Below are 55,706 nucleotides of genomic sequence, written 5' to 3'. Positions count from 1 at the left end.
GGTGGTGGGCGAATACACGCGCCACTTCAGGCCCTTCAGATCCGCGGCGGAGTTGATTGGCTTGTTGCTGAAGATGTTCTGCGGCGGCCAGGCCACCGAATACAGCAGGATCTGGCCTTGCTTGTCCAGAATGCTCTCCAGGTAGGGCTTCTGCGCCTGGTAGAGCTTGAAGGCCTCGTCGTAGTCCTTGACCAGAAACGGCAGGCCATCGGCGCCGAAGATCGGCGCCTCGTTCTGGAAGCTCACGAGGAAGAACTCGCCCATCTGCGCATTGCCGGTCTGCACCGCGCGCTTGATCTCGGGCATCTTGAACAGCGACGCGCCGAAATGCGGCTGGATCTTCAGCGCGCCCTTGGTGGCGGCGGCCACGTCATCGACGAACTGCTGATTGTTCTTGGAGTGGAAATTGATCGCCGCGTAGGCGGTGGCGAAATCCCATTTGGTTTCGGCGTGGGCCTGGCCCGTGATGCCAAAGCCGGTGGCAAGGGCTGCGGTGGCGCAGAAATCGCGACGTTTCATGGTGAATGCTCCATGGCGAGTTGGTTGGAGGACACGAACCCCACCGGGCGTGTCCGCGAAGCGCTGCAGGGGCAGCGACAGTCGGCAAAGATAGCCGCCACGTCAGCCATCGTCCATTAGGGTTTTCAACAATACATTTAATTTCGTTGATCAAGTAAGTTTCAATCGTTGAACAATGATGAAATTCAAAACCAGCATGTCTCCGCGCCGCTCACTGCACTTCGCGCGCATACACCGCCAGCACCATGCGCTCGGACTGCACCAGGTAGGCCTCCAGCTCGCGTGCGGCGGCGCTCGTCTGGCCGTCCATGAACAGCTGCAGCAGCCGCGCGTTGTGGTCCACGAAGGGGGCGTGCAGGTATTCCGGGTCGTCCAGCAGGCCGAAGGCCAGACGCAGTTCGGCGGCGATGTCGGCGAACATGGCCGACAGGCGCGCGCTGTCGGCCAACGCCACGATGCCCGCGTGAAACGCCATGTTGGCCGAACCCACCTTGCGCCAGTCGCCCGCCGCGCGCGCGCTGGTGGCATCGTCCATCGCCTGCTTCAGGCGCTTGTGCGCCGGGTGCAGCGGCCAGGCTTTTTCCAGCGACTGGCATTCGATCAGGCGGCGGACGCGATAAATGTCGATGATGTCGGCAATCGAGGGCACCACCACCGAGACGCCGCGGTTGGGTTCGTGCAGCAGCAGGCCTTCCTTCACCAGGCCGCGGAACACCTCGCGCAGGGTGTTGCGCGAGATCTGCAACTGCTCGCTGAGCAAGGCTTCCGAAAGCCGTTGCCCGGCGCGCAGTTCACCGTCTATCAGCTGGCGGCGGATGGTATCGGCCACCTGATCGGCGAGATTGACGGACGCGGCGGGGCTGGAAAATCGGCGGCTGGACATGTCTCGGTACCTGATTGCAGTTGAAATTGTTGAACAATCTAACCGAATTTAGAACACAGGAGATCGCCTCATGGACATCAACAGCGATTTGGGCGAAAGCTACGGCGCCTGGCGCATGGGCGACGACGCGGCCATGCTGGCCATCGTCACCAGCGCCAACGTGGCCTGCGGTTTTCATGCGGGCGATCCGGCGGGCATCCTGCAGACCCTGAAAAACGCCGCAGCGCACGGCGTGGCGGTCGGCGCGCATGTGGCCTACCCCGACCTCGTGGGCTTTGGCCGGCGCAATATGGATCCGAGCAGCAGCGAACTGGTGGCCGACGTGATCTACCAGATCGGCGCGCTGCAGGGCCTGGCAGCGGCGGCGGGCGCGCGCGTCAGCTACGTCAAACCACACGGCGCGTTGTACAACACCATCGCGCACGACGAGCGCCAGGGCAACGACGTGGTGAGCGCGCTGCTGGCGATCGATCCAAGGCTCCAGCTGCTGGCGCTGGCCGGCTCGCCGCTCATAGCGCGCGCACGCGCACGCGGCCTCACGGTGGTGGCCGAGGCCTTTGCCGACCGCGCCTACAACGAGGACGGTACGCTGGTCTCGCGCCGCCTGGAAGGCGCTGTGCTGCACGACCCGGACGCGGTGGCCGAACGCATGCTGCAGTGGGTGCAGACGGGCGAAATCACCGCCGTCACCGGCAAACGCATCCGCCTGCAGGCCGACTCGATCTGCGTGCACGGCGACAGCCCCGGCGCGGTGGAGATGGCGCGCCGCATCCGCGCGCGGCTTTCGGCGGCGGGCGTGGCGCTCAAGGCGTTCGCGGCTTAGACCATGGTGCGCATCCTGCCCGCCGGAGACGCCGCGCTGCTGGTTGAACTGAGCGACCTGGCGCATACCCTGGCGCTGTACCGCAAGGTAGAGGCGCAGCCCATCGCGGGCGTGACCGAGCTGGTCCCCGCCGCGCGCACGCTGCTGGTGCATTTCGATCGCGGCGCCACCGATGCCCCCACCCTCGCCGCGCGACTGCGAGAGCACGCAGCCCAGGCGCAGCAGCACGCCGCCGATCAAGCCCCTGCGCGCACCGTCGAGATCCCGGTGCACTACAACGGCGAGGATCTGCCGGAGCTCGCGCAATGGATGGGCATCTCGGTGCGGGAGCTGATCGCGCGCCACTGCGGTCAGCCCTGGCAGGCGGCCTTTGCCGGCTTCGCGCCCGGCTTCGTCTATCTGAGTGATGGCCACGCGAGCTTTGCGCAGATCCCCCGGCGCACGACGCCGCGTACGCGCCTGCCCGCCGGCTCGGTGGCGCTGGCGGGTGATTTCAGCGCCGTCTACCCAGCCGCAAGCCCCGGCGGCTGGCAGCTCATCGGCGTGACCGAGGTGGCGATGTGGGACATGGCGCGTGCCGAGCCGGCCTATGTGCAGCCGGGGTTTCGCGTGCAGTTCATCGATGCCGATGCGCCGGGGATGCATATCAGCCTGCCTGCCGCGGTGGGCCGCCCCTCACCCCAGCATTCTGCGCAGAGGGGCGTGGGAGCAGGCCCCGTATTACCCCCTCTCCCTCTGGGAGAGGGCAGGGGTGAGGGCGCGCCAGCCTCTGCAGAAAAATTTGAATCAAATACATTCCCAGCCCATGCCACATCAGCGCAAGCAGCTATCACTATTGAATCACCTGGTCTGCAAACCCTGGTGCAGGACGCTGGCCGCCACGGCCTGGCCGGGCTGGGCGTCTCCAGTGCCGGCGCGCTCGATCGGGCGGCGCTGCGCCAGGCCAACCGGTTGGTGGGCAACCCCATAGACACGCCGGTGCTGGAGAACCTGCTCGGCGGCCTGGTGCTGCGCTGCCACGGCCGCGCCACGCTGGCGGTGACGGGCGCGCCGGTGCCGCTCACGCTACTGGCGGGCGATGGGCGATCCTGGTCCGTGGCCAGCCACTCCGCCATTGCGCTCAATGAGGGCGATCGCCTGCATTTCGGCGCGCCCGGCAGCGGCATGCGCTGCTATGTCGCGGCGCGCGGCGGGTTCGAGATAACCCCCGTGCTCGGCAGTTGCAGCAGCGATACGCTGGCGCTGATCGGCCCTGCTCCACTGAAGACGGGCGATAGTCTGGCCATCCGCCAGACCGCAGCGCTGCGCGCCGTGCAGCCGCCCGACACGCCGCCGCCCAGCTTTCCCAGCCCTGGCGACGAAGTGCTGCTCGATGTGCTGCTCGGCCCGCGCGCCGACTGGTTCACGCCCGAGGCCATCGCGCTGCTGCAAAGCCAGGACTGGCGCGTGACGCCCCAATCCAACCGCATCGGCGTGCGACTGGCGGGCGAGCAGCCGCTCACGCGCAGCCGCCACGACGAGCTGCCCAGCGAAGGCACCGTCGCCGGCGCCTTGCAAATTCCAGCGAGCGGCCAGCCGGTGCTGTTCCTGGCCGACCACCCACTCACCGGCGGCTACCCGGTGGTCGCCGTGATCGCCAGCCACCACCTGAATCTCGCGGCGCAGATACCGGTGGGCTGCAGCGTGCGCTTTCGCGTCATCGCCCCTTTCAAGGAAGCCTGAACATGATTACCAAAGTCTTGATTGCCAATAGAGGGGAAATAGCCATCCGCGTCGCCCGCGCCTGCCGCGACTACGGCGTGCGCTCGGTCGCCGTCTACGCCGATCCGGATGCCGACGCGCTGCACGTGCGCGCCGCCGACGAGGCCTGGGCGCTGGAGGGCACGCGCCCGGCAGAGACCTACCTGGCGATAGCCAAGCTGCTGGAGATCGCGCGCAAGAGTGGCGCCGACGCGGTGCACCCCGGCTACGGCTTTCTCTCCGAGCGCGCTGAATTCGCGCAGGCGGTGCTGGATGCGGGCCTGGCCTGGATAGGCCCGCGCCCCGACACCATCGCGCAACTGGGTGACAAGGTGGCCGCGCGCAAGATCGCGCTGCAGGTCGGCGCGCCGCTGGTGGCCGGCACCTCCGAGCCCGCGAAAAATGCGGACCAGGTGCTGGCGTTTGCGCGTGAACACGGCCTGCCGATCGCCATCAAGGCGGCGTTTGGCGGCGGCGGCCGGGGCCTGAAGGTCGCCTGGCAGATGCAGGAGGTGGCCGAGCTCTACGAGTCCGCGGTGCGCGAGGCGACCGTGGCCTTTGGCCGCGGCGAGTGCTTCGTCGAACAATTCCTGCACCAGCCGCGCCACATCGAGGCGCAGGTCATCGCCGACCGCCATGGCCATGTGGTGGTGGTGGGCACGCGCGACTGCTCGCTGCAGCGGCGCAACCAGAAGCTGGTGGAGGAAGCGCCGGCGCCCTTTCTGACTGAAGCCCAGCGCACGCAGGTGCACGAATCGGCGCGCGCCATCTGCGCGGCGGCCGGTTACGAGAGCGCGGGCACGGTGGAATTCCTGCTCGGGCAGAACGGGCAGATTTCCTTCCTTGAAGTCAACACCCGCCTGCAGGTCGAGCACCCGGTGACCGAGGAAACCACCGGCGTGGATCTGGTGATCGAGCAGTTGCGCGTGGCCGATGGCCTGCCGCTGTCGTTCACCGCAACACCCCCGGCGCGCGGCCACAGCCTTGAATTCCGCATCAACGCCGAAGACCCCGGTCGCGGCTACCTGCCCACGCCCGGACGCATCACGCGCTTTGACGCACCCAGCGGCCCCGGCGTGCGGCTGGACAGCGGCTTTGCCACGGGCTCGGTGGTGCCCGGCAGCTTCGATTCGCTGATGGGCAAGCTCATCGTCACGGGCAGCTCACGCGAGCAGGCGCTGGTGCGCGCGCGCCGGGCGCTGGCGGAATTCGCCATCGAAGGCGTGGCCTCGGTGCTGCCGTTCCATCGTGCGGTGGTCGATGACCCGGCGTTCACCGCCGAGAACGGTTTTGCCGTGCACACGCGCTGGATCGAGACCGAGATGCGGACGCAGTTCGAGCCCGCCGCCCGGCCGGAGCCAGCAGACGGTGCGCCGCTGGTGCGCAGCTTCATCGAAATCGACGGCAAGCGGGTGCGCCTGGGTCTGCCGGCGGGCCTGGCGCTGCCGCAGGGCGCCAATGCAGCGCCCATCGCCGCCGCGCCCTCGGCCGCGGCGGCGCAACAGCCCGGCGATGTCCCCGCGCCGCTCACCGGCAATCTGGTGCGCTGGCACAAGGCCAGCGGCGAGCCGGTCGAGGCCGGCGAGGTGATCGCCACGCTGGAAGCGATGAAGATGGAAACCGCCGTCAACGCTCCCTGCGCCGGCACGCTGCAATGCCTGGTCGAAGCGGGGGCGCTGCTGCAGGCCGGTCAATTGATGGCAAAAATTGGCTGAAACCCATACCCGTAGAGCGCTGACAGCTATCAATTTGAAGTTTATACAGGCAGAGGGCGCCGGACCTTGAGCCACACCAGCGCCGCCGCCATCAGCACCAGCGCCGGCATCGAGCCGTAGTTCAGCCAGTTCCAGCCCTGCGTGGTCACCAGCGCGCCCGATGAGAACGAGGTGATCGCCATGGTGGCGAACACGCAGAAATTGATTGCCGCCTGCGCGCGGTCTTTTTCCTCGGGGCGATAGGCCTGCAGCGCCAGCGCCGTCGCCCCGGTGAAGAGGAAATTCCAGCCCACGCCCAGCAGGATCAGCGCGCTCATGAAGTGCTGCAGCTCCACGCCCGAGAGCGCGATCGCCACGCACAGCACGTTCAGCAGCACGCCCACACCCATGATGGAGAGCGTGCCAAAGCGCCGGATCAGGTGCCCGGTGAAGAAACCCGGCAGGTACATGCCGATCACATGCCACTGCAGCACCGAGGCCGTGGCGCCAAACTCAAAGCCGCAGACCTGCATGGCCAGCGGCGTGGCGGCCATCAGCAGGTTCATCACGCCATAGCCTATGGCCGCGCCCAGCGTGGCGACGATGAACACCGGCTGGCGCATGATTTCGCCCAGGCTGCGGCCCTGCGGCGCGTGCTTCTCGTGCACCAGCGCGGGCGGAAAGCGCACCAGCGCCATCACGCCCATCGCGATCAGCGCCACCACGGCCAGCGTGAGGTAGACCGCGACGAACGGCGTGGGCAGCAGCGCGCGCGTCCAGGCCGCCATGTTGGGGCCGACGACCGCGCCCAGCAGCCCGCCGGCCAGCACCAGCGACACCGCCTTCTCCTGCCAGCCGGGCCGGGCAAGTTCCGCCGCCGCGAAGCGGTAGAGCTGGCCGTTGGCGTTGTAGTAGCCGGCGATCACCGTGGCCAGCGTGAGCAGCCAGAACTGGCGCGTCTGCGCCGCCCAGGCCGCGAGCAGCGCCGAGCCCAGCGCCACCGCGAGCCCGATCTGGAACGAGGCGCGCCGCCCGTAGCGCGTCTGCGTGCGCGCCACCAGCGGCGCGGCAATCGCACCGCCCACCACATAGCCCATCACCGGCAGCGTCGCCATCCAGCCGAAGGGCGCCAGCTGCAGGCCGACGAGCCCGTTGATCGCGATGAAGGTGACGTTGTTGACCAGGAACAGGCCCTGGCACAGCGTAAGCAGCAGTAGTTGGAGGTTCATGTGAATGCCTTGGCGGGAATGCCCTTGCGGTTGACCAGCACGATGCCGCCCGCCACCAGCGCCAGCGCTGCCAGCAGCGTGGCCGTGACCGGCTCTTTCAGCCAGAGCGCGCCGATGATGAGCGTGAACACCGGCGTGAGAAAAACGAACACCGACATGCGCGTGGCCGGATAGCGCGTGAGCATCCACATCCACACCAGATAACTCCCAAACGCGCCGATCAGGCCCTGGATCAGCAGCGAAGACCAGGCGAATGCGCTGAAATCGAGCTGCCAGCGCTCGCCCAGCAGCAGAGACAGCACAGGCAGCACCAGCGAAGTCACGCCCATCTGCCACAGCAACTGCTTCTCGGGCCGCACGTGCTGCAGCGGGGAGGCGCGCAGCACGCAGGTGGTCAGCCCCCAGCCCAAACCCGATATCAGGGCCAATGCATCGCCCCGCCAGGCGCTGGCGTGCGCCGCGTCGTCGGTGCGCCAGCCATCGCCCAGCGCCAGCAGCACGCCGAAGAAGGCGCAGACCAGGCCCAGCCATTGCACGCGATTGAGCCGTTCGTTCTTGACGAAACGCGGCAGCACCAAGGCTACCCAGAACGGCGAGCAGTACATAAAGAGTGTGGCGCGCGAGGCGGTGGTGTACTTGAATGCGAGGAACAGCGCCACGAACTCCGAGGCAAACAACAAGCCAGCCAGCAGACCCGCGCGCGCCGCGCCCACAGGTTCCTGCACGCCGTAGAGCGCAATGCCGCGCACGTGGCACCACAGCAGCAGCACGAGCGTGCCCAGGCCAAAACGCCAGAACGCCTGGTAGAGCGGCGCCACCTCGGTGATGGTGGCTTTGGAAAGCGTCTGCTGGAACCCCCAATACAGGCAGCAGGCCAGCAGCAGCGAAGTGGCGAGCGTGTCCAGATGGTCTTTGCGTGCAACGGGCATCGGGCAATTATGCGGGCGCATGCCGCAGCGCGCTGGTCCCCAAGGTGGCAGCCGAAGTGACAGCCAGACAGCGCACAGTACACTTCACAGGTTTGCTTCTTGCACCCAGCTCCCTCTGCTACATGGCCGTCGAATCCGCGGGCCCGACCCGCACCAGCTTTGAGCTCAAGAGTGCCCAGCTCTCCGTCGTGGCGGTAGTGCTCAAGCGCACCGACAGCGGCGAACTGGCCGCGCAACTGGAGCGCCAGCGCCAGGATGACCAGGCCTTTTTCGACGATGACCTGGTGCTGATCGACCTCGCCGCCGTGGCGCAGGATGATCAGCCGATTGATTTTGCCGCCCTCGCCGCCCTGCTGCGCGAGCACCGCACCTGGCCCGTGGCCGTGCGCGGCGGCAGCCCGGCGCAGATGCAGGCCGCGCTGCAGTGCGGCCTGGTAGCGGCGCCCCCCGAAGTGGTGCGCCGCCCCACGCCCGCGCCGGCGGTGCAGGAAGTGGTGCACGAAGTCGAGGTCGTGCGCGAGGTGCCCGCCGACGCTCCGCCGACGCTGGTCATAGACAAGCCCGTGCGCTCGGGCCAGCGCGTCTATTCCCGGGGCGATCTGGTGGTGCTGGCCATCGTGAACTTTGGCGCCGAGGTGATCGCCGACGGCAGCATTCACGTTTATGCCCCGCTGCGCGGGCGCGCCATGGCCGGCGCGCGTGGCGACGTGCATGCGCGCATCTACACCACCTGCCTGGAGCCGCAGCTGGTCTCGATTGCCGGCATGTACCGCACCACCGAGAACGAATTGCCCGAAGACGTGCGTGGCAAGGCCGCGCAGGTGCGCCTTGACGGCGAAAAACTCATCTTCGAACCCCTCTGAACCATCCAAGGAAAGCACCCACATGGCCAAAATCGTCGTCGTGACCTCCGGCAAGGGGGGCGTGGGCAAGACCACCACCAGCGCCGCATTCGCCGCCGGCCTGGCGCTGGCCGGGCACAAGACCGCCGTGATCGATTTCGACGTCGGCCTGCGCAACCTGGACCTCATCATGGGCTGCGAGCGCCGCGTGGTGTACGACTTCGTCAACGTGATCCAGGGCGAGGCCAACCTCAACCAGGCGCTCATCAAGGACAAGCAGCTTGAAAACCTGTTCATCCTGGCCGCCAGCCAGACGCGCGACAAGGAAGCGCTGACCATGGAGGGCGTGGAGAAGGTGCTCACGGACCTCTCGGAAATGGGCTTCGAATACATCGTCTGCGACTCGCCCGCCGGCATAGAGAGCGGCGCGCTGGCCGCCATGCATTTCGCCGACGAGGCGCTGCTGGTGACCAACCCCGAGGTCTCCAGCGTGCGCGACTCGGACCGCATCCTCGGCATGCTGTCTTCCAAGACCAAGCGCGCCATCGACGGCGGCGAGCCGATCAAGGAGCATTTGCTCATCACGCGCTACAACCCCAACCGCGTGGAAGACGGCCAGATGCTGAGCCTGACCGACATCCAGGACATCCTGCGCATCAAGCTCATCGGTGTGATTCCGGAATCGGAAAACGTGCTGCAGGCCTCCAACCAGGGGCTGCCGGCCATCCACCTGACGGGTACGGAAGTCTCGGAAGCCTACAAGGACGTGATCGCGCGCTTCCTGGGTGAGGACAAGCCCATGCGCTTCACCGACGCCGTGAAGCCGGGCTTTTTCAAGCGCATGTTTGGCGGGAGGTGATTGGCCATGTCCCTGCTTTCCTTCCTGCTGGGCGAAAAGAAGAAATCCGCTGCCGTCGCCAAGGAGCGGCTGCAGATCATCCTCGCGCACGAGAGGAGCGGCCGCAACCCCGGCCAGCCCGACTACCTGCCGGCGCTGCAGCGCGAGCTGGTGGCGGTGATCTCCAAATACGTGCACATCAACCCGGACGACCTCAAGGTGCATTTCGAACGCCAGGACGAGCTCGAAGTGCTGCAGGTCAAGATCGAACTGCCGGAGGCGGCGGCTCGACCTTGATGACGCAATGACCGCAGCTTGCGCTGGCGATGACGCGGCTTGCGCCGCATGACCGGACAGGCCCTGTCATTTCGACATTCTCGGCAGATAGCACCCGCCAAGCTCTGCAGATTCACTTCATCGCCCTCTCGCGTCTTGAGCTTCGCGCTTGCAGATGGTGCCCCAAAAATCCGCACTCTTTTCACGATAGGCCTGCTTCAGTGCTGTTCCCGTCAGCCACGGTACGGTGGATGCAGCGCGCAAGGCTGCAGCTTCCTGGGCGATGCGCCTGGCTGCGACTCCTGCCATCAGGACGACCGGGGAAACCGGGCAGTTCAGCTCTTTCGCCCAAGGCAGAATGCTCTGACGGAGCGTTTCCTGCAGACGCTCTACAGATGTGATGTCCAGCTCATCGACGAGCACAAGTACGTACGCGTCGCCCCTATGTTCAAACATCAGAGTACCGGTCGATCCAATGCCATACTGCACATAGGCGCCCAGCGCATGCAGCGCGTGAAACGCGGCGTTGACAACGCCGATACCGTCGCCGTGTTCAAGTTGACCAAAGAATGCGGCGGCGGCGATTTTCTTGAGCAAGGCCGCTTCTTCAGTCTGCAGCGTGCGGCGCCGTCGGGAAATTTCCGCCAGCTGCTGCCTCAGCGCATTCTCTTCGTCGGTGATCACAGGGTTGGCACCCGCAACGCCGGACACGCGGGCGTCGAGCCGCAAACGCGCACTCAAGTCTTTTAGCGCATCAACAACGACAGCGCTGTCCGGCGGCGTTGTTGTCCCGCGCAACTCCGGCATCACCAGAACACGCCCGGGATGGCGATATTCGTAGGTGGCGCAAATCTTGTTGGTCTCGGCCAGATGTGCAATGGGCTGGCCAGTGCGTGGCATGAAGGTGGCTTTCGCAACGAAATGCCTGCCAACCGCGCTGAAGAACCCGTGAAATGGCTCCCCGACATCGCACTGCACATCGGATGCTTCGCAAGCGGTGTGGTGCAAGTCCCGATGACGAGGGAGTGCCTCGATCACGTCGCACGGAACAATGTCCTGAACCGTGTGCAGTCCCAGGGTTGTGAAGCCGGGTGCCAGCACGACCAGCGTGCCGCCGCGGCCCAAGAACTCCTCGAACTCGGCCCGCCAGAAGCGGATATCGCTGTACATCCGCTGCGAATCACGCACCCGGAGAACCACCGGCCCGCCCCTGGAAGAGCCCTCCGTCATATAGATCTCCGCAAGCGCAGCGGGGCGCCAGATCACTAGATCGAAATTGTCCAGTGGGCCGGGCATCGCAAAGCTCAGCGCACTCGCCGATGGTGTAGACGCATCAGGGAAATCGATAAGTGCAATGGACATGAAAGCAGCGCCTCTGACAGGAAAAGTCTGTTGACACAAGTTGTCTGCATATCATAATATCTGTACAACAGTATGAACAAAAGTTTTTCACGCACCATGTCAAGCATTGAACGGTCTTACGCCGATCAGCCTGCAAAGGCGCGTTCCACGGGTGACTCGCTGGCTCTGGACCGTGGTTCCGCGCTACCGCTCTACGCCCAGCTGAAACACCGGCTGCAAACACTCATCCAGAGTGAAGCCTTTCAGGGTGACCGCTTCTACTCGGATCAGGAAATCGGCGCCATGTTTTGCGTCAGCCGCTTCACAGTACGGCAGGCGATCCAGGAGCTCGTGGGGCAGGGACTGTTGCGTCGGGTGCAAGGACAGGGCACTTTCGTTAATGCCGACAAATTCGACGAAATTTTCGGCCCCCAGATGGACTTCCAGCATCAGTGGGAAAAGGGCGGTCGCCCTTTGGTCTTTCATCTGTGTCATTTCGCCATACAGCCGTGCCCCGCAAGCATTGCGTTTCATCTCGGCGTCAACGTCGGACAGGATGTGCTTCACATTGAACGCCAGCGCAGCAGCAGCGAGGCTATGGTGTCCTACGACTATCGCTATATCCATCCGGATCTGGCGGGGTCGATTACCGAGCAGGAAGCAGTGCAGTTTTCACTGCTCGATCTTCTTTCTCGCAGAGTGACCTTGTCACATGCGCAAAACAGCATCGAGGCTGTGACGGCTGGAAGCGAACTCGGCAAGTTGCTCAACGTGCCTCCGGACTCGGCAGTGTTGATCCGCAAGCTGGTGTATTTCTCCAAGGATGGCATGCCGGTAATGTGCGGGCGCTCCTATTCCCCTGGAAGTTCCGTGCGTCATACGTTCACCGTCGCCCTCGCCAGTGATCACTTTGCCACGCAATCCAAGAGTGACGCCGACGGACGATCACCACCCGAAATCAATGATTGAGCTGCCATTTGGCAACGTATTTACTTACCTCCCTCAGTTCCTCTTCCCCAACCACCAACCACTGTTCACCATGAATACACGCATTTCGAAACGTATGACATTCAAGCTGCTTGGTCTTCTGATGATGGGGCTGACAGCTTCCGCGCAAGCCCAGACCAGCTACAAGATAGGTTCTGTACTCTCTGTTACTGGTCCAGCCGCCTTTCTTGGTGACGACATGAAGGCCGGTATGGAGCTTGCACTCGAAGAGATCAACGCCAAAGGGGGGGTCAACGGCAAAAAAATCGAATGGGTTCTGTATGACGCAGAAAGTCAGACGCAGAAAGGCCTGAGTGCGACCCGCCGCTTGCTCACCCAGGACAAAGTGGAAATGATTGTCGGCGGCGGCAACATGAGTGGCATGGCAATCGCCATGCTCCAGCAGACCGAGAAAGCCAATGTGCCGTTCATCTCCACCGAAGGCAGCATGCAGATCGTGATGCCGGTGGCCGAACGTCACTGGACCTTCAAGTCCACGGTGGATGACGATCAAGTCGTGGAGCGCATCGCCGACTACTTTGACAAGAACAACATCAAGAAGGTGGGCATGCTCGCGGATTCTTCGGGCTTTGGACAAAGCGCCATCGAGCAATGGAAAAATGTAGCGCCGCGGCGAGGCTTGGATGTCGTCTATGAATCGTTCAATCCCAGCGATACGGACATGGCCCCGCAGATCAACAAGCTAAAGGCGGCTGGTGTGCAGGCCATCGTTTGTTGGACCGTGACACCCGCAGGCGTCGTAGCGATGAAGCAGGCCAAGACACTGGGCATGGGTGATATACCGTTCATACACAGTTATGGTTTCGTGGACAAGCGCTACATGGACTTGGCCGGCGAAGCCGCAAAAGGAGTTCTGTTGGTCAGCGTGAAGTTCCCCGTGGGGGAGGATTTGCCTGCCAATGATCCCGTGAAGGAACGCATCCTCGAACTCAACAAAGCGTTCGAGACGCGCTTTAAACGGCGCCCCAACCAGTTTGTCGCCCAGACCTATGACGCGATCTACCTTGCGAAGATGGTGTTGGAAAAGGGGGGGGCCGACAAGAGTGCGGTCCGTGACGCGATGGAAGGTGTTCAGAACTACACCGGTGTTGGTGGCACATTCAATTTTTCAGCCACCAGGCATTCCGGACTTTCGAAATCCGATTTGGTGATGGTGAAGTACGAGGACGGCCGCTTCAGACTCGCAGATTACAAGTAAGTCAGCGAAACCACTCGACGATCAGACATAACCTCAAGGAGACAAACATGAGTGCGACTATCGCTACATCCACCATTCTCGACGCTCCCGAAAGTCGCTTCCCATTGGAGTTGGATTTCGCCGTGCCGCGGGTAAGAAACCTGTTCCATACGGCTACCGACAACCAATGGAATCCCGCCACCGACATCGATTGGGAGCAACTCGACATTTCGCCATACACGGCGGAGCAACTCTACGCTGCCCGCATGTACTGGAGTCGGCGCGCCTGGGGCGAATACGGGGCGATTTCGGAATCGCCTGCGTTGCAAATTCGCTTTTGCCAGGAGAACTGCCCGCCCGACATGCGACTGTACTTCACCATCCGTACGCAGGAGGAGTCACGACATGCCGAAGTGTGCTTTCGCATGGCGGAGGCGCTTGGCGGCTATATCCAGCAACCCGACCTGTCGGAGTTCCAGGGTGCCGTTGCCACGCACGGTGTCCGCAAGATGGCGCTTGACCCGAGCGTTCCGCTGGAGGGGGTGATCGCCGCCTTGGTATGCGCAGCCGAGGAGATCGCCTTCGACGTATTTCGCCATCTCATCGACATCACGCCCAACCCTGTGGCGCGCCAGGTGCTCAAGAGCATCATGCGCGACGAGGTGCGCCACTGCGCCTTTGGCTGGGCGTTCATGGACACCCGTATTCCGCATCTCTCGAAAGCACAACTGCGCGCCGTTGAAGACGCCATCGTGCTCATGATCGAAAAAGTCGAACTCAATGGCTACCACAGCGCCTGGCTCGCCACGGAAGGCGCGGCCAAGGCCGGTGAGGTGGAAACAGACCGTCTCACCTGGGAAGCCGGTTTGGGTGCGACGGTCGAGGAGCTGGAAAAGCCGGTGTTCGTTGCATCCGTTCAGCGGATCCGACGTCAGATGGAGGAATCCTGGGGCATCCAATTGCCCATGTTCCGTCACCCAAAGATCGATGGGGAATTCTGATCAAGCCAGTCAGCACCAGGAGATCTATCAATGATGCAAACACAGCACCGCGGCGCCACGCCGACCCCGCTCATGGTCGAACGTCGCTTTCCACTGGACCTTCACCGATCCATCCAATCCATTCGGGACTTGTACGAAACCGGGAAGCGGCAGCGCTGGAGCCCCAACAAGGACATTGACTGGGACAAACTGGATCCATCCACTTATTCACCAACGCAACTGGAGGCTGCCCGGCAGGTTTGGAGCCGCAGAGCCTGGCTTGAATATACGGGGTTGGCGGAAACACCCGCACTGCTGATCCGTTTCTGCCTGGAACTGGATCGCGAGTCGGATCCCAAGTATTTCCTGACCGTCAGAAACACCGAAGAAGCATGGCACATCGAATGCTTTCATCGCTACGCGAAGTTGCTGGGCGGCTACCAGAGTAGGCCCGCCAACCCCGCCTGGGAGGCTGTGATCAACCGCACCTTTTACCGGGATGCCCTGAACGCAACCCAGTCACTGGATGCCTATGTCGCCACTCAATGCGCGCTGGCCGACGGCCTGGAACTTGAACTGTATCGCCTGTATGCCAGCAACGCGCGTGAGCCCGTCGCGGCCGGCATCCTGAAGCACGTGGTTCAGGCCAAGGAGCGCCACGCATCGTTCGGCTGGTTGTATCTCGAAGAACGTGCTGGCCGGATGGATGCCGAGACCAAACAGGTGATCGCAAGACACATCACTAAGTGGGTCGAAGAAGTTGCATTTTCCGGCTATCACATCCCTAGTCTGTCCAGCACGATCGGGGCCCAGGCCGAAGAAGCTGCCGCCATGCTGGTGGCCGAGGCAGGTCTTGGTGCAGCCACACCGGAGACTGAGCTGCGCACCTTCAAAGAGTACCTGCAGAACGCCTTTCATCGGTTGGAGCAACTTGGCTTTGTCATGACACGGCCTCGGCACCCTGTGCTGGGCGAGTTGTGACACTTTCCCGGAAAAAGGCATTTCGCTCATGAGTGACACCGTTCAACTGCTGTTCGCAGGTCTGAGTACAGGGAGTATCTACGCCATGGTGGCGCTTGGCTTCAACATCATCTTCAAAAGCACCGGCGCCCTGAATTTTGCACAAGGTGAGTGGGTGATGCTGGGCGGGATGGTCGCAGCCACCCTGTATACAGCCAAGATACCCCTGCCGATCGCGTTCGTGGTGGCAGTCATCGTGGCCATGATCGTCGGTGCGCTTTCCGAGCGCCTGATCGTACGCAAGCTCCAGAAGCCGACGCCCATGTCCATCACGATCCTCACGATCGCGATTGCAATCTGCACCAAAAGCTTCGTTATGCTGACCCTTGGGAAGAGTCCCGCGGGCTTGCCTTCGTTCTCTGAAAGCGGGCCCATTTCCGTTGCCGGTGCGGTGCTGGAGACCCAATCCCTCTGGATCATTGGTGTTGCCGCCCTCGTCATGGCCGGTGCGGGCTACTTCTTCAACCAGACCGTGCTTGGCAAGGCGATGCGTGCTGCTGCCGCACAACCCGAAGCAGCAGCACTGGTAGGCATCAGCCCAAGGCTCACGATGAGTTTGTCATTCATCTTGGCCGCTGCGGTTGGTGCAATTGCGGGCGTCATCGTGACACCGCTGACGCTAACCTCATTCGACCACGGGACAATTCTCGGATTCAAGGCATTTTGTGCCGCGATGCTCGGGGGTTTGGGCAGTTTGCCAGGCGCGATGGTTGGGGGTATTTTCCTTGGATTGGCGGAGAGTTTTGCTGGAGGCATGCTTTCGTCGCATTTCAAAGACGCTGTGGCATTCGTCGTTTTGCTGCTTGTTCTCGTGAAGTGGCCCAACGGCCTGCTGGGCCGCGGACAGGTTGAGAAAGTGTGAAGCATGAGAACACAATTTTGGCAGTCAAGCTCCACTTCTATTGTCAGCGACCGTGTAGCACGCCATCGCTGGATATTGCTGGCCCTTTGGATACTGGCATTGGTCTGGCCGCTGGTGGCCCCCAATGACTACATGCTGAGCATGGGCGTCTATTTCTTCATCAATCTGATTCTGATCGCAAGCCTCAACGTCATCATGGGCTGGACAGGCCAGGTCTCGCTGGCGCACGCGGCGTTTTATGGTCTGGGAGCTTATGTCAGCGGTGTGCTGAATACGCGCTGGGGCATCTCGCCCTGGCTGGGGACGATCGCTGCGCTTGCCGCCGTCGGCGCTGTGGCTGCCATCGTCGGATGGGCGACACTGCGTTTGCGCGGCCCCTATCTTTCGATGGGGACCCTGGGCTTCGGTGGCATTCTGTCCGTGCTGTTCGTTGAACTGGTGCCTCTGACCGGTGGTCCCAACGGGCTCGCCGGCATCGAACCCTATGAATTGTTCGGCTATGCCCTGGATACGCCAGGACGATTCTTTTGGTTCGCATGGCTGGCGGGGGCCTTGGTCATGTGGTGCCTGATCAACCTGTTCTACAGCGCGCCAGGGCGCTCGCTGCGAGCGATAGAGGGAAGTGAGATCGGGGCCAACACGCTGGGTGTGAACACTTTCAGGGCGAAGGTGATCTCATTCAGCCTGTCTGCCGGCATGGCCGGCCTTGCTGGGGCCATGTATGCACACTTCAACCTGTTCGCTTCGCCTGAGACATTCGGCTTCTTCGCGTCGGTGCTCTTGGTCGTCATGGTGGCGCTGGGCGGCGTGGGATCCCTCTGGGGCCCCGTGTTCGGCGCCGCAGTCCTGACCGGCGTGCCCGAATTGCTGCGGCGTTTTCAAGATTCCGAGTTGCTGATTTTCGGCCTCTGCATGATCGTGGTGCTTCTCTACCTCCCCGGAGGGATCGCTTCGCTCGGTCAGCGATTTGGAAGCGCACGTCAGCGAAAGAATCGGACCAAGGAGGTGGATTCAAACAGGCCTTTGCGCAATCTCAAGACGGAGTCGCCCAATGGCACTGTTGGACGTTGAAAACGTGCGCGTGAGCTTCGGCGGCCTGCATGCGGTCGATGGCTTGAGTCTGTCGGTGCGGGCCGGTCAGATACAGGGCATCATCGGGCCGAACGGCGCGGGAAAAACCACCTTGTTCAATGCCATCGCAGGCATCCAGAAATTGAGCGCGGGCACCATACGATTGCGGGAGCGTGAAATCCAGGCGCTGCAGCCCTATCAGCGCGCTGCGTTGGGCATTGCGCGGACATTCCAGAATCTGCAGATATTTCCGGATCTCAGCCTCATCGAAAACGTGATGATCGGCTACCACCCGCGCGCGCGCACCGGCTTTTTGGCTGCGTTGCTGGGGTTGCCCGGGGTCCACCGAGAAGAGAGAAGGATGGAGGAAGTAGCTTACGAGAAGCTGAAGCTGATGGGACTCGGCGACCGCGCGGCGCGTCTCGCCGGAGATTTGAGCTTCGGCGAATCCAAGCTGCTGGAGATTGCCCGCGCACTCGCGGCAGAGCCCCATGTTCTGATGCTGGATGAGCCCATCGCAGGAGTACCAGCCTCCGAACAGGGACCAGTCGTTGGCATGATCCGCGAAGTGAACGACACCGGCGTCACCGTGGTCCTTGTCGAACACAACATGCGCATGGTGATGGGGCTGTGCCACCAGATTCTGGTCATGCGCAGCGGTCGTTATCTAGCTGCAGGCACGCCGAAGGAGATCGCTGCCAATCCGGAAGTCATCAGTGCCTACCTAGGCGAGGAGGCCGTCCATGCTTGAAGTCCGTGACTTGCATGCCTCCTACGGGCACGGCGATGTGCTGCATGGATTGAATCTCGGCATTGCAAAGGGGTCGATCACGGCGCTCATTGGCGCCAATGGAGCAGGCAAATCCACCGTGATGAAGACCATCAGCGGACTCATGAAACCCACCCAGGGTACCGTGCGCTTCATGGAACAGGACATCTCCGGCGTGGGCGCAGAACGCGTCGTGCGGCAGGGACTAGCGCTCGTTCCGGAGGGGCGCAAGGTGTTCGCGCCGCTGACCATTGCAGAGAACCTGGAAATGGGCGCATTCCAATATTTGATCAAGCGAGACACCTCTCGCTATCAGACGCAACTGGAATTCGTGCTGGAGTTGTTTCCCAAACTCAAGGAGCGCATGGAGCAAGTTGCGGGCACGCTTTCGGGCGGGGAACAGCAGATGCTGGCCATTGGCCGCGCATTGATGTCTGCGCCCAAGGTGCTGCTACTGGATGAGCCCTCCATGGGGCTTGCGCCGCTGATCGTCAAACAGATTTTCGAAGCACTGGCGACACTCGCCGCACAGAACTTGACCGTCTTCATCTGCGAACAGAACAGCGAGATCACCTTGCGGCATGCGGACTACGGCTATGTCATAGAAAGTGGCCGTCTGGTGCTCGCAGGGAGAGCAGAAGAACTTGCCGCCGATGCGCGGGTAAAGGAAGCCTACCTTGGAGGTTGACGCACACAGCATCGTTGAGCTGATGCAAAAGCAGGAATACAACTACAGCCTGCGTCCCCGACATCCGGAACGAGAGTCCATCTATGCCGATTACCGTACACGTAGCGAGCGTTTCCGTTCACAGCTCGCGGACTGGAAGAGCATCCCTTACGGCGCTTCCGAACGTTGCGTGATTGACTGGTTTCCTGCGCAGAAGGAGAGGGCTGGCGCAGATGCAGCACAAGAACCAACGCCGCTCCTGGTTTTCATCCATGGCGGATTCTGGCGCGCGCTGGATCACCGCCTTTTCAGCTGCATTGCAGAGGAATATGTGAAACGCGGCATCGCGGTGGCGATGGTGGGCTATCAACTTGCGCCAGCCGTCCGCGTCACGGATATCCTGGAGCAGGTTTCCAACGCCATGCGCCTGCTGAACACACAGGCCAAAACGCTTCACTTCGACCCGCGGCGCGTCTGCATCTCGGGACATTCAGCGGGGGGGCAACTCGCAGCGATGCTGAGTGGTATTCCGCCGGAGACCCTTGGCGGATATCCCTTGGTCTCAGTGCTCCCCATCAGCGGCGTCTTTTCTCTTTCTCCGCTGTTGCTGACCACGGTGAACCACGATGTGCGCATGACGCTGGATGAAGCACTGCGCATGAGTCCAAGCAGGCTACCGCGCTTTTATTCCAAGCAGTTTTTCGTGGCCGTCGGTGAACGTGAAACCGAAGGTTTCATTCAGCAAAGTCGCGATTTCGTGGCTGCGGCACAAGGTACCGGTGCATCCGCGGCGCTGCATATCGTTTCTGCACGCACGCACTTCGACATTCTCGAAGAACTAGCCAATCCTGATTTCACACTTTTCCAGCACGTGCAAGAACAGTTATTGACGTAATGCCTCCTGTCTTGCGCAAACCCATCCGTCACTTCCAGGGAGATTGTTTTGACTACGTTTCGCAACCCTTCAGCCATTGCTCCCCCCGTGGGTGCCTATTCCCATTCGGTCCACGTGAGCAGACCTGGCCAATGGCTCCATGTTGCCGGACAGATTGGCGTGGATGCGCATGGGAGCTTAGCCGCAGGCGTCCAGAACCAAGCCGACGCGGCTTGGAAGAATCTCCTGGCCATCCTTGCAGATGCGGACATGGGAGTGCAGCACCTGGTGAAAATCACCACTTACCTGCTTGACGCCAAGAATCTGCCAGCCGTCAATGCGGTTCGCAAGGAATACCTTGACGAGCACCGACCTGCTGCCACGCTGGTGGTCGTCAAGGAACTGGCACGGCCGGAATGGCTGTTTGAAATCGAAGCCACCGCCTTCAAAGAAGATTGAAGTGCTCAACACTTGGACTGGTCGACCATACGCACAACGATTGGATCCGGATTTGGCGCAGTTGCTCAAGCGTCAGAGGGCAGATGTTGCGCAAACCGATCGCTATACAGTTCCCTTTCCGCGAGCACGCAGGTTGCTGGAAGAAGAAAGAAAACGCACTCATGCAAACTGCATCCCCATGTATCGGATTGAGGATGAACACATCACGGTTCACGAGCGCCTTGTCCGATTGCGCTGGTATTACGCCAGTCAAGAAAGCGTTCAGCGCACGCCGATAGCCTACCTGCACGGCGGAGGCTGGTGCGTTGGCTCGAATGTAACGCACGACACGGTCTTGCGTCATCTGGCACGCGCCGCGCAAGTACCGGTTTGTGGCGTCGAGTATTCGCTGGCACCGGAGCACCCATTTCCCGCGGCCTTCGAAGATGTCGGCGCCGCCGTCGATTTCATTCTCCAACAACGAACGCGAACAGACATTCAAGCGAATGCCCAGGTGATTCTTGCGGGCGATTCCGCCGGGGCCAATTTGGCGTTGGTGGAAGCCATGCGCCGACGGGATGAGGACAGGATATCGGATGTTTTGGCACTGCTTTTGTACTATGGCTCTTACGCGCCATGCCGAAACGGGGGGTCCTTCGATGCCTATGGAGATGGCCGTTTCGGCCTGAGCAAACAGGCTCAAGAGCGATATTTTGATGCCTATTTACAGAAAGCTCCGCTGGGTGATTGGCGCGCATTCCCACTGATGGGAAGGCTCCACGGGTTACCGTACACCTATGTACTCGCAGCTGAGCTCGACCCGCTGTATGACGATTCAATCGACTTGCATCGTGCGCTTTTGGAGAGTGGTGTGCCTTCCAAGCTTTCCATTGCCAGCGCCATGCCCCATGGTTTTCTGAATCAAGCGAATGATTTGCCTGTTGCTGCCAATGAAATCAAGCAATCGATCGTGTCCCTGACAGGCCACCTCACAAACACGATTACAACTTCCTGAATCCGTGATTGTTGAATTGATTCCATGCAGCATTTACTGGGGTTCCCAATGTCGATCAAAAATTCACCACGGCGGCGCTCTTGGACAGCAGATTTATCGGTATTCAACGTTCAAGGCTCGCACGCAATGGGCCTTGCAGGCATTTCCTGACTCCTTGACGGTCGTTTTCCATGGATTTTTCTCTCTCTTCGGAACTGCGCGCATTGCGCGACAGAGTTCGACAGTTCATCGTCCAGCAGGTGATTCCGCTCGAAGCCGATCCGCGCCAATCGCACCATGGCCCCGCCGAGGCGCTGCGCCACGAGCTGGTGGCGCGCGCCAAAGCGGCAGGCCTGCTCACGCCCCACGCCTCGCGCGCCATGGGCGGGCTGGGCCTCACGCACATCGAGAAGGCCGTGGTGTTCGAGGAGGCGGGCTATTCGCGCCTGGGGCCCACGGCGCTCAACATCCACGCGCCCGACGAGGGCAACATCCACCTGATGGAAGAGGTGGCCATGCCTGCGCAGAAGGAGCGCTGGCTGCGCCCTCAGGTGGCGGGCGAGACGCGCTCGTGCTTCGCGATGACCGAGCCCTCGCCCGGCGCGGGGGCCGATCCTTCCATGCTGCAGACCACGGCGGTGCGCGACGGCGACGACTACCTCATCAACGGCCGCAAGTGGTTCATCACCGGCGCCGATGGGGCCGACTACGCCATCATCATGGCGCGCATGGAGGACGGCTCGGCCACCATGTTCCTCTCGGACATGAATCGCCCGGGCATCACCCTGGAGCGAAACATGGATGCGATGGATGCCTGCTTCACCGGCGGCCACGGCGTGCTGCGCTTCGACAATCTGCGCGTGCCAGCAAGCGACGTGCTGGGCGAGATCGGCAAGGGCTTTCGCTACGCGCAGGTGCGCCTGGCGCCCGCACGGCTTACGCACTGCATGCGCTGGCTGGGCCAGGCGCGCCGCGCGCACGACACAGCCTTGAACTACGTGCGCAAGCGCCATGCCTTCGGCAAGCCGCTGGTGGAGCACGAGGGCGTGGGCTTCATGGTGGCCGACAACGACATGGACCTGCACACCGCGCGCCTGCACATCTGGCACACGGCCTGGCTGTTGGACCAGGGCGAGAAGTGCAACTTCGAATCGAGCCGTGCCAAGGTCGTGTGCTCCGAGGCCGAGTGGCGCGTGGTGGACCGCAGCGTGCAGATGCTCGGCGGCCAGGGCGTGACGGGCGAGACGCCCGTGATGCGCATCTTCACCGACATGCGCGCCTTCCGCATCTACGACGGACCGAGCGAGGTGCACCGCTGGAGCATGGCGCGCAAGCTCGCCCATATGGCCGAGAGGGCCGAGGCCGAGCTGCTGCGCGAAGGGGGTGTGGCATGAGCGCCGTGATGGATCGATTCAACCTGCGGGGCAAGCTGGCGCTGGTGACCGGCGCCTCCAGCGGGCTGGGTACGCACTTCGCTGAAGTGCTGGCCGCCGCCGGCGCGCGCGTGGCAGTGGCCGCGCGCCGCGTGGACAAGCTGCAGGGCGTGGTGGATGCCATCGCCGCCCGGGATGGCGAGGCGCGCGCCTTCGCGCTCGACGTGACCGACAACGCCAGCGTGCGCGCCTGCTTCGACGCGCTGTGCGCCTGGGGCGTGCCCGACGTGGTGGTCAACAACGCGGGTGTGACCGTCACGCGCCCCGTGCTGGAGCAGACCGAGGAAGACTTCGACCACGTGCTCGGCACCAACCTCAAGGGCAACTGGCTCGTCGCCACCGAGGCCGCGCGCCGCATGGTGGCGGCGGGCAAGAGCGGCGCGATCGTCAACGTGGCCTCCATCCTGGGCGAGCGCGTGACGGGCGGCGTGGCGCCGTACGCCATCTCCAAGGCCGGCGTGGTGCAGGCCACCAAGGCCCTGGCGCTGGAGCTTGCGCGCCACGGCATCCGCGTGAACGCGCTGCTGCCAGGCTACGTGGTCACCGACCTGAACCGCGACTTCCTCACGAGCGCGCAGGGCGACAAGCTGCGCGCGCGCATTCCCAGCCGCCGCTTCGGCGAGGTGACCGACCTGGACGGCCCGCTGCTGCTGCTGGCCTCGGACGCGGGCGCGGCCATGTCGGGCGCCACGCTGGCCGTCGACGGCGCGCACCTGGTGAGTTCGCTATGAGCGGTCCCGCGAATCCCCTGCTGGTCGAGGCGCTGGCCGACTACCTGCGTGCCCAGGGCCTGGCGGGCAGCGCTCCGCTGGAGGTGCGCGTGCTCGCGGGCGGCCAGTCCAATCCCACCTACCGCGTCACCGCGGGCGAAGGCCGCGACTACGTGCTGCGCAAGAAGCCGCCGGGCATGCTCATCGCCTCGGCCCACGCCATCGACCGCGAATACCGCGTGATGAATGCGCTGGCGGATACCGGCGTGCCCGTGCCGCGCATGCTGCACTATTGCGAAAACAGCGAGCTGCTGGGCACGCCGTTCTACGTGATGGAGTTCCTTGAGGGCCGCGTGCTCATGGACCAGTCGCTGCCCGGCATGCAGCCCGCCGAGCGCCACGCCATCTACCGCGAGATGAACCGCGTCATCGCCGCGCTTCATGCCGTGGACTACCGCGCCGTGGGCCTGAGCGACTATGGCAAGGTGGGGAACTACGTGGCCCGCCAGACCGCGCGCTGGTCGCGCCAGTGCCGACAATCCTCCTTGCCGATGAACGACGCGATGCACCGCCTGATGGACTGGCTGCCCGAGCACCTGCCCGCGGACGACGAGACCACGCTGGTGCACGGCGACTACCGGCTGGACAACCTGGTCTTCCACCCCACCGAGCCGCGCGTCATCGGCGTGCTGGACTGGGAACTGTCCACCCTGGGCCATCCGCTGGCCGACCTGGCCTACCAGTGCATGGCCTGGCGCATCCCGCCCAGCCTGTGGCGCGGCATAGGGGGGCTGGATCTGCCCGCACTGAGCATTCCTTCCGAAGAGGAATACGTGGCCTGGTACAGCGCCGCCACCGGACGCGACGCCGCGGGCGCCTGGGACTACTACCTGGCTTACAACCTGTTTCGCATGGCGGCCATACTGCACGGCATCGCCCAGCGGGCGCAGGACGGCAACGCTGCCGCCGACGACGCAGTGGAAACCGGCGCCAAGGCCGGGCCGCTGGCCGAGCTGGGCTGGCAGGCGGCACAGCGGTATATGGCGGGGCGGCGGCACGCCATCGACAAGAAGGAGACCTGAAATGAACGACAGTCCATACGAGCGTGGCCTGGGCAAGCGCCCGGCCAATTATTCGGCGCTGACGCCCACCATGTTCCTCAAGCGCTCGGCCTGGATCTTCCCGCACAAGACCGCGGTGATCGACGACGATGGAACGCTGAGCTATGCCGCGCTCTATGCGCGCTGCCGGCGCATGGCAAGCGCCCTGCAGGGCCTTGGCATCCGGCATGGGGACACCGTCTCCACGCTGCTCTTCAACAGCCACGAGATGCTGGAGAGCCACTACTCGATCCCGATGGCGGGTGCGGTGCTGAACGCGCTCAACATCCGGCTCGACGCCGCGACGCTGCGCTTCATCCTGGAGCACGGCGAATCGAAGGCGCTGCTCTACGACACCGAGTTCGAAGCGTTGGTGCGCGAGGTAGTGCAGGGCATGGCACGGCCGCCGGTGTTGGTCGCGGTGGCGCGCGAAGCGCCCGCCACGCCCGGCGTCGCCACGCACGACTACGAGACCCTGCTGGCGGACGGCGACGCCGGGTTCGACTGGCGCAAGCCCGAGGACGAATGGGAGGCGATCTCGCTGTGCTATACCTCGGGCACCACCAGCGACCCCAAGGGCGTGGTCTACCACCACCGCGGCGCCTACCTCTCGGCGCTGGGCAACGCGATGGCGTTCAACATGACGCCGGACACCGTCTACCTGTGGACGCTGCCGATGTTCCACTGCAACGGCTGGTGCTACACATGGGCCATCACAGCCGTCGGCGGCACGCACGTATGCCTGCGCAAAGTGCGCTCGGACGAAGTACTGCGCCACCTGCGCGAGCACCACATCACCCATATGTGCGGCGCTCCGGTGGTGCTGAACCAGCTCCTGAACGATTTCGCACAACAGGGCGTGGCACTCGCCAATCCGGTGCAATTCGCGCTCGGCGGCGCGGCGCCACCGAACGCCGTGATCGCCAAGGCGCAGACGGTGGGGTTTCGCATCACCCATCTGTACGGCCTCACGGAAAGTTACGGGCCATCGACCGTGTGCGTGTGGCAAGACGATTGGGCGAGCCTCGACGGCAATGCACTGGCGGCAAAGATGGCACGCCAGGGCGTGGGCCTTTATGCGATGGACGATGTGCAGGTGCTGGATCGCGAAACCGATGCCGTCGTGCCGGCCGACGGCCGGACGCTGGGCGAATTGGTGCACCGCGGCAACACGCTGATGAAAGGCTACCTAAAGAACCCCGAGGCTACCGAGCAGGCCTTCTGCGGCGACTGGTTCCGCACCGGCGACTTGGCGGTAATGCACTCGGACGGCTACGTCGAGATCAAGGATCGGGCCAAGGACATCATTATTTCGGGCGGCGAGAACATTTCCAGCAAGGAAGTCGAGGATGTGCTGTACGCTCATCCGGCGGTGCTGGAAGCAGCGGTCGTCGCGCGCCCCGACTCCCACTGGGGCGAGGTGCCATGCGCCTTCGTCGCGCTGAAGAATGGCGAGAAGGCGCCCACCGAGCAGGAGATCATTGATTTCTGTCGCGCCGGCATAGCTTCGTTCAAGATCCCGAAGCAGGTCGTGTTCGGCCCGTTACCCAAGACGTCCACCGGAAAAATTCTCAAGACCGTTTTGCGCGAGCGTATCGCATAAATTGCGCGGACCGCCCCACGGGCAGGCAATGTCCGGCGTCAATCAAGAAGAAGTTGGACTTGACCCCGCCCGCGGACAGTTGTCGGCTTGATTCAGAGTGGACGATGCAGGGTTGGCCACGGGGCGCACCGCATGATCGGCACCAGCGAGGCGTCACTCCGTCATGCAGAAGGCAGCGGGTAACGCACCGCCAGCACCTCCAGCTGGCGCGGGCCCGCCGGGGTCTGCAGGCTCACCTCGTCGCCCTCACGCGCCTTGAGCAGCGCGCGCGCCACGGGCGAAATCCAGCTCACCTGCTGCTGGCTGGTGTCCACCTCGTCTATGCCCAGGATGGTGATGGTGCGCTCATCGCCCAGATCATCGACGTAGGTGACGGTGGCGCCAAAGAACACCTGATCGCTGCCCGCGTGCACGCCGGGATCGACCACCTCGGCGATCTCCAGGCGCTTGGTCAGGAAGCGGATGCGCCTGTCGATCTCGCGCAGGCGCTTCTTGCCGTAGAGGTAATCGCCGTTTTCCGAGCGGTCGCCATTGAGCGCCGCCCAGTGCACCACTTCGACCACCCTGGGGCGCTCCTCGTCGATCAACTGCAGCAGTTCGGCGCGCAGCCGCGCATAGCCTCCGGTGGTGATGTAGTTCTTGCTGCCCACCGGAATGGGCGACGCGGCGGGGGCATCGTCGTCCTCGTCGCCGTCGCTTTCCTTGGTGAAGGCCTTGTTCATTCCCGGTAATCAGCGCCCCATGCGCAACTGCCATTCGGCGCGGTCCAGATCGTCGCGTGCGTTGGCGATGCGCCGATCCAGGTCGCGCAGATCGGAGCGGATGCGCCGGCGCTGATCATCGTCCCTGGCCTTGTCCAGATCGCGCTGGCGCGAGGATTGCTCACTTTGCAGGCGCCTGAGATTCTGCTCGGCGTCATAAGCGCGGTGTCCCACCCGGTAGCGATCAAGAAAGCCCGCCTCCATCTGTGGCGGACAGGAATTGCTGTAGGACTTGCCGTCGCGGCCCCAGCTGGCACCATTCTGCGGCGTGCAGAAACGCACGATGCCGGCCTCCCAGCCATTGAAGTACAACGCTTCATTGGGGCGCACGCCCGCCTCGGCACAGGCTTCGCGGATGTCTTGCAAACGCGAGCGCGGGTAACCGTCAAGGGCGTCGCGCATGCCCTGTTCGCCCCAGTTGGCGGTACGGCATTCCTGCTCGCTCATCGCCGCGCATCCGCCCAGCAGGGCGGCAGAGCCAAGCAGCACCGCGCCCAGCGCCATCCGAGTCCCAGCGTATGCAGCCATCGTTCCCCTCTCTTGTTCCGTGGATTCTGCCGACTCACCGCACCAGCAGCACCGGCACCGTGCAGCGCGCCAGCACCTGCGTGCTGACGGAGCCCAGGAGGAGCTTGCCCAGCGCACCCTGGCCCTGCGTGCCCATGACGATCAGGTCGTAGCCATCCGACTCGGCCGTCGCGGCAATCGTATCGCCAATGGGCCCGACCTTGGACAGCAACTGGGCCTGCACGCCCTTGCGCTGCAGGAATTCCTGCACCGGTTTCATGACGCGCTCGGCCTCGTCGGCGTAGTAGCCGTCCACCACCTCCTTGCTCAGCGCGGCACGGGCGCGCGGCGGCAGGGGCGGTTGCACCGTGATGGCGCTGTACTGATGCTCCGGCCCCAGCATTTCATCGTGAGCGGCCAGGTAGTCCAGCATCTTCTGCGTATAGGCGCTGCCATCGACAGCCAGCAAAATGCGCATGGTGTGCTTTCGTTGACGGGTCAGACGCCCAGGCGCTGCTGCAGCGCCGAGCGCGTGGCCAGCAGCTGCGGCGGCAGGTGGTGGGCGAGTTTGTCGAAGTGCGCATCGTGCAGCTTGAGCTCTTCGCTCCACGCCGCACCATCGATATCCGTGACCGTGTCGAACTGCGCCTGCGAGAAATCCAGGCCCTGCCAATTGATTTCGCCATACTGCGGCGCGACGCCGAAGGCGGTTTGCCGCCCCTGGGCCTTGCCTTCGATACGATCGAGCATCCACTTGAGCACGCGCATGTTTTCGCCATAGCCGGGCCAGACGAACTTGCCATCCGCCCCCTTGCGGAACCAGTTCACGCAGTAGATGCGGGGCAGGGTGGCGCCGGCGGCCTGCAGCCTCTCGCCCATGTCGAGCCAGTGCTGAAAATAATCGCTCATGTTGTAGCCGGCGAACGGCAGCATGGCGAACGGGTCGCGCCGCACCACGCCCTGCTGGCCGACGGCGGCCGCGGTGGTTTCCGAGCCCATGGTCGCCGCCATGTAGACGCCTTCCTGCCAATCGCGCGCCTCGGTCACCAGCGGCACGGTGGTGGAGCGCCGGCCGCCAAAGATCATCGCGTCGATCACCACACCCGCCGGGTCATCCCAGGCGGCGTCCAGCGCCGGGTTGTTGGTGGCTGCCGTCGTGAATCGCGCGTTCGGATGCGCGGCCTTGGCGCCGGTTTCCCTGGCAATGGCAGGCGTCCAGTCCTGGCCCTTCCAGTCCAGCAGGTGCTCTGGCAGGTCGCCGGTGTCCTTCTCCATGCCTTCCCACCAGACGTCGCCATCGTCGGTCAGCGCCACATTGGTGAAGATCACATCGCTCTTGAGGCTCAGCATGCAGTTCGGATTGGTCTGCATGTTGGTGCCGGGCGCCACGCCGAAGTAGCCCGCCTCGGGGTTGATGGCGCGCAGGCTGCCGTCCGCCTGCGGCTTGATCCAGGCGATGTCGTCGCCTATGGTTGTGACCTTCCAGCCATCAAACCCGGTGGGGGGCACCAGCATGGAAAAGTTGGTTTTGCCGCAGGCACTGGGGAACGCGGCCGCGACGTGGTACTTCTTGCCCTGGGGGTTCTGCACACCCAGGATCAGCATGTGCTCGGCGAGCCAGCCTTCATCACGGCCCATGGTGGAGGCGATGCGCAGCGCCAGGCACTTCTTGCCCAGCAGCGCGTTGCCGCCATAGCCCGAGCCATAGCTCCAGATTTCACGTGTCTCGGGGTAGTGCACGATGTATTTGGTCTCGTTGCACGGCCAGCTGGTCTGGTCCTTCTCGCCGGCGGCAAGGGGCACGCCCACGGTGTGCATGCAGGGCACGAAGCTGCCGTCGGTGCCGATCACGTCGTGCACGGCGCGACCCATGCGCGTCATCAGCTTCATGTTCACCGCCACATAGGCGCTGTCGGAGAGCTCCACGCCGATCTGCGCGATGGGGCTGCCCAGCGGGCCCATGGAGAACGGCACGACATACATCGTGCGTCCGGCCATGCAGCCATCGAACAGCGGCTGCAGCGTGGCGCGCATCTCGGCCGGGGCCATCCAGTTGTTGGTGGGGCCGGCGTCTTCCTTTTTCTCGGAGCAGATGTAGGTGCGGCCCTCCACACGGGCCACGTCGCTCGGGTCCGACCAGGCAAGGTAGGAATTGGCGCGCCTGGCCGGGTTCAGGCGTTTGAAGGTACCGACGTCGACAAGCTGCTGGCACAGGGTGTCGTATTCCTGCTGGCTGCCGTCGCACCAGTGCACTTTTGCCGGTTTGCACAGCGCCACCATATCGGCGACCCAGGCAATCAGCTTGGCATTCTTGACATAGGCAGGTACCTGAATCGGCAGGCCCCGAAGGGTGGGAGCATTCATGGGATGGACTTCCTGAGTTTGAAAAACGTTTTTTCAAAAGCAGCGCCCTGCCGCGTGCGTGTGAACGCCGGACGGCAAGGCGCGACCTTTGAAAAAAAGACTCTCGCCAGACAGGCGGACTGCCAACAACCGCCTGCGGGAGGTCGATTTTAGGAAGCCGATCAGACTTTGTCCGCACCAGCACCGGCAAATCTATGCAATCAATGCATGAAAATATGCATTCTTCTCCTTCTTGACCCACAAAAAAGCCCCGCAAAGCGGGGCTTCTGGGCGGCGGTGCAAATGCCTAGCCGACGCTCACCGCAATCATCGCCAGGATGAAAATCACCATGGCGCCAAAGGCCGGGATGACCAGCGGAATCACCGATGTGACGGCTTCGATCGGATCGACATCGTGCGCCTGCTCGCCAGTGGCAACGGGATGATCGGACATGGTGGCTGCTCCTCTAAAGCCGGTAAGCGGTATGTGACTGACCTGCGAGTGTAGCGCGAAGCAGCCATTGGCTCAAACCACGGCTGCAGATCACGCGCCCGCCACGCGCTGGAACAACCCTCCGGGCAGGCGTGCGACACTGCCGTCCAGTTCCAGCTCCAGCAGCCGCAGCTGCAGCGTGGCCGTGTCGAATCCCGTGCGATCGAGCAGCGCATCCAGGCTTGCCGGATCAAAGCCCAGCGCCTGCAATACCGGGTCGTGCGTGGCGGGGGCAGACGCGGGCTCGGATGGCACGGCGGGCTGCGGCGCTCCGGCAAGCTGCAGCTCTTCCAGGATGTCCTGCGCTGTCTCCACCAGCTTGGCGCCCTGGCGGATCAGCGCGTGGCAGCCGCGTGACTGCGGCGCGTGGATGGAACCGGGTATTGCAAACACGTCCCGCCCCTGTTCGCTGGCGAGGCGGGCGGTGATGAGCGAGCCCGAGGCCAATGCCGCCTCCACCACCAGCGTGCCCTGCGACAGCCCGGAAATGATGCGGTTGCGGCGTGGAAAATTCGCCGCCAGCGGCGGCGTGCCCAACGGGTATTCGCTGACCAGCAAGCCGCTCTCCCGGATGCGCGCGGCCAGCGCCTCATGGGCACGCGGGTACACCTGGTCCAGCCCGGTGCCCACAACCGCGATCGTGGCCGGCGTGGCGGCATCGGCACGGGCGGCCAGCGCACCTTCATGCGCCGCCGCATCCACTCCCCGGGCCAGTCCGGAGACGATGCTCAGACCGGCTTCGCGCAGTGCCTGGCCAAACTGGCGCGCATTCAATGCGCCCTGCGCGGTGGGGTTGCGGCTGCCGACGATCGCCATGCTGTGTTCGGGGAAAAAACGGCGGACATTGAACAGCGGCGCCGCGCCCTCCAGGTACAGCAGCACGGGTGGATCCTCGGTTTCCAGCAACAGCCGGGGATAGGCGGGATCGGCCAGGGTGAGGATGGCGCGTGACGCCGCGCCGCGCCCCTGCAGCCACTGCCAGGCACGCTCCACCAGCGGCTGCAGGGCGTCGCCTGTGTGCGCCTGCAACGCCTGCGCCTGGGCCTCGCCGATGCAATCGGCCCAATCATGCACGGCATGGGTCAATACCGCCTGCGGCAGACCAAAGCGAGCGAGCAGGCGGCGCACCGTCCGCGGGCCCAGGCCGCGTGCCGTCGTCAGGCGCAGCCAGGCCGCCAGCTCTTCGCGCTGCATTGCGGCGATGCCCGGCGGGGTTATTCGGGATTGACCAGGTGGTCGCCTACCTGCACGGCATCGGTCACCCGCAGCAGCAGCACGTAGGAAACGCGCTCAAAGGTGCGAAACACCATGGCGGTGCCGTTGACTTCGCTGGGCAGCTTGATGACGGTCTTGCGCCCGTCGGTCTTGTCCTTCACATGCTGGCCGCCGCTGAGCACCGTCAGCACCTGTCCGACTTCGATGCCGTCCTGCGTTCCGCGATTGATGGAAACCACCTGATTCTGCCCGGCATAGCTGACGGCCGCGCTGCCGTAGAGGGACACGACCTGGGCGCCGACAGGAATGCCGGGGGCATGCGGTACGTAGTTCACGAAGCCGCGCTTGGCCGCCGGCAGCAGCCGGTCTCCCGGACGCACTTCTTCCTTGACGCGGGAAAGATCGACGGTGGCCGGCACGATATCCACCTGCACCTTGCCGTCGGCCACAGGGGTTTCCTGCTCGGATTCGCCGCGCACCAGCGATGCCTGGGCGACATACTGGGCCTCGTAGCCCAGGATTTCCCCGGTACTGGGGTCTTTCATGGGCACGGCGTTGCGGTACACGCGCCATTGGCGCGGGGTGTCAGCGGCCAGCGCCAGCGGGCTGCCGTCCGGCCCGCGCGCATACGCACGGTCGCCGCCCGCGATGATGGAATGCTCGCCGCGCGTGGCGACGATGCGCGGTGCCTGCTCGAAGGCCAGCTCCTGCACCACCTCCGGCTCCACCAGGAAGGGCTCTATCAGCCCCGGCCTGAGCGTCGGCAAGGCGCTGTCGGCCAGGCTTTCGTAGCGGGTGCGCGGCGAGACGCGAATGGTCTCGCTGGCGCCGCCGGTCCGCAGCCGGGCGTAGCCGCCCGATTTGTCCAGGTACAGCGTCTGGCCCGGGTAGATCAGGTGCGGGTTGGCAATCGCCTGCATATTCATGCCCCACAGCTCGGGCCAGCGCCAGGGGCGCTTGAGGTAGATGCCTGCAATGGCCCAGAGCGTATCGCCGGATTTCACCACGTAGGTATCGGGAGCGTCGGCCGACAGCTCGGACAGCGGCACGCCGCGCGTCGCTGCCTGTTGCGCCGTGGCGCGCTGCTGCGCGGTGATCGGAAACTTCTGCGCCCACGCAGCCCCCGAAGGCAGCACGCAGGCCAGGGAGAGCGCCATGGTGGTTGCCAGCGCTGCCGCGCGGCCCTGCTTGCCTGCCTCTGTCTGGTTGCCGTTTTCTTGCATGTCAGAATTCCCTCTTGCCTGCTGCGCCGCGTGTGCGGGCGCTCGCCCTGAGCACAAATCAAGAGAGATTCTCGACCCAAGCTCTTGATTCGGCAACGATTATTGCCCCTGCCAGACACTCTCGCGCTTGAAAGTTGCGAGAATAACGACATATTGAGCGCTGCACCATGGCCATTCTTCCCATCCTCCGCTATCCCGATCCACGCCTGCACAAGGTCGCCAGCCCGGTGCAGACGGTCGATGCCCGCATCCAGACGCTGGTGGCCGACATGATCGCCACCATGTACGACGCCGACGGCATAGGCCTGGCCGCCACGCAGGTGGACGTGCACGAACGCGTCATCGTGATCGACGTTTCCGAAACACGCGATCAGCCGCTGGTGCTGATCAACCCCGAGACTCTCTGGCTCAGCGATGAGAAGCATGTGGGCGACGAAGGCTGCCTCTCGGTGCCCGGCATCTACGACCAGGTCGAGCGCGCCGCTGCCGTGCGGGTGCGGGCGCTTGGCCAGGACGGCGGCCTGCGCGAGATCGAGGCCGACGGACTGCTGGCCGTCTGCATCCAGCACGAGATGGATCACCTGATGGGCAAGGTCTTCGTCGAATACCTTTCGGCGCTCAAGCGCGGGCGCATCAAGACCAAGCTCATCAAGCAGCAAAAAGAACACCGGCAGCAGGCGGTGGATGCATGAGTGCGGTCCGGCACCTCGCCATGGCATGCCTTGCCGGGGTGCTGCTGGCGGGCTGCGCCGTTCCCCAATGGCTTGAGCCGGGCACGCCGCTGCAGACCGTCGAACAGTCGATGGGGCGGCCTACCCAGACCGAAGCCCTTGCCGAAGGCGGCGTGCGGCTGCTGTACAGCCGCCAGCCGGCCGGGCAGCAGGTCTACCACGTCGATTTCGATGGCCGCCACCGGCTGGTTTCCGTCACGCAGGTACTGAGCGAGGCGAGCTTTCAGCAGCTGCTGCCGGGCGTGGACACGCGCGCATCGGTCCAGGCATTTTTCGGCCCGCCGGCGCTGGTGGAGCGCGTCGCGCGCTTCGACGGCGACATCTGGACCTATCGCTTGATGGAAAACCTCACGCCCCGCCTTGCCCATGTGCACATCGACCCTGCTGGCGTGGTGCGGCGCGTGATGTTCACCGACGAGATCCTCGGCGAACCGGATCCGGGGCGCTGACCGGCCGCAGGATTGACGATGCGCATCGCCTTTGCCGGAACCCCGGATTTCGCCCACGTGGCGCTGCAGGCATTGCTGGATGCAGGATTCGAGGTGGCCTTGGTGCTCACCCAGCCCGATCGCCCGGCGGGGCGAGGCCTGCAGCTGCAGGCCTCCCCCGTCAGGCAATGCGCCTCACGCCACGGCATTGCCGTCGTTCAGCCACGCAGCCTGCGGCTGGACGGCAGATTTCCTGACGACGCCCAGGCGGCGCGCACCGCCTTGGCCGCGGCACGGATCGACGCCCTGATCGTCGCCGCCTACGGCCTGATCCTGCCGGCCTGGGTACTGCAGATGCCGCGCCATGGGTGCCTCAATATCCACGCCAGCCTGCTGCCGCGCTGGCGCGGTGCCGCGCCCATCCACCGGGCGATCGAGGCCGGCGATGCCGAGACCGGCGTGACCATCATGCAGATGGATGAAGGGCTGGATACGGGTGCGATGCTGCTGCGCGAGGCACTGGCGATTGCGCCGCGCGAGACCACCGGCACGCTGCACGACCGACTCGCGGCCCTGGGCGGCGTATTGATCGTGCGCGCGCTCAAGGAACTGCAGCAAGGCGAACTGCAGCCCACCCCGCAGCCGCCCGAGGGCATCAGCTACGCGCACAAGATCAGCAAGGCCGAGAGCGCGCTGGATTGGTCGCTGCCCGCCGAGGTGCTGGAGCGGCGCGTGCGGGCGTTCGACCCGTTTCCCGGAACCCAGACCGTGCATGGCGGTGTGACCCTCAAGCTCCGGGATTGTGAAATTGATAGCTTCTACCGTAATACAGACAAGCGCTTTGGCCATATTTTATATATGGATTCAAACGGAATAGGCGTTGCCTGCGGCAACGGTTCGGTGCTGCGCCTGACAGCCTTGCAGCGCGCCGGGGGCAAGCGTCTGGCGGTGGGCGAATTTCTGCGCGGACACGCGATGGCCGTCGGCGACCCGCTCGGCGCCGAGCCCGGATGACCAGCGCCATGACCGCCTTGAGGCAGGTGGTGCGCAGCCCGCATTTCCGGCTCGGCATGACTGACATGACCGGGCTGGCGCTGGGCATCGCCGCCTGGGGGCTGGTCACCGGCGTCGCCATGGTCAAGGCCGGCATGGGCGTGGGCATGGCCATCGTGCTGAGCCTCACGGTGTTTGCCGGCAGCGCGCAGCTGGCGGTACTGCCGCTGATGGCGGCGAATGCGCCGCTCTGGGTCATCTGGCTCACCGCCACCTGCGTGAACCTGCGCTTCGTGATCTTCAGCGACCTGTGGCGCACATATTTCGCGCACCTGCCGCGCTGGCACCGCGTCACCATCGGCTACTTGAGCGGCGACGTGATCTTCGTCGGCTTTCTGCAGCGCTTCCCCAAGCCCGAGCCACAGGCGCAACAGGTGCCGTATTTCTGGGGCGCGGCGACGGTACTGTGGCTTGCGTGGCAGGTGGCATCGATCATCGGCATCGTGGCGGCCAACGAGATTCCATTGGAATGGGGCCTGGGCTTCGCGGGCGTTCTGGCGCTGCTGGGGATTCTCATGGCCATGCTGACGGATACGCCCAGCTGGCTGGCCACCATCACCGCCTGCACCGCGGCAATCGCCGCCTACGCGCTGCCGCTCAAGCTCAACATCCTGCTGGCCGTCGTCGTTGCGGTGGCCGTGGGTCTGGCGGCGGAATCGCTGGAGCAGGCGCGCAAGCGGGCGCGCGCCACCCGGAGCCCGGGAGGCCCGCCATGAGCCAGCCGTGGTGGCTGATGCTGATCATCATTGCCGGGCTGGCCCTGGTGACCGTGCTCACGCGCGCGTTCTTCCTGATTCCGGAGCGGGAATTGCCGCTGCCGCAATGGCTGCGCCGCGGGCTCAAATACGCACCACTGGCGGCCATCGCCGCCGTCGTCGCGCCCGAGGTGCTGATCCAGCATGGGCAGCTGATCGAGACCCTGGCCGATGCACGCCTGCCCGCCGTGCTGGCCGGGGGCCTGTGGTACTTCTGGCGCCGGGGCATCCTGGGCACCATCGTCGTGGGCATGGCGGTTTACATGCCATTGTACTTATATTTGGGGTGGTGAGGCGCATCGCCTGCCCCCCTTTTTTTCTCATCCCTCTATCGCGCCATGCAAATTCTTCGTTTTTCCGACCTTTGCGCCAACGGCCAGGCGCGCGGCCAGCGCGTGTTCATCCGTGCCGACCTGAACGTGCCGCAGGACGACGCCGGCCGCATCACCGAGGACACGCGCATCCGGGCCTCCGTGCCCTGCATCCAGATGGCGCTCGATGCCGGCGCCGCCGTCATGGTCACCAGCCACCTGGGACGTCCGACCGAGGGTGAATTCAGGCCCGAGGACTCGCTCGCCCCCGTCGCCCAGCGGCTGTCCGAACTGCTCGGGCGCGACGTGCCGCTCGTCGCCCACTGGGTCGATGGCGTGAGCGTGCAGCCCGGCCAGGTGGTGCTGCTGGAAAACTGCCGCGTGAACCAGGGCGAGAAGAAGAACAACCCCGAGCTGGCGCAGAAAATGGCCAAACTCTGCGACATCTACGTCAACGACGCCTTCGGCACCGCGCACCGCGCCGAAGGCACGACCTACGGCATCGCCGAATACGCCAGGACGGCCTGCGCCGGCCCGCTGCTGGCGGCCGAGATCGACGCCATCACCAAGGCCCTGGCGCAGCCCAAGCGCCCGCTGGTGGCCATCGTCGCCGGCTCCAAGGTCTCCACCAAGCTGACCATCCTGCAGAGCCTGGCCAGCAAGGTGGACGGACTGATCGTCGGCGGCGGCATCGCCAACACCTTCATGCTGGCCGCCGGCCTGCCCATCGGCAAGAGCCTGGCCGAGCCCGATTTGGTGGATGAGGCCAAGGCCGTCATCGCCGCCATGGCCGCGCGCGGCGCCGAGGTGCCGATCCCGACCGACGTGGTGGTCGCCAAAAACTTTGCCGCCGACGCCGCCGCCACGGTGAAGCCGGCCACAGAAGTGGCCGAGGACGAGCTGATCCTGGACATCGGGCCCGAGACCGCGGCGCGCCTGGCGGTGCAGCTCAAGGCCGCCGGCACCATCGTCTGGAACGGCCCGGTGGGCGTGTTCGAGTTCGACCAGTTCGCTAAGAGCACGGAAACCATCGCCCGCGCCATCGCCGCATCCAGCGCCTTCAGCATTGCCGGCGGCGGCGACACCCTGGCGGCCATCGCCAAGTACGGCATCACGAGCCAGGTGGGCTACATCTCCACCGGCGGCGGCGCTTTCCTGGAGGTGCTGGAGGGCAAAACCCTGCCGGCTTTCGACATCCTGCAGCGGCGCGCCAAGATGCAGCCGTAACTTCTTGGCACGTGCGAACAAAACAACACAATTGCGCGTTTGCCTGCAACAAATGCGCGGGCGGTGTTTGCCTTTCGCGCGTTCGGTGCTAAAAATCACCTTCGGGCCAATGGGGCGCGCATCCATGCGCCCCGTGGCGTCACCAATTGAGGAGGGATCATGTCCTTGACCAAGGCTCTCACGTGGACTGCCGCCGCCGGCGCCGTCCTCGCGCTGATCGGCTGTGCCCAGGCGCCCATTCCGGTCGCCCAGAATTTCGAATACACCAGCCAGTACAAGGTGCGCTCGGCCGGGCACTGGGAGCTGGTCGCACGTGACGTGGCCGCCCAGACGCGCGCCATGCTGGGTTCGGCAGGCGTGGCCGGCAACGTTCCGCTGCATGTGGTCGCACCGGTCAATCCGAGCTCCTTCGACCTCGGATTCCGCGATTTCCTCATCACCCAACTGGTGCATGACGGCGCCGTCGTGCGCACCGACCCCGCCTCCGCGCTCGCCGTGACCTACAGCACCCAGGTGGTGCGCCACAACAGCGACCGGCCGCACTTCATTCCCGGCATGTTCACCATGCTCGCGGGCGGTCTTGCCGCGGCCTATGGCCTGCGGCTGGAACATGTCGACACCAAGATTGCCGCGGGCCTGGGCCTCGCCGTGGGATTGGATTTTGCCAACAGCATCAATTCCGGCGGCCCGACGAATACCGAGCTGATTCTCACCACCACCGTCACGCGCGATGGGCAGTACGTGGCACGCAAGACCGACGTGTACTACCTGGAAAACGTCGATACGCCGCTGTTCATGCGCCCCTCCTACTACCGCACCGTCAACATGAAGGTGGTATCGCAATGAAACACGCACTCGCCCTGGGCCTGGTTGCCTCCGTCTTCGCCGCAGGCTGCGCCCAGCAGTCGGCGCAGATCCGCCCCGAACCCACCTACCAGCAGGCCGCCCAGGCGCCCATGCTGCAAAGCAGCCGCGATGCGGTACAGCGCCTGCTGTCCGGGCTGGACATCGCCGCCACAGGGCCCGGGCCCGTGCTGGTGGCCACCGTGGTCAACATCAACGACCTGAGCCGCGCCGCGCCGCTGGGGCGCACGCTGTCCGAGCAATATGCCACCGCCATGGCCATGAGCGGTTTTGACGTCAAGGAAATCAAACTGCGCGGCGAAGTATTCGTGAAGCAGGATGCGGGCGAACTGCTGCTTTCGCGCGAGATCAAGGACATCGCACGCCAGCACAACGCCTCCATGGTGGTGGTGGGCACCTATTCGGCCGCCGCCAATTTCACCTACGTGAGCCTCAAGCTCGTGCGCATGGAAGACAGCCGCATCATCCGCGGCTACGACTACGCCCTGCCGGTGGATCGCGACGTCAAGCAGCTGCTGGTGCAGGCGCGCTGAAAGCGCTGCCCGCCCTCGCAGAAGCCGCCGCGGGCGGCTTTTTCATGCGCGCCGAAGGCTTGCGGATCAGAACCGGGTGAGCAGCGCCTGGCGCAGCAGGCGCGAGGCGCGGTCACGGATGTGCAGCGGGCTGAAACCCGGCTGGGAGCGCTGGCGCGCACGCCTGCAGGCATCGAGAAAGTCGCACAGGATCGGCGTGTCGTCCAGCGTCACGTCGGCCCGCGCGCGGAATTCCGGATGCCACTGGGTGGCCGCGATATACCCCTTGCCGTGGCGCGCGGTGCGCCGGATCGCCTCAGGCACATGGTCGGGCGTGCTCCAGGCCTCGACCGTGAAGCCCGGCGCCAGCTCCTTGATGCCCTGGTGATGGATGCTGTTCACCGTCGCCAGCGTGCGCCCGGGGTACAGGCGCGCCAGCCGGGTACGCGGCACGATCTCGATGCCATGCACGTTGCGGTCGTAGCTCTCGGCATCGCGATGGCGCTGGGCGCCGGGCACCTGGGTTTCGATGTCCTGGTAGAGCGAGCCGCCGAACGCCACGTTGATGATCTGCAGGCCGCGGCAGACGCCGAAGATCGGCTTGCCCGCCTGCTCGAAGGCCTCGATCACGGCCAGATCATAGAGATCGCGCACGCGGTCGCCCTCCCACTCGGGCCTGAGCGCTATCTCCCCGTAGTGGCCCGGCCAGACATCGGCCCCGCCGTGCAGCACCACGCCATCCAGCCACTGCGCATAGTGCTTGAGCGTCACGTCGCCGCGCGCCGTCTCGCCCGTCGGACAAGGGACGACGACCACCAGCGCGCCCGCCGACATGATCCAGTGCGCAATCGATTGCTCGATGTATTGCAGCGTCTTGCCAGTGAACAGGTGGCGCTGGGGGTCAGCGTGGGAAAAGCAGGCGGATAGCCCAATCTTGAGGCGCAGCGGCTCGGTCATGGTCAGGGTTGTAGCACTGTCAGCGCCCGGCCGCTCCGGGCATTGCGCTTTTGCGACGCACTGTTGTTTTTACCGCCATGCCGCCGGGGTAAGCTAGCGCCTGAACACCCCGCGGGGGGCCATCTGAAAGGAGTCCAAGATGCAAGTGCATGTCCACGCCGACCGGCAGATCCAGGGCGGAGAATCGCTCGCCCACTGGGTCGAACAGGAAACGCTGCAGCGCCTCGCCCGTTTTCGCGAGCAGGTCACGCGCATCGAGGTGTTTCTGAGCGACGAGAATGCAAGCAAGCCGGGTGACAAGCGCTGCCGCATGGAAGCCCGGCCCGCAGGACTGCCGCCCGTCACGGTCACGGCCACGGCCGATAAAGTGGCTGATGCCTTCACCAGCGCCGCCGAGAAGCTGCAGCGGGCGCTGGAAGCCGACATTGGCCGCGGCAAGAACCACAAGGGCGGCGAAACCATCCGAACGGGCGAATAGCCGCCGCCCGCCACGGTCAGAACGGAATATCGTCTTCCATATCGCCGAAACCGGCGGCCGCACCGGGCGGCTGCGGTGCGGGAACAGGCGCACGCGCCGGGGCCTGCATCGGCGCCGCGGAACGGACGGGCGGTGCCGGCGAGCGACGGGGCGCATCAAAGCTGCTGCCTTCGCCAAAGCCATCATCATCAGGATAGCCGCCTGCGCCACCGCCCTGGCCCTGGCGGCTGCCCAGCATCTGCATCACGTCCACGCGAATCTCTGTGCTGTAGCGCTCCTGCCCGTCCTGCGCCTGCCACTTGCGCGTGCGGATGCTGCCTTCCACGTAGATCTGGCTGCCCTTGCGCAGGTACTGCCCGGCAATCTCGGCGAGCTTGCCGTTGAACACCAGGCGGTGCCATTCGGTGTGGTCGCGCTGCTCGCCGGTCTGCTTGTCGCGCCATTTGTTGGTGGTGGCCAGCGTGACGTTGGCCACCTGGTCGCCGCTGGGGAAGGAGCGCATCTCGGGGTCGCGCCCCAGATTGCCGACGAGAATCACCTTGTTGACCGAAGCCATGGAATTTCCTTGAAAGTAGCCCGGGTGATGGCGCAGAGGGGCCCGGGCCAGATTGCGTAGGTAGCGGCCCCTGCCAGACCGCAAGTGCGCAGCATAGCCGGATTGGCGGGCGGGGTGAACACCCCAAAAAAATTCAATGTCCGCTGGTGCGCGCCACCGGCTTGAGCGGCCAGGTCCAGATCAGCCAGGCCAGGCTGACCAGCGACGTGGCGATGAACAGGCCCTGATCGCCGCCCCATTTCACCAGCGCGCCGCCCACCGCGCCGCCCAGGAACAGGCCGATGGATTGCAGCGTGTTGTAGGTGCCCAGCGCCGCGCCGCGCAGATTGTCCGGTGACATGCGCGAGACCAGGCTGGGCTGGGTGGCCTCCAGCACGTTGAAGCCGCAGAAGAACACGAACAGCATCGCGCCCAGCACCCACAGCGACAACGCGCTGCCGCCAGCCGCCAGCAGGCCGAAGCCGATCTGCGCGACGACGATCAGGCCAATCGAGAGCAGCAGCGCGCCGCGCAGCTTGCCCCGGCGCTCCATCGAAAAAAGGCCGCCCATCGCAACCAGCGACAGGACGATGGCCGACAGATAAACCTGCCAGTGCTGCGCTTTCGGCAGCCCCGCCTGCACCAGCATCGCCGGCACAGAAACCCACATCGACATCTGCACCGTGTGCAGCGCGCAGACGCCGAAGTTCACCCGCATCAGGTCACCGTGGCGCAGTACGTCGGAATATTTGCCACGCGGCGCGTTCACATGCTGGCGCGGCTCGGGCGGCACCACCCACAGCACCATGGCGATGCCCGCGAGCGTGAGCGCGAAGGTCAGGCCGAACAGGCCCGAGAGCCCCATCCACGCCGTCAGCACCGGCGCCGCCACCAGCGCAATGGCAAACATCATGCCTATGCTGATGCCCACCAGCGCCATGGCCTTGGTGCGCACCACCTCGCGCGTCTGGTCGGCGAGCAGCGCCGTGACCGCCGCCGACACCGCGCCCGCGCCCTGGATCGCCCGCCCCAGCAGCAGCCCCATCAGCGTGTGGGCCAGCGCCGCCACCAGGCTGCCGATGGCAAACACCACCAGCCCGGCGACGATGATGCGCTTGCGCCCGAAGCGGTCGGACGCCATGCCCAGCGGCAGTTGCAGAAAAGCCTGCGTCATGCCGTAGGCACCCATTGCCAGGCCGACCATCGCCACATCATTCCCACCGGGGTATTTGCGCGCCTCCAGCATGAAGACGGGCAGCACCAGGAACAGCCCCAGCATGCGCAGCGCAAAGATCAGCGCCAGGCTGACGCTGGAGCGCCGCTCGGTGGCGGTCATGCGGTGGGCGGCGGGGTCGGGGGGGGTGATCGTGGAAGTAGACATCGGCTCAAACGCCCGCGCCGCCAGACGTCGGCCGAGGCCGTGTATTGTCGGTCATCAGATGCCGTCCGCAGGAAAGCTGGAAAACGCCAACCGACTCGGTGCATCGGCCGCAGCGCCCCGCTGGCGCGCCTCACCGGCTCGGACTCAGGCGCTGGCAAATTCCAGAGCAGACTGATCCGGGTGGATGGCCTCGCCGCGGTGCGCGGCAGAATGGTTCTTATAGGTGGACCAGTCCGGTACATACGCGTCGGCCTGGTCTCCCCACGTCACCCATCCAGGGCGCGAGCCGCGCGCGAACATTTCCAGGAACGGGCCCGGGCTGCATGCTTCGACGATGTCGTAGAACTCATCGGGCTTGCGCGAATGCTCGCGTTTTTGCGTCTTGAGGATGTTCACCTGCCTGCGGCCCGGCGCCAGGGTACGGGCGTTCTTGCCGCGCGTGCCAAACAGGACCAGCTCGGTGGTATTGCGAAAGTAAAAACCCACACCCCGCCCGTCGGGGCCACCATCCTTGCGGATCTTGTGCCAGACGAGATTGGATTTGTACTGGAAGCCCCAGGCCTGCATCACCGCAAGCCCTTCGGGCAGCAGTGCGTTGGGCACCCAGAGATACAGATGTGCCGTGTCCTGCATTGCGTCACGCACGGGGAGCGCCTGGATGTCTTCCAGCGTCATCGTGGCGTAACGGGACAGGCGCCGGTGCTCCGGTGCCACCTTGCCGGTGCGGTTCTGGAACTGCCAGGGGGGATCTGCCAGCAAGGTGGCGAACTTGCGACCACTCAAGCGCGTTAAAAAATCCTGCGAGGCGCAATGACTCATGGTTGATCCTCTTCGTAAAGCTGGGCGCCGATGCCAAAGGCCAGAACCGGGCAGCCGCCCCCGCCGCCCCCTGCGATGCGCGGCAGAAGCTTGGCCATGTGCGTCGTGGAGGCTCCATAGCTGCTGCCGCGCCCCAAGCCATCAAAAATGGCCTGCAAGGCATCCGTGCGCGTGATGATGACGCCGACGCTGATGGCGCGCAGTTCAAACAACAGCCGAAAATTGTTCAGGTCCCGGTCGAAAAACGGATCCTTGTTGTTCCATTCGATTTCCACCGCGACGCGATTCCTGAAGCAATCCACCTTGTGCGTGGGTGCGTCGCGCGTGGCGGCATCCACCTGGATGCGGGTAAGAAACAGTTTTTCTTCCCAGCCACGCTGGTACAGAAAGCCATCGATATGCTCCGCGACCTTGCTCTTGCGCCCACCACCGACCGTCAGCCAACTCTTCTTCAATCGGAACTGCACGAGCAGATCGCACAAATCGCGCCACTCGGCGGGAAAATCCTGCCGCAGGATGGCGCAGGCGTGCTGGTACTCATGCACCTCATAGCGCGAGCGGATGAAGTCCGGCAGCAAATCGACGCCCATGGATAACTGTCTATAGATCCAGTTTCTGATCTTACCCCAAGCTTGACTCACGGACAATTGCGGCCCAGCGGCCGACCCGCTGGAACGCCGTGACGCCATGGACCACCTCATTGAACACTGGATCGCCCACTACGGCCTGATCGCCGTCTTCCTCGGCTGTCTGGCCGAGGGCGAGACGGCGGCTCTGCTGGGCGGGTTTTTCGCGCACCAGCAGGTGTTTGCGCCGTGGCAGACGGTGCTGGCCGCATTCTGCGGTGCCACGCTGGGGGATACCGGCTTCTTCCTGCTGGGGCGGCGCTTCGCGCAGCACCGCTGGGTGCAGAGGCTGCGCGCGCAGCCGGGTTTTGACCGGACCGACCGGCTACTGCGCGCGCACCCCAATCTGTTCGTGCTCTCCAACCGCTTTGTCTACGGCATGCGGCTGGTGGGCGGGGTGGCGGCGGGGCTGGCCGAGATCGGCCTGGCGCGCTTCATCGTGCTCAACATGCTCTCGGCGCTGGTCTGGGCGCTGCTGTTCACCACAATGGGCTATCTCTTCGGCCTGGGTGCACAGCAGGTGTTGGGGCGCGCGCTGCATGCGCACCAGCGGCTGTGGCTGGCGCTCGCTCTGGTGCTGGCGATGGGCCTGGCGGCGCTGCTGGTCCGGGCACGCCGGCGCCGCACCGGGTCCTGAGCGCTGTGATAGCTTTCGGTACCATGAAACCCAAAAACGGCGCGCGGCTTTCCGGGCTGCGTCGGCAGCGGCAGCATTTTCGCAACTGGCGTCCGGGCGCCGTCCCCGGGTCGCTGGAGGGCAGCCCCGCCGCCGCCACTCCGGACACTGCGCCTGCCAGCATCGGCCTGCTGCGCTACGGCGCGCAGGGGGTGCTGGCCGAGCAGCGCCTGATCGCGCTGGCCGGCTTCCAGACACCGGCACCGCAGGCCACGGAAGTCACCTGGCTGCACCTGCAGGGCCAGCCCACGAGCGAGCAGCTCAAGGCCCTGGGCCAGACCTTCGGGCTGCACCCGCTGGCGCTGGAGGACGTGCTGCACCGCGAGGCGCGCGCCAAGCTTGAATCGTTCGAAGCGCAGCAGTTCGTGGTGCTCAGCCATGTGCACCGCGGCAGCGGCGATGGGTTCTGCGCCGATCCGGTGACGTTTTTCCTGGGCCGCAACTACGTGATCAGCGTGAACCAGGGGCCGCAGGATATTTTTGAACCCGTGCGTGAACGCATCCGCTCCGCCACGCGGATCTGCGCGCATGGCGCCGATTACCTGCTGTATGCGCTGCTGGACCTCGTGGTCGATACCGCCTTTGTGCTGCTCGAAGAGCTGGGCGACCGGCTGGAAGTGCTGGAAGATCAGATTCTGGACGAGCCCGATCGCAATGCGCGCAACCAGATCCACTACGCCAAGCGCGAGCTGGTGCTGATGCGCCGCGCCTGGTGGCCGCAGCGCGAGGTGATTGCGGCACTCATGCGCGACGAAGAGCGGCTGCTCTCGGACACCACGCGCCTGTACCTGCGCGACTGCCACGACCACGCGGTGATCGTGGTCGATTTTGTCGAGACCTACCGCGAGATGGCCTCCAGCCTGCTCGACACCTACCTCTCGGCGGTGAACCAGCGCATGAACGACATCATGAAGGTGCTCACCATCATCGCCACCATCTTCATGCCGCTGGGCTTCATCGCCGGGCTCTACGGCATGAATTTCGACACCGCCAGCCCCTGGAACCTGCCCGAGCTGCATTGGCGCTATGGCTATTTCTACGCGCTGGGGCTGATGGGCGCGGTCGTCGTCGGCATGCTGGGCTACTTCAAGCACAAGCGCTGGTGGTAAACGGCCGGTAGTCCGATAATGTTCGGTTGCCCATGAATCACCCAACCGAGCCCCTGCCCCTCGCGGATTCCCTTGAGGGCCTGCCGCTGTCCGTCGCCCTGCGCCGCCAGCGCATCGCGATCCGCGGCGCGCGCACGCACAACCTCAAGAACATCGACCTCGACATCCCCAGCCACCAGCTGGTGGTGATCACGGGGCTGTCGGGCTCGGGCAAGTCCTCGCTCGCCTTCGACACGCTCTACGCCGAGGGCCAGCGGCGCTATGTGGAAAGCCTCTCGACCTACGCGCGCCAGTTCCTCGGGCGCCTCGATAAACCCGACGTCGATCTGATCGAGGGGCTCTCGCCCGCCATCGCGATCGAGCAGAAGGCCACCAGCCACAACCCGCGCTCCACCGTGGGCACCGTCACCGAGATCCACGACTACCTGCGCCTGCTGTACGCGCGCGCCGGAACGCCCTACTGCCCCGAGCACGACCTGCCGCTGGCCGCGCAGACCGTGAGCCAGATGGTGGACAGCCTGCTCGCCATGCCCGAAGGCACGCGCCTGATGCTGCTGGCGCCGCTGGCGCGGCAGAAGAAGGGCGAGTTCACCGAGGTGTTCGCGCAGATGCAGCAGCTCGGTTACGTGCGCTTTCGCGTCGATGGCAAGGTGGTGGAGGCGCACGAGCTGCCCGCGCTGAAAAAGACCGAGAAGCACGACGTGGACGTGGTGATCGACCGCGTGAAGGTGCGCGCCGATCTGGCGCAGCGCCTGGCCGAGAGCCTGGAAGCCGTGCTGCGCGTGGGCGGGCACGACGGCGCCGGGCGCGTGATCGCACTCGACATGGACAGCGGCCATGAGCAGGTGTTTTCCAGCAAATACGCCTGCCCGGTGTGCAGCTATTCGCTGCCGGAGCTGGAACCGCGCCTGTTTTCCTTCAACTCGCCCAGCGGCGCCTGCCCGGCCTGCGACGGCCTGGGGCAGCAGGAGGTGTTCGATGCGGCGCGCGTCGTCGCCTTCCCCGGCATCAGCCTGGCCAGCGGCGCCATCGCCGGTTGGGACCGGCGCAACGCGCTGTACTTCGGCATGCTGCAAAGCCTGGCGGCGCACTACGGTTTCGAGGTCGATACGCCGTGGGAAGACCTGCCGCAGGCCGTGCACCACATCATCCTGCAGGGCTCGGGCGACGAGGAAATCGCCTTTACCTACTTCGCCGATGGCGGCAAGCCCGTCGTCAAAAAACACCCGTTCGAGGGCGTGCTGCCCAACCTCGCGCGGCGCTGGCGCGAGACCGATGCGCCCGGCGTGCGCGAGGCGCTCGCCAAGCTGCGCAGCACGCAAGCCTGCGGCGAATGCCACGGCGCACGCCTGCGCACCGAAGCGCGGCACGTGTACATCGGCGAGGGCGAGGAGCGCCGCGCCATCCAGCAAATCACGCACCTGACACTGCTGGCCGCCCACGCCTGGTTCGCGCACCTGCAGATGAGCGGCGCGAAGGCCGAGATCGCGCGCAAGATCGTGCATGAGATCGCCACGCGCCTTTCGTTCCTCAACGACGTGGGGCTGCCGTACCTGAGCCTGGCGCGCAGCGCCGACACGCTTTCGGGCGGCGAGGCCCAGCGCATCCGCCTGGCAAGCCAGATCGGCTCGGGCCTCACCGGCGTGATGTATGTGCTCGACGAGCCGAGCATAGGCCTGCACCAGCGGGACAACGACCGCCTGATCGCCACGCTCAAGCACCTGCGCGACCTGGGCAACAGCGTGATCGTCGTCGAGCACGACGAGGACATGATCCGCGCCGCCGACCACGTCATCGACATGGGCCCGGGCGCGGGCGCGCACGGCGGGCGCGTGATGGCGCAGGGCAGCTGGCAGCAGCTGTGCGCCGTGCCCGAATCACTCACCGGGCAATACCTGTCAGGCACGAAAACCATAGCTGTACCCGCCCATCGCACGCCGCGATTGCCCGCAAAAGAATCTGAAAAGATCCAGGCCATCCACATTGCGGGTGCCAGTGGCCACAACCTGCAGCGGGTGGATGTGGATTTCCCCGTGGGACTCTTCACCTGCGTCACCGGTGTCTCGGGCTCGGGCAAATCCACGCTGGTGAACGACACCCTGTACCGCGCCGCCGCCCACCAGATTCACCGCGCGCAGGCCGAGCCCGCGCCGCATGAGGCCATAGCAGGGCTGGAACTCATCGACAAGGTGATTGCGGTGGATCAATCCCCCATAGGCCGCACGCCACGCAGCAACCCCGCCACCTACACCGGCCTGTTCACGCCCATCCGCGAACTCATGGCCGAGACCAACACCGCCAGGGAGCGCGGCTACGGGCCGGGGCGCTTCTCGTTCAACGTCGCTGGCGGGCGCTGCGAGGCCTGCGAGGGCGACGGCGTGGTGCGCGTGGAAATGCACTTTCTGCCCGACGTGTACGTGCCCTGCGACATTTGCCACGGCCAGCGCTACAACCGCGAAACGCTGCAGGTGCAGTGGAAGGGCAAAAACATCGCGCAGATTCTCGACCTCACGGTGGAAGACGCCTGGGCCTTCTTCAAGGATGCGCCCACCATCGCGCGCAAGCTCGAAACACTGCTCGATGTGGGCCTGTCCTACATCCGCCTGGGCCAGAGCGCCACCACGCTCTCGGGCGGCGAGGCGCAGCGCGTGAAACTGGCGCAGGAACTCTCGCGCCACGATACCGGGCGCACGCTCTACATCCTGGACGAGCCCACCACCGGTCTGCACTTCGCCGACATCGATTTACTGCTCACGGTGCTCAAGCGCTTGCGCGACGCGGGCAACACCATCGTCGTGATCGAGCACAACCTGGACGTGATCAAGACCGCCGATTGGCTGATCGACATGGGGCCCGAGGGCGGCGCTGGCGGCGGGCAGGTGGTGGCGGTGGGAACGCCCGAGGCCGTGGCCGCGAACCCGGCGAGTTTTACCGGGCGCTATTTGCAGCGGTATCTACAAAAACCCTAGCTGAAAGCGCTTATCGGGCCAGCATGGAGCCTGAAAATCTTTTGCAAGCCTGGCCTACACGCGCAGACTCTCACGCGCTGCACCGCGCGCGCGAAAAGCCGGCAGACCCAGCGTAATCAGGACGAACACCGCGGTGGCGAGCTTAAGATCGCCAGGTTTGAGGCCCGTGGACAAGCCCAGCGAGATCAACTGGTAGTAGATGACACTGCCCACCACGGGCGCGAGCAGCTGCCGCGTGACCGTCTGGCGTCCGACGATGGCCTCGCCGATCACGAGCGAAGCCAGGCCGTTGATCAGCACACCCAAACCCATGCCGATATCGGCATAGCCTTGCAGCTGCACGACGAGCGCGCCGGCGAAGCCGGTCAGGCCGTTGGCCAGCGCCAGTCCCGCGATGGTGTAGGCCCAGACGCTGATGCCGAGCGACGGCGCCAGGTCGGCGTTCACGCCGATCACACGCAGCGCGGCGCCGGATTCCGTTCCCAGATACCAGCGCAGGATGGCGAGCAGCAGCACGGCCAGCACCGCGAAGAAGGCCACCTGCAGGCCCACGGATTGCGTGAGATCGGGGTGAATCAGCTGGAACAGGCTTGACGTATCGAACAGCGCGACGTTGGACTGCCCCAGGATGCGCAGGTTGACACTGTACAGACCAGTGAAAACGACGATGCCCGCGAGCAGCGGGCTCAGCCCGAAGCGCAGATTCACCAGCGCCGTGATCACGCCGGCGAGCATGCCTGCAAGCACGCCGGCAAGCGTCGCCAGCACGGGATGCCAGCCCAGCAGCAGCGTCGCCGCCGCCACGCACCCGCCCAACGGAAATGAGCCCTCGCAGGTCAGATCGGGGAAACCCACCAGCCGGAACGGCACCATGATGCCCAGCACCAACAGCGCATACACAAGGCTCTGCGCGAAGGTGACCGGCACCAGGTTGATGAAGCTCAGCAGGATGTCCATCTCGGTTCAGTGCTTGAGCAGCATACGGTCGCTGCTGATCTGAAAACGTTCAATCAGCGCCTCGGTCGTCAGCGCGCGCTTTTCCTCGTCGCTCACGTCGTAGCGAATGCGACCTGCGTCCATCATGATCAAGCGGTTGCCGGTGGCAATCGCCTGGTCCATGTTGTGCGTGACCATCAGCGTGGTGAGTCGACGCTCGGACACCGCTTGCAGGGTGGCCTGCATCACCCGGTCGGCCGTGCGCGGATCGAGTGCCGCCGTATGCTCATCGAGCAGCAGCACCAGCGGCTGCGATACCACGGCCATCAGCAGTGACAAGGCCTGGCGCTGGCCACCCGAGAGCAATGCAACCTGGGTGGTGAGGCGATTTTCCAGCCCCAGGCCCAGTGCCGCCAGCCAGTCGCGGTGCCCTGCGCGGCGGCGCTCGGTGAGCAATGCACGCGCCCTGTGGCTGCGTCCACGCCGCTCGGCGATGGCCAGGTTTTCTTCGATCGTCATCGCCGCCGCGGTGCCCACCATCGGATCCTGAAACACCCGCGTGACCATGGCCGCGCGCTTGTGCGGCGCCAGCCGGGTGATGTCCCGACCCTCCATCGTCAAGCTGCCCTCATCGGGGATCACCGCCCCCGCGATGGTGTTGAGCAGCGTGGATTTGCCGGCGCCATTGCCGCCGATCAGCACGACGAAATCGCCCTGCCCCACGCTCAGGTCAACGCCATCAAGCGCCGGACGCGACTCGGGCAGGTCCTGGTTGAAGGTCTTGCGCAGGCCCCGGCACTGCAACACCGGCACGCTCGCGCTCACTTGATGACCCAGGGGCTGTCGGCCAGACTGGCCGGCACGCTCAGCCCTACCGCGGCCAGTCCCTTGGGGCTGATGTAGGCATCGAAATCCTCAGGCTTGGGCACATAAGGTGGAATATCGGCAGGTTTCTCGCCATTCAGGATGCGATTGGCGATGTCCGCCGCGTGTTCTCCGTTCTTGGTGTAGGAGACGGCGTGAAAGCCGGCGAGCTGGTTCTTGAGCTTGTCTGAATAGACCGAGTTGAACAATGGCACGCGCAACCGCTGCGCCACCTGCGCCAGCACCGGAATCGAGGTCTGTACGATGTTGGACTGGATCTGGTAGATCGCATCCACCTTGCCCGCGAAACTCTGGGCGCGCTGCGCAATGTCATTGGCGTTGTCCACCGGCACCGCCACCGCTTCCAGCCCCAGCTTCCGGGCAGCCTTCTTGTACAGGTCGATGTTGGTCTTGTCGTTGTCTTCACCTGGGTTGTAGAGGGTGCCCACGCGCTTGACGCTGGGCACGACCTGCTTGACGAACTCCAGCGAGGATTCGAAATCCTGCAGCAGCGTGGCGCCGCTGGCCCAGGCTGAGCCATGCTGCCAGTCGGGCACGACACCGGCAACCACCGGGTCCACGACCGAGCCGAAGACGATGGGGATGGACTTGTCCTTCACGCCGCGCACCGCCGCCTGGATGATGGGCGTGGTGATCGCGAAGATCAGCGCGGGCTTCCTGGCCTCGGCGCGCTGCAGCACCTGCGGCACCAGGCTGCGGTCGAAATTGGCGTGCAGGTAGTCGAACTCGACCTTGCGCCCTTGCTTTTCACTGAGCTGGATGAGGTGCGCCTTGAAGCCGTCGGCCACCTGGCTGAGCGCCGGGTGCTCGCCGAAGCTGACGATTTCGATCAGCCTGGGCGCGGTGGATTGCGCCAACGCGCTGCCGGTCAGCGCCAGTGTCAGGATGCCAAGCCAATGCCTGAGTTTCATGGATAGTCTCCAGCAGATGAGCCATCAGTGGGCAGCGCCGGGCCGCCAGTTCGCGGCCGCCACCCTGAGGAAATTTTCGCCAAGCACGCCGATGATGGCGTCCTTGTCATAGCCCCGGCGCATCAGCGCCTCGACCAGTTCCGGCAGCGCCTCGGGCTTGACGTCGGCCCAGGGCGGGCGCGGATAGCCGCGCTGCGCCATCAAGGGGCTGGCGTCATAAAGCTGCGTCATGAAGTCCTGGTAGAACACCACGTCCAGGCCCAGGCCCACATGCTGCGGCCCCACGAGCTGCGCGATGTGGTCGATGTGGCGCACCAGCCCGGCGACGCCCGAGCTGTTGTCCTCCGCGACGAAGGCGCCGATGGAATTCACGCCGATCACGCCGTCGCGGGACGCCAACGCGCGGATCTGCTCGTCGGTGATGTTGCGCTCGTGCTGCTTGATGGCACGCGCGTTGGAGTGCGAACAGATCACCGGCTTGCTGGAATGGTCGATGATGTCCAGCGAGGTCCGGATGCCTGCGTGGCTGATGTCGAGCATCATGCCGACGCGGTTGGCCTCGGTGACGAAGGCGCGCCCCAACATCGACAGACCGGCATCACCCGGTTCATGGCAGCCATCACCCAAGGGATTGCGGGTGTTGTAGGCGGGAATGATCCAGCGCACCCCCAGGCGGTACCAGAAGGCCAGCAGCGCGGGTTCATGGCCCAGCGGGCCGGCACCCTGCAGGTGAAAGCCCACACCGAGTTTGCCATCCACCTTGGCACGGCGAACATCCTGAACGCTCTCGACGACGCGCAGGTCCGGCTGCAATTCCAGCCAGCGGCGCTGCCTGGCGAAGTGCCTGAGCGCAGGCTCGGGCCGGTCCCAGTCGGCACCTATGGTCAGCGAGACAAACGAGAAGCCGCTGGCGTGAAAGCGCTGCAGCATGCTTGGCCCCTCGGCCAGGCACTCGGGCGTCCAGCCCACGGCGCTTTCCCATACGAGGGACTGCCTGATCAGTTGCGCAGCGGTTGGTGCCAGGGCGGAAGTGGAACTCATGATTTCATATCAATGATGGTTCATATATAAACTTCAATCAACGCATGCATCGCGTCGCCGCCAGCGAAGAGGCGCGAGCAGGACTGGAGAATACTTCACGCACGCCACGGAAATGAAATGGCCTGCATGAGGCACATGTATGCAGACGAGGAAGTTCGCCGGCTTGCGTACGGATCGCCGGAAAAATTGGGGAAATGGCCAAGAATGCCTTATGGCATTTCATTGGCTGCGTTTTCCTCAAGCTTCCGAGGTGTCTTTGGCCACGCTGGCCGCCGCCCCGTCAACTGGCTCACGATCGCGGCTTTGAGTGGTGGGAAATTCTCCGACGCAACCAGCACCGCCCGGCGCAGCGCGCGCGGCAGGGCACGTTCATCGGTGTAGAGCTGCACGATGGCATTGGTGCCGGCAAAGATGGGCCAGGCGTGCAGCCGGTGCAGACGCTCATAGCGCGCAAGCTGGCGTGCATCGCCGATGTCGTGGCCGCGCCGGCGGGCAAGCACCAAAGTTTCGGTGAGCGATTGCACGCCCGAGAGGCCGATGTTGAAGCCATGCGCCGTCACCGGGTGCGTGCCCACGGCCGCATCGCCCGCCAGCGCGCAGCGCGGCCCGGCAAACTGCTGCGCCCAGACGGCGACCAGCGGGTAGCTGTGGCGCTCGCCCACCATGGCCATGGCGCCCAGGCGATGCTCGAACTGCGCGGCGATGCGCGCGGCGTAATCCTCGGGCGGCAGCGCCAGCAGCGCCTGCGCCTGCGCGCCGTCCACCGTCACCACGGCGGATACCAAGGGGCTGCCACCTTCGGGGCTTGGGGGCAGCGGCAGGATGGCCAGCGTGCTGTGGTGGTCAAAGCATTCGTGCGTCACCTCGCCGTGGTCTTTCTCCACGCGCATGCGGCAGACGATCACGCTGCGGCCGAAGTCGTGCATCGAGGCGCCTATGCCCAGCTGGCGGCGGATGCCGGAAAAGCGGCTGTCCGCCGCGACGATGAGCGGCGCGCCGAGCTGCCGCCGGCTGCCGCCCTGCGTGAAATCCACCACCGCGCTGTCAGCGGTGATGCGCACGCCTTCCACGCGCGCACCGGGCAGCAAGGTGACGCCTGGCGTTCTGGCTGCCACCGCATGGGCCGTGCGCCTGAGTGCGTGGTTCGGCACGATCCAGCCGAGGTTCTCCATGCCGCTGCCTGACGCGTGCAGCTGCATCGGGCGGTGTTCGCCGACCGCGCCGTTGTGCACCCGCGCCTCGCGCAGCAGGCCGATTTCGTGCGCCGCCAGTTCCTGCCAGGTGCCGAGCCGCATGAGCAGCGCGCGGCTGGGGTGGGTGAGCGCGATTTCGCGGCCATCCGAGGGCGGATCAGCCAGCACGTCCGCCTCCTGCAGCTCCAGCACCGTCGCCTGAAAACCCGCCTGGGCCAGGGCGATGGAAAGCGTCAGGCCGACGGGGCCGCCGCCGACGATGAGGATGTCGCTGTCTTGCATGGGGGTGTAGTCTGCTCTACGCACCTGCCGATTGTGGACGCACCGGCGCCGCGACCTGGGTAAAGCCCAGATGGTGCATGCACTCGCGCAGCAGCAAAAGGGCGGCGGCCCCGTGGCGGCCCAACCTCAGATCGGCCATGGCGTCGCGGCGGCCACTGCTGGCGAGCGCCAGCCTTTCAAACAGGGCTTCGACGGCATCGCGGGGCAGAGGCTCGTGCGCTTCGTTCAGCCTCAACAAGGCGCAAAGCGCCGGGTCCTGCACCAGCAGCAGGCCGCGCGCCGCATGGCGCAGGCCCGAGGCAGACAAGGCGTCTTCCACCACGTCGATGGCGCGCTCCAGCTCCACCGCCAGCGGCGGCTCATGCAGAAACAGCGGCTCCGCGATGTCCTGCAGGCCGACCGTCAGTTCTGCCAGCACCTGTTGATCCTGGATCAGAACGGTGGCGTGCGGCTGCAGGAGCAGCAGGGGAGCCGTCGGCATGTTCATGGTGCTTTGCATATACGCCTGCCGCAAGCGATGCGGGAAGGGGCTCGCCGATCATAGGAGAGCGGTAGGGGCTTGAAGGCCCGTGCCGTGGCGTTTCGCCTGTGCTGCCTACAGTCTGCCCATCTCTGATGATTCGCAAGGACGGGAAATGACACACACGCAAGCCCTCAAAACCTTATCCGCCGCCGCCGTGCTGGCACTGCTCTCCGGGTGCGCCAGCAACCCGTTCGGCGGCCCCCATTACGTTGCGCAGCTGCAGCCGCTCAATACCGGCGTGACGGGAAGCGCAACGACCGGCCAGGCCACCTTCACCGAGCAGGGCGGCGCGCTCACCATCGACGTTCAGGTCAAGGGCGCGCCGCCCAACATCGAGCACTGGCAGCACTTTCACGGCTTTGCCGACGGGCGCGCGGCAACCTGTCCCAAAATGTCGGACGACCCCGACACCGACAAGATCCTGGACCTGCTGGAAACCGCTCCGTTTGCGGGCACCACCATGGTTCCCTTCATCGCGCATCCGGCGACGATGGACATCCCCAAGGGCACCTACCCCAAGGCGGATGCCAGTGGCGCCTACCACTACCACGTGACGGTGCCGATGGCCGAGTTGCAGGCGGCGTTCTCCAAACAGTTTCCAGGTCAGAAGCTCGATCTCGACAAGCGTGTGGTGTTCATCCATGGCGTGCCGGGCAGCACCAAATTGCCCGCCAGCGTGCAATCGCTCGGGCCGATTCCGGCGCAGGTGACGCTGCCGATTGCCTGCGGGGTGATCCGCAAGGCGGGCTGATCGCCTGAGACACAGCAAGCCCAGATACCCCATGTTTGATAGCTTTCAGCGCTTGTGGTACAAAGGATAGAGGCCAAAACAACCATGAAATTGACGGGTCAATCCGGCCCTGGCGCGCGAAACAGCACCCAGGGCTGGCCCGGTTGCTCGGGGTGGTCCAGCACGCGCGTAGGCAGGTCATAGGCCGCGTGCAGGTTCGCCTCGGTCAGCACCTGGCGCGGGGTATCCAGGCCCAGCGCACGGCCCTCGCCCAGCAGCAGGATGCGGTCGCACCAGGCGGCGGCCAGGTTCACGTCGTGCAACACCACCAGCGCGGTCACGCCATGCACGCGCGTGAGGCCCCGCACCGCGCCGAGCAGCGCGATCTGGTGGCGCGGGTCCAGGCTGGCGGTGGGCTCGTCCAGCAGCAGCGCGCGGTATTCACCCTCGGCGCGGCAGGCCAGCAGCTGCACCACCACGCGGGCGAACTGCACGCGCTGCTGCTCGCCGCCCGACAGGGCGCCGTGGAGGCGCCCGGCCAGGTGGCGCGCGCCGGTCAGGGCCAGCGCCTGCCCGGCCAGCGCCGCGAGCGCGGTGGGCGCCAGTTCGGGAAAAGGGTAGGCGCCCATGCGCACCACCGCATCGACCGCCAGGTCGAAGGCCAGCGCGGGCGACTGCGGCAGCACCGCGCGGCGGCGCGCCAGTGCCGGAGCGCTCCAGCGCGCGAGCGGCTCGCCGTCCAGCAGCGCGGCGCCGCCTGCGGGCGGCAGCTCACCGGCCAGCGTCGCCAGCAGGGTACTCTTGCCCGCGCCGTTGGCGCCCAGCACGCCCAGCACCTCGCCGGGGCGCAGGTCCAGCGCCACGCCGCGCAGCACCTTGCGCGGGCCGCGCGCGCAATCGAGATCAATGGCCTGCAGCATCAGCTGTCTTTCTGGCGGGCCAGCAGCCACAGCAGGAAGGGCCCGCCCACCAGGCTGGTGACGATGCCGATCGGCAGCTCGGACGGAATGGCTACCACGCGCGCCAGCCAGTCGGCCAGCGTCAGCGCAATCGCGCCCACCAGCAGCGATGCGGGCAGCAGCGCGCGGTGATCGGCTCCCAGCGTCAGCCGCACCAGGTGCGGAACCACCAACCCGACAAAGCCGATGGTGCCCGTGACCGCCACCAGCGGCCCGACCAGCAACGCCACCTCGACCACCAGCCGGCGGCGCAGCGGCACCAGCGCGAAGCCCAGGTGCTGCGCCTCGCGCTCGCCCAGCAGCAGCGCGTTCATCGCGCGCCAGTCGCGCAGCAGCAGCAGCGACAGCAGCGCCACCCACGGCGTCAGCGCCGCCACCAGCGTCCAGTTGGCCGCCGCCAGGCTGCCCAGGCTCCAGAAGGTGAGGCTGCGCAACTGCACATCGTTGGCCTGC

General features: G+C 65.0%; 59 protein-coding genes (2 of these 59 running past the window's edge). 34 read left to right on the top strand and 25 right to left on the bottom strand.

Translation table 11 applies throughout. The annotated features are described in order from the left end of the window. Both K320_RS0109040 and K320_RS0109035 read right to left on the bottom strand, forming a co-directional pair. On the bottom strand, positions 1-519 hold the 5' portion of the coding sequence (locus tag K320_RS0109040) for a TRAP transporter substrate-binding protein (protein ID WP_024538517.1). 465 nt of this gene lie to the left of the window's left edge; the window shows 519 of its 984 coding nt (coding positions 1-519); the start codon lies at positions 517-519; the stop codon falls past the left edge of the window. 211 nt (positions 520-730) lie between these two features. Further along, positions 731-1,402 (bottom strand): GntR family transcriptional regulator, encoded by a 672-nt coding sequence (locus K320_RS0109035; protein WP_024538516.1) that lies wholly within the window; start codon positions 1,400-1,402, stop codon positions 731-733. A gap of 70 nt (positions 1,403-1,472) precedes the next feature. Here K320_RS0109035 and K320_RS0109030 point away from each other — a divergent pair, with 70 nt between their 5' ends. Genes K320_RS0109030 through K320_RS0109020 form a run of 3 tightly spaced genes read left to right on the top strand, consistent with a single transcriptional unit; the run spans position 1,473 to position 5,680 of the window. Next, positions 1,473-2,225, top strand: a complete 753-nt coding sequence (locus K320_RS0109030) for a LamB/YcsF family protein (RefSeq protein WP_024538515.1) — start codon at positions 1,473-1,475, stop codon at positions 2,223-2,225. Positions 2,226-2,231: 6 nt separating this feature from the next. Continuing rightward, positions 2,232-3,947, top strand: a complete 1,716-nt coding sequence (locus tag K320_RS0109025) for a 5-oxoprolinase subunit B/C family protein (protein WP_024538514.1) — start codon at positions 2,232-2,234, stop codon at positions 3,945-3,947. A 5-nt stretch (positions 3,948-3,952) separates the two neighbouring features. Then, entirely contained in the window at positions 3,953-5,680 is a 1,728-nt protein-coding gene (locus tag K320_RS0109020) for an acetyl/propionyl/methylcrotonyl-CoA carboxylase subunit alpha (protein WP_024538513.1), read from the top strand. 41 nt (positions 5,681-5,721) lie between these two features. Here the strand turns inward: K320_RS0109020 and K320_RS0109015 are convergent, their stop codons facing one another. Beyond that, complete coding sequence (locus K320_RS0109015) at positions 5,722-6,888, bottom strand: MFS transporter (RefSeq protein ID WP_024538512.1); 1,167 nt, start codon at positions 6,886-6,888, stop codon at positions 5,722-5,724. Further along, positions 6,885-7,817 carry a DMT family transporter gene (locus tag K320_RS0109010; RefSeq protein ID WP_024538511.1) on the bottom strand — a complete coding sequence of 311 codons (933 nt, stop codon included), beginning with the start codon at positions 7,815-7,817 and terminating at the stop codon, positions 6,885-6,887. The genes K320_RS0109015 and K320_RS0109010 overlap by 4 nt, the downstream gene beginning before the upstream one ends. 122 nt (positions 7,818-7,939) lie before the next feature. Between K320_RS0109010 and minC the strand changes: the two genes are divergently transcribed. The 3 genes from minC to minE are packed head-to-tail and all read left to right on the top strand — an operon-like array spanning position 7,940 to position 9,794. Beyond that, positions 7,940-8,680 carry a septum site-determining protein MinC gene (gene minC / locus K320_RS0109005; protein WP_024538510.1) on the top strand — a complete coding sequence of 247 codons (741 nt, stop codon included), beginning with the start codon at positions 7,940-7,942 and terminating at the stop codon, positions 8,678-8,680. A gap of 22 nt (positions 8,681-8,702) precedes the next feature. Beyond that, positions 8,703-9,518, top strand: a complete 816-nt coding sequence (gene minD / locus K320_RS0109000; protein WP_024538509.1) for a septum site-determining protein MinD — start codon at positions 8,703-8,705, stop codon at positions 9,516-9,518. Between the two features lie 6 nt (positions 9,519-9,524). Next, positions 9,525-9,794: a cell division topological specificity factor MinE gene (gene minE, locus K320_RS0108995; protein WP_024538508.1), complete on the top strand. Its 270-nt coding sequence runs from the start codon at positions 9,525-9,527 to the stop codon at positions 9,792-9,794. A gap of 117 nt (positions 9,795-9,911) precedes the next feature. Here minE and K320_RS0108990 read toward each other — a convergent pair whose 3' ends face one another. Beyond that, entirely contained in the window at positions 9,912-11,135 is a 1,224-nt protein-coding gene (locus K320_RS0108990; RefSeq protein WP_034342998.1) for a hypothetical protein, read from the bottom strand. 96 nt (positions 11,136-11,231) lie between these two features. Here K320_RS0108990 and K320_RS0108985 point away from each other — a divergent pair, with 96 nt between their 5' ends. From K320_RS0108985 to K320_RS0108915, 15 genes are all read left to right on the top strand, one after another. Then, positions 11,232-12,083 (top strand): GntR family transcriptional regulator, encoded by an 852-nt coding sequence (locus K320_RS0108985; protein ID WP_024538506.1) that lies wholly within the window; start codon positions 11,232-11,234, stop codon positions 12,081-12,083. Positions 12,084-12,153: 70 nt separating this feature from the next. Further along, positions 12,154-13,320: an ABC transporter substrate-binding protein gene (locus tag K320_RS0108980; protein WP_169730046.1), complete on the top strand. Its 1,167-nt coding sequence runs from the start codon at positions 12,154-12,156 to the stop codon at positions 13,318-13,320. 47 nt (positions 13,321-13,367) lie between these two features. Continuing rightward, entirely contained in the window at positions 13,368-14,300 is a 933-nt protein-coding gene (locus tag K320_RS0108975; protein WP_156913914.1) for a ferritin-like domain-containing protein, read from the top strand. A 30-nt stretch (positions 14,301-14,330) separates the two neighbouring features. Next, positions 14,331-15,260: a hypothetical protein gene (locus tag K320_RS0108970; protein ID WP_156913912.1), complete on the top strand. Its 930-nt coding sequence runs from the start codon at positions 14,331-14,333 to the stop codon at positions 15,258-15,260. 28 nt (positions 15,261-15,288) lie between these two features. Beyond that, positions 15,289-16,161: a branched-chain amino acid ABC transporter permease gene (locus K320_RS0108965; protein WP_029695979.1), complete on the top strand. Its 873-nt coding sequence runs from the start codon at positions 15,289-15,291 to the stop codon at positions 16,159-16,161. 3 nt (positions 16,162-16,164) lie between these two features. Next, positions 16,165-17,232, top strand: coding sequence for a branched-chain amino acid ABC transporter permease (locus K320_RS0108960; RefSeq protein WP_084301214.1), 1,068 nt, complete (start codon positions 16,165-16,167; stop codon positions 17,230-17,232). Continuing rightward, positions 17,213-17,983, top strand: coding sequence for an ABC transporter ATP-binding protein (locus K320_RS0108955; RefSeq protein ID WP_024538500.1), 771 nt, complete (start codon positions 17,213-17,215; stop codon positions 17,981-17,983). Before K320_RS0108960 ends, K320_RS0108955 begins: the two co-directional genes overlap by 20 nt. Then, complete coding sequence (locus K320_RS0108950) at positions 17,976-18,689, top strand: ABC transporter ATP-binding protein (RefSeq protein ID WP_024538499.1); 714 nt, start codon at positions 17,976-17,978, stop codon at positions 18,687-18,689. Before K320_RS0108955 ends, K320_RS0108950 begins: the two co-directional genes overlap by 8 nt. Further along, on the top strand, positions 18,679-19,563 hold the full coding sequence (locus K320_RS0108945; protein WP_084301213.1) for an alpha/beta hydrolase: 885 nt from the start codon (positions 18,679-18,681) through the stop codon (positions 19,561-19,563). Before K320_RS0108950 ends, K320_RS0108945 begins: the two co-directional genes overlap by 11 nt. A 48-nt stretch (positions 19,564-19,611) precedes the next feature. Then, positions 19,612-20,001, top strand: coding sequence for a RidA family protein (locus K320_RS0108940; RefSeq protein ID WP_029695977.1), 390 nt, complete (start codon positions 19,612-19,614; stop codon positions 19,999-20,001). 52 nt (positions 20,002-20,053) lie between these two features. After that, on the top strand, positions 20,054-20,995 hold the full coding sequence (locus K320_RS0108935; RefSeq protein ID WP_169730045.1) for an alpha/beta hydrolase: 942 nt from the start codon (positions 20,054-20,056) through the stop codon (positions 20,993-20,995). A 170-nt stretch (positions 20,996-21,165) separates the two neighbouring features. After that, positions 21,166-22,368: an acyl-CoA dehydrogenase family protein gene (locus tag K320_RS0108930; RefSeq protein WP_024538495.1), complete on the top strand. Its 1,203-nt coding sequence runs from the start codon at positions 21,166-21,168 to the stop codon at positions 22,366-22,368. Further along, positions 22,365-23,138, top strand: a complete 774-nt coding sequence (locus K320_RS0108925) for an SDR family NAD(P)-dependent oxidoreductase (RefSeq protein WP_024538494.1) — start codon at positions 22,365-22,367, stop codon at positions 23,136-23,138. Before K320_RS0108930 ends, K320_RS0108925 begins: the two co-directional genes overlap by 4 nt. Continuing rightward, entirely contained in the window at positions 23,135-24,199 is a 1,065-nt protein-coding gene (locus K320_RS0108920) for a phosphotransferase (RefSeq protein WP_024538493.1), read from the top strand. Before K320_RS0108925 ends, K320_RS0108920 begins: the two co-directional genes overlap by 4 nt. A gap of 1 nt (position 24,200) precedes the next feature. Continuing rightward, positions 24,201-25,820: an AMP-binding protein gene (locus K320_RS0108915; RefSeq protein ID WP_024538492.1), complete on the top strand. Its 1,620-nt coding sequence runs from the start codon at positions 24,201-24,203 to the stop codon at positions 25,818-25,820. Between the two features lie 161 nt (positions 25,821-25,981). Here the strand turns inward: K320_RS0108915 and greB are convergent, their stop codons facing one another. The 7 genes from greB to K320_RS0108880 all read right to left on the bottom strand — a co-directional run bounded on the left by greB (position 25,982) and on the right by K320_RS0108880 (position 32,362). Further along, positions 25,982-26,542, bottom strand: coding sequence for a transcription elongation factor GreB (gene greB, locus K320_RS0108910; protein WP_024538491.1), 561 nt, complete (start codon positions 26,540-26,542; stop codon positions 25,982-25,984). A 9-nt stretch (positions 26,543-26,551) separates the two neighbouring features. Then, a complete protein-coding gene (locus tag K320_RS0108905) occupies positions 26,552-27,109 on the bottom strand; it encodes a DUF2799 domain-containing protein (protein ID WP_084301212.1) in 558 nt (185 codons plus the stop codon). A gap of 34 nt (positions 27,110-27,143) precedes the next feature. Further along, entirely contained in the window at positions 27,144-27,566 is a 423-nt protein-coding gene (locus tag K320_RS0108900; protein ID WP_024538489.1) for a universal stress protein, read from the bottom strand. Between the two features lie 20 nt (positions 27,567-27,586). Further along, positions 27,587-29,452: a phosphoenolpyruvate carboxykinase (GTP) gene (locus K320_RS0108895; protein WP_024538488.1), complete on the bottom strand. Its 1,866-nt coding sequence runs from the start codon at positions 29,450-29,452 to the stop codon at positions 27,587-27,589. 286 nt (positions 29,453-29,738) lie between these two features. Next, a complete protein-coding gene (locus tag K320_RS19225) occupies positions 29,739-29,885 on the bottom strand; it encodes a hypothetical protein (protein ID WP_169730044.1) in 147 nt (48 codons plus the stop codon). A 90-nt stretch (positions 29,886-29,975) separates the two neighbouring features. Beyond that, complete coding sequence (gene dprA, locus K320_RS0108885; RefSeq protein ID WP_024538487.1) at positions 29,976-31,118, bottom strand: DNA-processing protein DprA; 1,143 nt, start codon at positions 31,116-31,118, stop codon at positions 29,976-29,978. Between the two features lie 20 nt (positions 31,119-31,138). Next, positions 31,139-32,362, bottom strand: a complete 1,224-nt coding sequence (locus K320_RS0108880; protein ID WP_024538486.1) for a LysM peptidoglycan-binding domain-containing protein — start codon at positions 32,360-32,362, stop codon at positions 31,139-31,141. A gap of 167 nt (positions 32,363-32,529) precedes the next feature. Here K320_RS0108880 and def point away from each other — a divergent pair, with 167 nt between their 5' ends. The 8 genes from def to K320_RS0108840 all read left to right on the top strand — a co-directional run bounded on the left by def (position 32,530) and on the right by K320_RS0108840 (position 38,264). Continuing rightward, entirely contained in the window at positions 32,530-33,054 is a 525-nt protein-coding gene (gene def, locus K320_RS0108875) for a peptide deformylase (RefSeq protein WP_024538485.1), read from the top strand. Then, complete coding sequence (locus K320_RS0108870; RefSeq protein WP_024538484.1) at positions 33,051-33,542, top strand: hypothetical protein; 492 nt, start codon at positions 33,051-33,053, stop codon at positions 33,540-33,542. Before def ends, K320_RS0108870 begins: the two co-directional genes overlap by 4 nt. Before the next feature lie 18 nt (positions 33,543-33,560). Next, entirely contained in the window at positions 33,561-34,535 is a 975-nt protein-coding gene (fmt, locus tag K320_RS0108865; protein WP_024538483.1) for a methionyl-tRNA formyltransferase, read from the top strand. After that, positions 34,532-35,290, top strand: a complete 759-nt coding sequence (locus K320_RS0108860) for an AzlC family ABC transporter permease (protein WP_024538482.1) — start codon at positions 34,532-34,534, stop codon at positions 35,288-35,290. Before fmt ends, K320_RS0108860 begins: the two co-directional genes overlap by 4 nt. Further along, on the top strand, positions 35,287-35,622 hold the full coding sequence (locus K320_RS0108855) for an AzlD domain-containing protein (protein WP_024538481.1): 336 nt from the start codon (positions 35,287-35,289) through the stop codon (positions 35,620-35,622). Before K320_RS0108860 ends, K320_RS0108855 begins: the two co-directional genes overlap by 4 nt. 45 nt (positions 35,623-35,667) lie before the next feature. Then, on the top strand, positions 35,668-36,867 hold the full coding sequence (locus tag K320_RS0108850; RefSeq protein ID WP_024538480.1) for a phosphoglycerate kinase: 1,200 nt from the start codon (positions 35,668-35,670) through the stop codon (positions 36,865-36,867). Between the two features lie 159 nt (positions 36,868-37,026). After that, positions 37,027-37,713, top strand: coding sequence for a hypothetical protein (locus K320_RS0108845; protein ID WP_024538479.1), 687 nt, complete (start codon positions 37,027-37,029; stop codon positions 37,711-37,713). Next, entirely contained in the window at positions 37,710-38,264 is a 555-nt protein-coding gene (locus tag K320_RS0108840; RefSeq protein WP_024538478.1) for a FlgO family outer membrane protein, read from the top strand. The genes K320_RS0108845 and K320_RS0108840 overlap by 4 nt, the downstream gene beginning before the upstream one ends. Positions 38,265-38,330: 66 nt before the next feature. On the opposite strand, the gene K320_RS0108835 is transcribed toward K320_RS0108840, so the two are convergent. Beyond that, positions 38,331-39,200 carry a gamma-glutamyl-gamma-aminobutyrate hydrolase family protein gene (locus K320_RS0108835; RefSeq protein ID WP_024538477.1) on the bottom strand — a complete coding sequence of 290 codons (870 nt, stop codon included), beginning with the start codon at positions 39,198-39,200 and terminating at the stop codon, positions 38,331-38,333. Between the two features lie 139 nt (positions 39,201-39,339). On the opposite strand from K320_RS0108835, the gene K320_RS0108830 reads away from it, so the two are divergent. Next, the gene (locus K320_RS0108830) at positions 39,340-39,678 is read left to right on the top strand and encodes an HPF/RaiA family ribosome-associated protein (protein ID WP_024538476.1); all 339 of its coding nucleotides are present in this window, start codon (positions 39,340-39,342) and stop codon (positions 39,676-39,678) included. 16 nt (positions 39,679-39,694) lie between these two features. Here the strand turns inward: K320_RS0108830 and ssb are convergent, their stop codons facing one another. The 4 genes from ssb to K320_RS0108810 form a co-directional block, all read right to left on the bottom strand. After that, complete coding sequence (gene ssb / locus K320_RS0108825; RefSeq protein WP_024538475.1) at positions 39,695-40,234, bottom strand: single-stranded DNA-binding protein; 540 nt, start codon at positions 40,232-40,234, stop codon at positions 39,695-39,697. Positions 40,235-40,367: 133 nt separating this feature from the next. Next, entirely contained in the window at positions 40,368-41,549 is a 1,182-nt protein-coding gene (locus K320_RS0108820) for an MFS transporter (protein ID WP_024538474.1), read from the bottom strand. A gap of 189 nt (positions 41,550-41,738) precedes the next feature. Next, positions 41,739-42,413: an MT-A70 family methyltransferase gene (locus K320_RS0108815; RefSeq protein WP_024538473.1), complete on the bottom strand. Its 675-nt coding sequence runs from the start codon at positions 42,411-42,413 to the stop codon at positions 41,739-41,741. Then, complete coding sequence (locus K320_RS0108810) at positions 42,410-43,003, bottom strand: BglII/BstYI family type II restriction endonuclease (RefSeq protein ID WP_024538472.1); 594 nt, start codon at positions 43,001-43,003, stop codon at positions 42,410-42,412. The genes K320_RS0108815 and K320_RS0108810 overlap by 4 nt, the downstream gene beginning before the upstream one ends. A gap of 97 nt (positions 43,004-43,100) precedes the next feature. On the opposite strand from K320_RS0108810, the gene K320_RS0108805 reads away from it, so the two are divergent. From K320_RS0108805 to uvrA, 3 genes are read left to right on the top strand one after another with little or no spacing between them, the layout of a single operon-like run. Next, positions 43,101-43,676: a DedA family protein gene (locus K320_RS0108805; protein ID WP_024538471.1), complete on the top strand. Its 576-nt coding sequence runs from the start codon at positions 43,101-43,103 to the stop codon at positions 43,674-43,676. 23 nt (positions 43,677-43,699) lie between these two features. After that, on the top strand, positions 43,700-44,824 hold the full coding sequence (gene corA / locus K320_RS0108800; protein ID WP_024538470.1) for a magnesium/cobalt transporter CorA: 1,125 nt from the start codon (positions 43,700-43,702) through the stop codon (positions 44,822-44,824). Positions 44,825-44,856: 32 nt separating this feature from the next. After that, positions 44,857-47,793 (top strand): excinuclease ABC subunit UvrA, encoded by a 2,937-nt coding sequence (uvrA, locus tag K320_RS0108795; protein ID WP_029695973.1) that lies wholly within the window; start codon positions 44,857-44,859, stop codon positions 47,791-47,793. Positions 47,794-47,847: 54 nt separating this feature from the next. On the opposite strand, the gene K320_RS0108790 is transcribed toward uvrA, so the two are convergent. The 6 genes from K320_RS0108790 to K320_RS0108765 form a co-directional block, all read right to left on the bottom strand. Next, a complete protein-coding gene (locus K320_RS0108790) occupies positions 47,848-48,750 on the bottom strand; it encodes an ABC transporter permease (RefSeq protein WP_024538468.1) in 903 nt (300 codons plus the stop codon). Positions 48,751-48,756: 6 nt separating this feature from the next. Then, positions 48,757-49,536 carry an ABC transporter ATP-binding protein gene (locus K320_RS0108785; RefSeq protein WP_024538467.1) on the bottom strand — a complete coding sequence of 260 codons (780 nt, stop codon included), beginning with the start codon at positions 49,534-49,536 and terminating at the stop codon, positions 48,757-48,759. Positions 49,537-49,550: 14 nt separating this feature from the next. Further along, a complete protein-coding gene (locus tag K320_RS0108780; protein ID WP_024538466.1) occupies positions 49,551-50,525 on the bottom strand; it encodes an ABC transporter substrate-binding protein in 975 nt (324 codons plus the stop codon). A 24-nt stretch (positions 50,526-50,549) separates the two neighbouring features. Continuing rightward, entirely contained in the window at positions 50,550-51,566 is a 1,017-nt protein-coding gene (locus K320_RS0108775) for a dipeptidase (RefSeq protein WP_024538465.1), read from the bottom strand. A 209-nt stretch (positions 51,567-51,775) separates the two neighbouring features. Then, positions 51,776-53,041 (bottom strand): 5-demethoxyubiquinol-8 5-hydroxylase UbiM, encoded by a 1,266-nt coding sequence (gene ubiM, locus K320_RS0108770; protein ID WP_024538464.1) that lies wholly within the window; start codon positions 53,039-53,041, stop codon positions 51,776-51,778. A gap of 16 nt (positions 53,042-53,057) precedes the next feature. Next, a complete protein-coding gene (locus K320_RS0108765) occupies positions 53,058-53,528 on the bottom strand; it encodes a hypothetical protein (protein ID WP_156913908.1) in 471 nt (156 codons plus the stop codon). A 148-nt stretch (positions 53,529-53,676) separates the two neighbouring features. Between K320_RS0108765 and K320_RS0108760 the strand changes: the two genes are divergently transcribed. Next, on the top strand, positions 53,677-54,315 hold the full coding sequence (locus K320_RS0108760; protein WP_024538462.1) for a hypothetical protein: 639 nt from the start codon (positions 53,677-53,679) through the stop codon (positions 54,313-54,315). A 98-nt stretch (positions 54,316-54,413) separates the two neighbouring features. On the opposite strand, the gene K320_RS0108755 is transcribed toward K320_RS0108760, so the two are convergent. Further along, positions 54,414-55,217 (bottom strand): heme ABC transporter ATP-binding protein, encoded by an 804-nt coding sequence (locus K320_RS0108755; RefSeq protein WP_024538461.1) that lies wholly within the window; start codon positions 55,215-55,217, stop codon positions 54,414-54,416. Further along, positions 55,214-55,706: the 3' portion of a FecCD family ABC transporter permease gene (locus K320_RS0108750; protein WP_084301211.1), read on the bottom strand. It continues 551 nt past the right edge of the window; the window shows 493 of its 1,044 coding nt (coding positions 552-1,044); the start codon falls outside the window, past its right edge; the stop codon is at positions 55,214-55,216. The genes K320_RS0108755 and K320_RS0108750 overlap by 4 nt, the downstream gene beginning before the upstream one ends.

Origin of the sequence: Comamonas badia DSM 17552, assembly GCF_000484635.1 — a bacterium.
Taxonomy (GTDB): Bacteria; Pseudomonadota; Gammaproteobacteria; order Burkholderiales; family Burkholderiaceae_C; genus Comamonas_C; species Comamonas_C badia.
Note: the sequence above shows the minus strand (reverse complement) of the source record. Positions and strands in the feature narration are given on the sequence as shown.

Coding starts and splice junctions, on each gene's coding strand:
- K320_RS0108860 (WP_024538482.1), top strand. CDS start 34,532: ATGACCAGCGCCATGACCGCCTTGAGGCAGGTGGTGCGCAGCCCGCAT.
- K320_RS0108975 (WP_156913914.1), top strand. CDS start 13,368: ATGAGTGCGACTATCGCTACATCCACCATTCTCGACGCTCCCGAAAGT.
- K320_RS0109015 (WP_024538512.1), bottom strand. CDS start 6,888: ATGAACCTCCAACTACTGCTGCTTACGCTGTGCCAGGGCCTGTTCCTG.
- K320_RS0108900 (WP_024538489.1), bottom strand. CDS start 27,566: ATGCGCATTTTGCTGGCTGTCGATGGCAGCGCCTATACGCAGAAGATG.
- K320_RS0108805 (WP_024538471.1), top strand. CDS start 43,101: ATGGACCACCTCATTGAACACTGGATCGCCCACTACGGCCTGATCGCC.
- K320_RS0108980 (WP_169730046.1), top strand. CDS start 12,154: ATGAATACACGCATTTCGAAACGTATGACATTCAAGCTGCTTGGTCTT.
- def (WP_024538485.1), top strand. CDS start 32,530: ATGGCCATTCTTCCCATCCTCCGCTATCCCGATCCACGCCTGCACAAG.
- K320_RS0108790 (WP_024538468.1), bottom strand. CDS start 48,750: ATGGACATCCTGCTGAGCTTCATCAACCTGGTGCCGGTCACCTTCGCG.
- K320_RS0108990 (WP_034342998.1), bottom strand. CDS start 11,135: ATGTCCATTGCACTTATCGATTTCCCTGATGCGTCTACACCATCGGCG.
- K320_RS0108925 (WP_024538494.1), top strand. CDS start 22,365: ATGAGCGCCGTGATGGATCGATTCAACCTGCGGGGCAAGCTGGCGCTG.
- K320_RS0108930 (WP_024538495.1), top strand. CDS start 21,166: ATGGATTTTTCTCTCTCTTCGGAACTGCGCGCATTGCGCGACAGAGTT.
- K320_RS0108965 (WP_029695979.1), top strand. CDS start 15,289: ATGAGTGACACCGTTCAACTGCTGTTCGCAGGTCTGAGTACAGGGAGT.
- dprA (WP_024538487.1), bottom strand. CDS start 31,118: ATGCAGCGCGAAGAGCTGGCGGCCTGGCTGCGCCTGACGACGGCACGC.
- minE (WP_024538508.1), top strand. CDS start 9,525: ATGTCCCTGCTTTCCTTCCTGCTGGGCGAAAAGAAGAAATCCGCTGCC.
- K320_RS0108850 (WP_024538480.1), top strand. CDS start 35,668: ATGCAAATTCTTCGTTTTTCCGACCTTTGCGCCAACGGCCAGGCGCGC.
- K320_RS0108815 (WP_024538473.1), bottom strand. CDS start 42,413: ATGAGTCATTGCGCCTCGCAGGATTTTTTAACGCGCTTGAGTGGTCGC.
- K320_RS0108970 (WP_156913912.1), top strand. CDS start 14,331: ATGATGCAAACACAGCACCGCGGCGCCACGCCGACCCCGCTCATGGTC.
- K320_RS0109030 (WP_024538515.1), top strand. CDS start 1,473: ATGGACATCAACAGCGATTTGGGCGAAAGCTACGGCGCCTGGCGCATG.
- K320_RS0108870 (WP_024538484.1), top strand. CDS start 33,051: ATGAGTGCGGTCCGGCACCTCGCCATGGCATGCCTTGCCGGGGTGCTG.
- K320_RS0108960 (WP_084301214.1), top strand. CDS start 16,165: ATGAGAACACAATTTTGGCAGTCAAGCTCCACTTCTATTGTCAGCGAC.
- K320_RS19225 (WP_169730044.1), bottom strand. CDS start 29,885: ATGTCCGATCATCCCGTTGCCACTGGCGAGCAGGCGCACGATGTCGAT.
- minD (WP_024538509.1), top strand. CDS start 8,703: ATGGCCAAAATCGTCGTCGTGACCTCCGGCAAGGGGGGCGTGGGCAAG.
- K320_RS0108775 (WP_024538465.1), bottom strand. CDS start 51,566: ATGAGTTCCACTTCCGCCCTGGCACCAACCGCTGCGCAACTGATCAGG.
- K320_RS0108905 (WP_084301212.1), bottom strand. CDS start 27,109: ATGGCTGCATACGCTGGGACTCGGATGGCGCTGGGCGCGGTGCTGCTT.
- K320_RS0108760 (WP_024538462.1), top strand. CDS start 53,677: ATGACACACACGCAAGCCCTCAAAACCTTATCCGCCGCCGCCGTGCTG.
- K320_RS0108920 (WP_024538493.1), top strand. CDS start 23,135: ATGAGCGGTCCCGCGAATCCCCTGCTGGTCGAGGCGCTGGCCGACTAC.
- K320_RS0108895 (WP_024538488.1), bottom strand. CDS start 29,452: ATGAATGCTCCCACCCTTCGGGGCCTGCCGATTCAGGTACCTGCCTAT.
- K320_RS0108780 (WP_024538466.1), bottom strand. CDS start 50,525: ATGAAACTCAGGCATTGGCTTGGCATCCTGACACTGGCGCTGACCGGC.
- K320_RS0108765 (WP_156913908.1), bottom strand. CDS start 53,528: ATGAACATGCCGACGGCTCCCCTGCTGCTCCTGCAGCCGCACGCCACC.
- K320_RS0108835 (WP_024538477.1), bottom strand. CDS start 39,200: ATGACCGAGCCGCTGCGCCTCAAGATTGGGCTATCCGCCTGCTTTTCC.
- K320_RS0108845 (WP_024538479.1), top strand. CDS start 37,027: ATGTCCTTGACCAAGGCTCTCACGTGGACTGCCGCCGCCGGCGCCGTC.
- K320_RS0108820 (WP_024538474.1), bottom strand. CDS start 41,549: ATGACCGCCACCGAGCGGCGCTCCAGCGTCAGCCTGGCGCTGATCTTT.
- ubiM (WP_024538464.1), bottom strand. CDS start 53,041: ATGCAAGACAGCGACATCCTCATCGTCGGCGGCGGCCCCGTCGGCCTG.
- K320_RS0109035 (WP_024538516.1), bottom strand. CDS start 1,402: ATGTCCAGCCGCCGATTTTCCAGCCCCGCCGCGTCCGTCAATCTCGCC.
- K320_RS0109010 (WP_024538511.1), bottom strand. CDS start 7,817: ATGCCCGTTGCACGCAAAGACCATCTGGACACGCTCGCCACTTCGCTG.
- minC (WP_024538510.1), top strand. CDS start 7,940: ATGGCCGTCGAATCCGCGGGCCCGACCCGCACCAGCTTTGAGCTCAAG.
- K320_RS0108985 (WP_024538506.1), top strand. CDS start 11,232: ATGTCAAGCATTGAACGGTCTTACGCCGATCAGCCTGCAAAGGCGCGT.
- K320_RS0108915 (WP_024538492.1), top strand. CDS start 24,201: ATGAACGACAGTCCATACGAGCGTGGCCTGGGCAAGCGCCCGGCCAAT.
- uvrA (WP_029695973.1), top strand. CDS start 44,857: ATGAATCACCCAACCGAGCCCCTGCCCCTCGCGGATTCCCTTGAGGGC.
- K320_RS0108880 (WP_024538486.1), bottom strand. CDS start 32,362: ATGCAAGAAAACGGCAACCAGACAGAGGCAGGCAAGCAGGGCCGCGCG.
- K320_RS0108840 (WP_024538478.1), top strand. CDS start 37,710: ATGAAACACGCACTCGCCCTGGGCCTGGTTGCCTCCGTCTTCGCCGCA.
- K320_RS0108855 (WP_024538481.1), top strand. CDS start 35,287: ATGAGCCAGCCGTGGTGGCTGATGCTGATCATCATTGCCGGGCTGGCC.
- ssb (WP_024538475.1), bottom strand. CDS start 40,234: ATGGCTTCGGTCAACAAGGTGATTCTCGTCGGCAATCTGGGGCGCGAC.
- K320_RS0108810 (WP_024538472.1), bottom strand. CDS start 43,003: ATGGGCGTCGATTTGCTGCCGGACTTCATCCGCTCGCGCTATGAGGTG.
- fmt (WP_024538483.1), top strand. CDS start 33,561: ATGCGCATCGCCTTTGCCGGAACCCCGGATTTCGCCCACGTGGCGCTG.
- corA (WP_024538470.1), top strand. CDS start 43,700: ATGAAACCCAAAAACGGCGCGCGGCTTTCCGGGCTGCGTCGGCAGCGG.
- K320_RS0108955 (WP_024538500.1), top strand. CDS start 17,213: ATGGCACTGTTGGACGTTGAAAACGTGCGCGTGAGCTTCGGCGGCCTG.
- K320_RS0108950 (WP_024538499.1), top strand. CDS start 17,976: ATGCTTGAAGTCCGTGACTTGCATGCCTCCTACGGGCACGGCGATGTG.
- K320_RS0108830 (WP_024538476.1), top strand. CDS start 39,340: ATGCAAGTGCATGTCCACGCCGACCGGCAGATCCAGGGCGGAGAATCG.
- greB (WP_024538491.1), bottom strand. CDS start 26,542: ATGAACAAGGCCTTCACCAAGGAAAGCGACGGCGACGAGGACGACGAT.